A 57,671-nucleotide genomic window follows, 5' to 3' on the forward strand; every position below is an offset into this window, starting at 1 on the left:
AATCATTTTTAAATGTTTTGTTTTCATTGATTAATTCTGACAATGCTTCCCATAGTATTAAAGGGTTCCTCTCTGTCAATAATGAGCCTATATGGGAAAGTGTGAATTTTTTATCTTTTTTAACCAATGTAACATCATGTATCGCATCATAACCATTGGTAATTACAATTATAGGTTTATCAGTGGTTGTTTCAAACAATTGCTTTGTTGAGGGACTGGTAACTATGATATCATCAGCAGCATTTAAAATTCCTTTTTCTAGCTTTTTATGTTTTCTTCTAGCTCTTTGGGTCAATTTCAGTTTTTTATGATAGCCTATTGTCGTCCAGGGATCCCTAAAGTCTGCTATCCATTGTATCCCCATTTTTTCTTTTAGTTTTTTACCTATCAAATGTACACTATGCGGAGGGCCAGTTGTAATAACTGTCTCAATTCTTTCTTTTTCAATATAAGCTAATAAAAACTTTTCAGAAGGTTTTACCCATAATATCCGTGCATCCGGAATAAAACAATTTCCCCGTATCCATAGTAGTATTTTTTCTATCGTCGACTGCTTTTTTGAAGCAATAATTCCGGAGCTTATTTTTTTCGTTTTCTTCTTTGATAGAATATTCGCGAATTTATATGGTTCTTTAATAGGGTGTTTTATTATAGTTACTTCTTTCGGAATTTCTTCTAGTAATGCTTTATCTACAATAGGGTAAGAAGGGTTTTCAGGAATAAAAACTATTGGTTTTATATTGCTCTCAGGGAGATACTTAACAAATTTCAGCCACCGTTGTACTCCCGGACCACCTGCAGGTGGCCAATAATATGTTATGATCAGTACTTTTTTCAAACTGTTATGTTTGTTTATCTTCGGGTACTTTTTCCCTTTTTATCCATTGCATGTACAATCCTCCTATAAGTAGTATTCCAAAAATAATGCTTCCTGTCAGCGTAATAACACTACCTGTTTTTACCACTTCAGGATCAAATTTAAAATGAATGGTATGTTTTCCCTCTGGAATTTCCATTGCCCGAAGTACATAATTAGCACGAAAGTGCTCTATAGGGTTACCATCAATAAAAACTTGCCATCCTTTTGGATAATGTACCTCTGAAAAAACAGCCAATTGTGGAAGTGTTGTTTCTGATTCATAAATAAGCGCATCAGGATGGTATGAGACCAATTCAATAGTAGCTGTAGTATCCCTTTCATATTCTTTTAAAATCACTTCTTCCGGAACATCATTTTTATTCAGTACTATTTCAGTTTTTGTATCCAGTTCCTTTAGAGCTTTTATTTCTTCATCAGCAGTATTTACAGTTTTTTTATCAGTTACAAACCATGCATTCCCATTTGCATAAGGGTTCAATGCAGGATAGGTTTGTCCTTGTTCATTCTGCCTGATGATATATTTTACATTCAACATATTTAATACCCCAACATTATTCTGAGCTATCTGATAATCATACAATTCTTGAAAACGTCCGGGTTTAGCAGCATGATAGCCCCCAATAGCTTTATGAAAATAGGAAGCCCTACCTCCTGCCATTCTAAGAGAAGGTTCATAAACACGGTAATGTGTAGTATCTTTTAGGATTTCTGTATCGACAGGTGTTGCCTGAAAAGGTTTTTCCATTCGTCTTGCCTGTACAAAATCATTTTTGTTCACGTAGCGCTGTGCAACACCTATCATATCAAAAAGAATTAATAAGGTAAAAGCACCCAATGTATATTGTTTTCTGAGCATTCCTTTTATGAACCCCCATAAAACTGCCGCTGATAGAGCAACAAAAATCAGCGTTCTGAATAGGTCGTGATTATAAACTGCCTTTCGGTCTAGTTTTATCATTTCAACGATTTCATTTCCTAGCACCTGACGGTAGTAACCATCATTACTGCCAACGAAATCGAAACTTCCTTTGGCAAAAAACAATAATATTCCAACACCTGCAGTTATAATTGTTGTCCATTTTAAAGCATTCTTTTTTTCATCTATAGATCTTTCCTTGTTAAAAAATGCTGTTAATCCTAAAATAGCCATTACCGGAATGCATAGTTCTAATACTACCTGAATAGATGAAACTGCACGGAATTTATTGTATAAAGGAAAATAATCGATCATAAAATCAGTAAGTACGGCCAAGTTTTTTCCCCAAGACAATAATAATGATAGGATGATCCCTCCCAATAACCATTTTTTTAAAGTACCTTTCACTAAAAATAAGCTCAGAATAAATAAAAAAAGTACTACTGCTCCTACATAAGCCGGGGCAGCCACAATAGGTTGATCCCCCCAATAGGCAGGTAAACTTTCTGCAAAGCCGATTGCTTGAGACCTAGGAACTCCTTGTTGTATCAAAAATTCATATGTTTTAGAAGTTTTTCCTAAATTTTCATTATTAGAACCTCCAAAAAGACGAGGAACAAATAGGTTGAGGGTTTCCACAATCCCATAACTGTATTCGGTAATGTACTCTTTTGATAATCCGGAATTACCTTCTTTGATAGAACCATCTGGATTTATAATAAGTTCGCTCTTTCCTCTTGTGCTCCATTTAGTATATTCTTGTGTTGCCAGTAAATTTGTAGCATTCATCCACAAAGAAAGTATTACCGCCAAAGCCAATACCCCTACAGTCTTAAAGAAAGAGACAAGTTCTTTTCGTTGAATTGCTTGAATCAGATAAACAACCCCTAAAATCAATACCAACAATAACAAATAATATGTCATCTGAAAATGGTTGGCACTAATTTCCAATGCCATTGCAAGAGCCGTTAATAAAAACCCATAAACATATTTTCGTTGAAAAGCCAATAAGATCCCTGATAATACAATTGGAAAATATGCTATGGCATGTGCTTTTGCGTTATGCCCCACCCCCAAAATAATAATTAGATAGGTAGAAAACCCAAAACCCAGCGCTCCCAAAAAAGCCAATTTATAATCGACCTTTAAAACTAAAAGAAGTACATAAAACCCTATGAAATAAAGAAAAAGATAATCAGCAGGTCTGGGTAAAAAACGAATGGTCCTATCTATTTTTTTAATATAATCATGCGGATATTGTGCCCCTAACTGATAAGTTGGCATTCCTCCAAAAGCACTGTTTGTCCAATAAGATTCCTTATTTTCTTCTGCTCTTAGATCATTTCGTTCTTTAGCCATTCCTATGTATTGAGCAATATCATTCTGGAATATTTTTTTGCCTTGTAAAACAGGATGAAAGTACGCTAATGAAATAATTATGAAAAGTGTGGTTACAATAAAATGAGGAAGTATTTTTTTAATTTTTAAATACATTTAATTGTTGTTTGGTTAATCAATTTCTTCAAAATCAATATACTCACCTGCCTTTTCTTTCTCTTTAGACCTTTTTTGCATGGGTTCAGGTTGTTTATCTATAACTGTTTCCCCTTCCTTTGCTTTTGCATTAGTCTCAGGTTGGTAATCATTATAACGCTGATTATAACGTTTTTCCATTTTCTTTGCAGCATGTTTAAAAAGGATAGGCCCAAAAACTTTCCCTAAAATTTTTAAGAAATAATATACTAAAACTATAATGAAAAGGGTTCTTAATATTCCCATAAAGCATTTTTTTATGCACAGTCAAAAATACAACTCTAATATCCGAAAAAACGGCTAAATCTCTTAAAAAAATAATAAATTCTTCTATATTTGATTTAAAACCTATACCATGAAACAAACACCATATTTATTGATATTTCTGTTTTTATTAGCAGGCCTTCATAGCCATGCGCAATACACAGATGTTATTAACTCAAACCGACCGGGATCATCCGATGGAGCTTTTGCTGTCGGTAAAAATGTTCTTCAAGGAGAGTTTGGGATTTTGTATGAAAAACAAGAACATTCAGGGTTACTCACAGAAACCAACGATTTAGGACTTAGTTTTGCTATCCGCTATGGATTTTTATTTGAAGAATTAGAGGTCCTCTGGGAAGGCACCTATATTTTTCAAGAATTTACTTTTAATGGTTTCAACCCTCCCTTGCAGTTTAATAATAATGACTTTTTAATGCACACTATTGGGGCCAAGTACCTTGTGTATGACCCATATAAGAAAGAGCGAAAACCCAATCTTTATAGTTGGCGGGCCAATAACAAGTTCCAATGGCGCGACCTTATCCCTTCCATATCAGTCTATGCAGGCGCTAACTTGTTTTTTGCAGACAATCCTTTTGTGCCCGAAGACACTTCCATTAGCCCGAAAGTTGCAGTGTTGTTACAAAATCATTTTCCTGGGAATTGGGTATTGGTGAGTAACATCATTTATGACCGGTTTACAGAAGATGACCCTATATTGAGCTATATCATTACGTTAACCCATGCCTTAAATAATCCAAAATGGTCTATCTTTATCGAAAATCAAGGAGTTAACAGTGATGATTATGCCGATGTCATATTTCGAGGAGGGGCAGCTCATCTTATTAACAAAAACCTTCAGGTAGATGCACTCGTAGGTTTTAATGTAAAAGATACTCCTTCCAGGCTATTTGGGGCTATTGGTGTTTCGTTTCGGTTAGATTATCATAAAGATGAATTGATCATTATAGATGATTCCAACCTTAGAAAAGATAAGAAAAAGCGTAAAAAGAAAAATAAAGACCCTTTCATTATAGATAATTAATAATTTCCAGATCAGACTATGGTTGATGTATTTGAAGCTGTAAGTAAAAAAGAGATAAAAACATTCATCAAATTTCCTTTTAAATTATATAAAAATAATCCGTATTGGGTTCCTCCAATCATCAAGCAAGAACTCGATACCTTTGACAAAACCAAAAACCCGGCATTTAATAATGCTACTGCCCGCTTTTTTTTAGCTAAAAAGCAAAATAAAATAGTAGGGCGGATTGCTGTAATTATTAATTGGAAAGAGGTAAACGAACAGCAAAAGAAGAAAGTCCGTTTTGGTTGGTTGGATATGATTGATGATATTGAAGTCACAAAGGCGCTTATGAGTAAAGTCTATGAAATAGGCAAGGTACACCAACTGGAATATGCCGAAGGACCTGTAGGTTTCTCTAATATGGATAAAGCAGGAATGCTTATACATGGATTTGATAAAATTAGCAACATGACTACTTTTTATAATCATGCATACTATCCTGAACATTTAAAGAAATTAGATTTTAATGACGGCGCACATTGGGTAGAATATCATTTCGATACACCGGACAAATTGTCTGATAAAGTCATTAAAATGGCATCTCTTATTAAACAGCGTTACCAATTGAATGTATTGCGTTTTAAGAGTATTAAACGGCTTTTACCTTATACAGAAGCAATGTTTGATTTAATGAACCGCTCCTATAAAGTACTCCAATCTTTTGTTCCTATTCCACAAGAAGATATTCCTTATTACAAAGAAAAATATATCAAATTTTTACATCCTGATTATGTAATTTTGATTACGGATGCAAATAATGAATTAATCGCTTTTGCTATTATGATGCCCTCTTTTGCAAAAGCCTTGCAAAAAGCCAACGGAAAACTCTTCCCCTTTGGCTTTTTGCAATTGATGAAAGCCATGAAGAAGAACGATACTGTGAATTTTTATCTGATAGGTATTGCGCCTGAATATCAAAACAAAGGGATCCCTTCTATAATTTTTGAAGAGGCATTGAAAAAACTCAAAGAAAAAGGTGTCAAATATGCCGAGACTAATCCCGAACTAGAAGAAAACAAGGCTGTTCAATCGCTATGGAAGCATTTTGACCCGGTGCTTGTAAAACGCTGGAAAACCTTCACAAAAGAACTATAAGCTACTGCTCAGCTATCGCTGCAGATAATCTTCTGTAGGTTCCATTTTCTAACCGCTCTCTAATTGCAGAGAAAGCATCCAGAGTTTCATTTATATCCTCTATGGTATGTGTTGCCGTAGGAATCATACGTAATAAGATCAATCCCTTAGGAATAACTGGATAAACAACGATAGAACAAAATATCCCATGGTTTTCACGTAAATCTTTTACTAATGCCATTGCTTCAGGAATGCTTCCATTTAAATAAACCGGTGTAACACAACTAGAAGTGCTACCAATATCAAAGCCTCGTTCTTTAAGCCCATTCTGAAGGGCATTTACATTTTCCCAAAGTTTGTTTTTAAGTTCTGGCATGCTTCGTAACATATCCAACCGTTTTAATGCCCCTTTCACGAATACCATCGGAAGCGATTTAGCAAACATTTGAGAACGGAGATTGTATTTTAAATAGTCTATCACTTCTTTATCTCCGGCTAAAAATGCACCTATACTGGCCATCGATTTGGCAAATGTGGCAAAATATACATCTATATCAGCTTGTACACCCTGTTCCTCACCCGCTCCTGCACCGGTTTTTCCTAAAGTTCCAAAACCATGTGCATCATCCACCATTAAACGAAAGTTATATTTCTTTTTAAGCGCTACAATCTCTTTAAGCTTACCTTGTTCTCCACGCATTCCAAAAACACCTTCGGAGATAACTAAAATACCCCCTCCGGTCTGTTCTGCCATTTTGGTAGCTCGCTCAAGGTTTTTTTCTAAACTTTCAATATCATTGTGTTTAAAAGTAAACCGCTTTCCCATATGTAAACGTACTCCATCAATAATACACGCATGGGAATCCACATCATACACAATAATATCATCTTTGGTTACCAAAGCATCAATGGCAGACATAATTCCTTGGTATCCAAAATTTAAGAGGTATGCTGCTTCCTTACCAACAAATTCTGCCAATTCATTTTGAAGTTGTTCATGAACACCTGTATGTCCGCTCATCATACGTGCTCCCATTGGATATGCACAGCCATGTTCAGCCGCAGCCTCTGCGTCTATTTTTAGAACTTCCGGGTGGTTTGCTAATCCTAAGTAGTCATTAATGCTCCAAGTGATGACCTCTTTACCATTAAACTTCATCTTATTGGATATAGGGCCTTCTAGTTTTGGAAATACAAAATATCCTTCTGCTTGTGAAGCCCATTTTCCTAAAGGTCCTTTGTTAGCTATAATTCTATCGAATAAGTCTTTCATGAAGTGTGGATACGTTTATTAAAAAATCGTTGAATTTAAACGAATCGCAAAAATAATTATTTTTAACATGCTATCATAATAAAACAATTTGATTGTTACTTTTTCTATGATAAATTAATCCTCTTTAAGTTTATTCAACTGCTTTGCAAACATCTTATCAAGGTAACGGTCGGGAAGAATATGTATTGCCAGCCAAAAAGCTGTTTTTTTAGGAGTAATCAAATAACGTGTCCTATTTTTAGGACGATTTGCTATCTTGTACAACAAGTCAGCTAAACGTTCTGCGGGAATAGCCATTCCTTCCATTTCATCTACTGCTTTATCTATGTTTGCATAGATTTTATGATACGGCGTATTTTCATAGGTTATATCTATGCTTCTTGCTTTCTTCCATATTTTTGATTGAATGGGCCCGGGCTCTACTACAATGACATCAATCCCGTATTCCATAAGCTCTCTCCGAAGCCCGTCAGAAATTGCTTCCACAGCATGTTTTGAAGCTGAATAAGGGGTCATAAAAGGGCGCGTTATCTTACCTGATGCAGAGCTTATATTTATGATTTTTCCTTTCTTTCTTGAGTTATTAAAGCCTAACATAGGTAAAAAAGCTTGTGTAACACGGACAAGTCCATTTACATTTACGTCAAATTGTTTTGTCAACTTATCGATAGGAATATAAGCTATGGGGCCACTAACAGAATATCCTGCATTGTTGATTAAACAATAAATGCTTTCGCCATCTTCCAAGTAGCTTTCTACCTTTTTTACCGCCTCTTGAATAGCAACCTCATCAGTAACATCAAATATGAGAGGGATAAATTTTTCATCATAATCAGCAACTAACTTTTTAACATCTTTTTCATTTCTGACACTCCCAAATACACGGTTTCCTTCATCTAAAAATTTAATAGCCGCAGCATGTCCTATTCCGGAAGAAACTCCTGTTATGACAATATTTTTCATGTTTTTATTGTTTTTATCACTTGGTTTGCCCTTTGTTGGGCTATTGAATATTTCCATTGTTTCCATGTATCTTTCAGTAGAAAGTTTATGGTGTTATCAATAGTGAATAAACGAACAAGGTTATATGCCCCTCTTATTTTCGTGTTTAGGCTATCATTTGCTCTCAGAGCAAGCGAATACCCTCCTTTTGAATAATATACATAATGCCACCACAATTTGGGGATAAATAGAGTCTCACCATGATTTATTGTAGCTTCATACCCTCTAGCATATTTAAATGCCGGATATTTTTTCCAATCCGGGTTTAAAACATCCAAATGTGCATGGTTTGTATATGGAAGGTGGTACAAATATGTACTTTCGGACGGAGGGAACAAATACACTTTTTTTTCCGTTTGGAAATGAGTCAAAAAAACATGTGAACAGTCTATATCATAATGTAAATTAAGCTTAGACCCTTCTCCCCCAAAAAACATAAGCGCAAATTTCATAAAGCCTTTCATTAAATCGGGTTTTTTATAATCATTTGCCAGCTCCGGAGCCCGTTGCATCACTTGAAAGTTATGAAAACGTAGATTAGTCGGCTCTTTTTGAATAATTTCCAGGTATTCTGAAAATTTCCTGTGCATAATCGGTTTCATGTAACCTTTTCCTGCTCTGTGGTATGTATCATCATACAAAGGAACGTCCCAATCTCCGTATTTATCTTTAAAATAGTCAAAAGTCCATTTGTTTACAGCCTCCCAATCAGCTGCAAAATCTTTTATTATAACTGGTTTAGGGTTCTTAATAAATCTTTCTTTAAATTCTTCTGGAGTTGGTTTTTCAATTTTATTAACTTGTATATACCCCATATTCAAATAAAAAAATTAGTATTATTTAAATTACAGAATGAAAACACTAATTTATTAAATCTATTGAACAAAATTTGTATGGAAACAAAAAAAGGAAGTAAATACTTCCTTTTTTTATCTGAATTTTATTTATCTATCGAATATATTCTATTCGTTGAGCAGTTTCATTCCGCATACTGTCATAAAACCCTTGTTCATTCATCCACTTATCACAGTATATTTTACTCATGTACCTAGATCCATGGTCTGGGAATATAACAACAACATTACTTTCTTCGTTAAATTCGCCCTCTTCTGCCAATTGTTTTACTGCTTGCATGGCAGCACCGCTTGTATATCCTACAAATAACCCTTCTGTTTTTGATATTTCACGGGCCATGTGTGCACTATCTTCATCACTTACCTTAGTAAATTTATCAATGATGTCAAAATCAGTAGCTGAGGGGATTAAATTTTTGCCCAAGCCTTCTATCCTATATGGATATATCTCTTCTGAATCAAACTCATTGGTCTCGTGATATTTTTTTAATACAGATCCAAATGCATCTACGCCAAGGATACGAATATTAGAGTTTTGTTCTTTTAAAAAACGGGCTGTTCCTGAAATAGTGCCCCCTGTACCGCTACATGCTACCAAATGGGTTATTTCTCCATTGGTTTGGCTCCATAGCTCAGGGCCTGTAGTATTATAATGTGCATCAATATTTAATTCGTTAAAATATTGATTGATATATATTGATCCTTTTGTTTCTTCATGAAGCCTCTTGGCAACCTGATAATAAGAGCGTGAATCATCTGCACTTACATGTGCCGGGCATACATATACTTTAGCCCCCATAGAGCGTAGCATATCGATCTTATCCTTTGATGATTTAGAACTTACCGCTAGCACACATTCATAACCTTTTATAATGCTGACCATTGCTATGCTAAAACCAGTATTTCCAGAGGTTGTTTCTATAATAGTGTCCCCCGGCTTAAGAATACCCCTACGTTCGGCTTCTTCTATAATGTATAGCGCTATTCTGTCTTTGGTAGAGTGTCCTGGGTTGAATGCTTCTACCTTTGCATAAAAATTGCCAGGAATTTCATTTGTGGTTTTATTTAACTTTATAAGAGGAGTGTTACCTATAAGTTCTAAAATATTATTATAAGCTTTTATTTTTTGTTCCATAGAGTTAGCTTCAATATACTACACTTATAGTCTTGATAACATCAAAACCCTGCAAATTTAACTATTTTTTTATTATTCAGTAATACCTTCCAAATCTAAAATGAAGGCATAGTTTTCTGCTACTTCCTTTATAGCTTCAAATCTTCCGGAAGCCCCACCATGACCAGCATCCATATTGGTATGAAGAAGCAACATATTATCATCTGTTTTCATTTCTCTTAATTTTGCTACCCATTTCGCCGGCTCCCAATATTGCACCTGAGAGTCATGGTATCCCGCAGTAACCAACATATTTGGGTACTCTTGTTTCTTCACGTTGTCATAAGGGGAATATGTTTTTATATACTCATAATATTCTTTTTCATTTGGGTTCCCCCATTCATCATATTCGCTCGTTGTTAGAGGTATAGACTCGTCCAACATTGTGGTAATAACATCTACAAAAGGGACTGCTGCAATTACTCCATGATATAATTCCGGAGCCATATTCACAACAGCTCCCATAAGTAATCCTCCTGCAGAACCTCCCATTGCATATAAGTGTTCAGGGGAGGTGTATTTTTCTTCTATTAAAAATTTTGAGCAATCTATAAAATCTGTAAAGGTGTTTTTCTTAGTGCGTAATTTACCATCTTCATACCATGGTCTTCCTAGGTATTCCCCTCCTCTTATATGGGCAATAGCATATATGAAACCTCGATCTAACAAGCTCAAACGAGTAGTAGAAAAATAAGGGTCTATCGTTGCTCCATAAGAGCCGTAACCATATTGAAGCAAAGGGCTTGAACCATCTTTCTTAACACCCTTTTTATACACAAGTGATATCGGTATTTTAGTACCATCTGCTGCAGTAGCCCATACACGTTCTGACGCATAATTCTCTTTATTAAACTTTCCTCCTAATACTTCTTGTTCTTTTTTTACTTCTTGTTCTTTAGTTACCATATTAAAATCAATGGTAGATAGAGGTGTTGTAAGTGAATTGTAGTTATAGCGAAGTGTTTCTGTATCAAATTCAAGGTTTGTGGTTGTATATGCTGTATAAGTCTCATTATCAAAAGGCAAATAATAATCTGCTTTATTGTCCCATCGCTTGATCCGTATCTTATTCAAACCATTAGTACGTTCGCTAATAACTAAAAAATCTTTAAAAACATCTATATCTTCCAATAGGACATCCTCTCTATGTGGTATTAATTCTTTCCAATTTTCTTTTGTTGTTTTACTCTCTGGGGTTTTCATTAGTTTGAAATTGGTTGCTCCATCTGCATTGGTTAGCACATAAAAATGATTTTCATAATGTGCTATTCCATATTCAAGCCCACGAATCCTTGGTTGAAAAACACGAAACCCTTTATCAGGGGTATTTGCATCTGCTATTTGATATTCTGAAGTAAGCGTACTGAAAGAACCAATTACTAAATGTTTTTGTGATTTAGTTTTGTATACATACGTAGAAAAGGTTTCATCTGCTTCATGAAATACAAGCATATCTTCCGAGTTAGTCGTGCCTAAAACATGCTTAAATATTTTTTCAGACCGTAATGTTTGTGGATCTTTTCCGATATAGAAAAGTGTTTTGTTGTCATTAGCCCATGTACTGGTTCCAGTGGTATTAACAATCTTCTCCGGAAAAATTTCTCCTGTTTCCAGATTTTTGATCTGTATAGTGTATATCCTTCTACCTATGGTATCAACCCCAAAAGCCGCCAATTTATTATCAGGACTTATATTAATGCCTCTTAAATTAAAAAAAGAATGTCCTTCTGCCATTTCATTGCCGTCAAAAAGGATTTCTTCCGGGGCATCCATTGATTCTTTCTTACGGGTATATACCGGGTAATCTTTACCTTCTTCATAGCGAGTGATATACCAATAGCCATTATATTTATAAGGAACGGATTCGTCATCTTCTTTGATCCTTGATTTCATTTCTTCAAACAACTGTTTTTGGAAGTCTTTGGTGTGTGCGGTCATTTTATCATTGTAATCATTTTCGCGCTCCAAATAATCTATCACTTCCGGATTATCACGTTGGTTCATCCAAAAATAGTTGTCAATTCTGATGTCGCCATGTTTTTCTAATTTAGTTGGATTTTTTTCTGCAGTTGGTGGGGTATAATGTCCCATTTTATTTTGATTTTCTTTTTTACAGGAAGTTGCAAAAGTAATCGATAAAATAATGATAACAGGTAGTTTTTTCATAGTATCCATTTTTGAGCTATATAAGCTCCGAATTTAGTAATTTTACACCATTAATGTAAATGTTTTCATTGTTATGTTCGGAGATTTCAAAAATATGATGGGAAAGCTCAAAGAAACCCAGGAAAAAATAGCAGCCACCAAAGCGCGTCTGGATTCAGTAACTGTAGTGGAAGAATCTCCTCAACAATTAATAAAAGTAACTATAACCGCCAATAGAGAAATTAAAAATATAACTATTGCTCCTTCTCTGTTGGACGATCCGGAACAATTAGAAGATTATTTAATCTTAACCCTAAATAATGCCATAAAAAAAGCTTCCGGTATCCAAGAGGCAGAACTGAGTGCTGTTGCTAAAGAGGGTATGCCCAATATTCCCGGAATGGATCTATTTAAATAAAAAGAGTTTTATTTTTATAACTGTTTTTTTTAACTTTAAGCAATATAAATTTTCAAACCTTATAGATATGTTCGAATTATTCCAAAGTGAAAAAAACAAGAAGTATTACTTCAACTTGAAAGCAAAAAATGGGCAAATTATCCTTGCAAGCCAAGGATATTCAGACAAAAGCAGTGCTCAAAACGGTATAGAGTCTATTCAAAAAAACTGTAAAGATGACAGTAAGTTTGAACGTAAGACGGGGGCCAATGGAAAGTTTCATTTTAACCTGAAAGCGAGTAATGGACAAGTTATCGGGAGTAGCCAAATGTATGCTTCGGAATCCGGAATGGAAAATGGTATTGAATCTGTAAAAACCAATGCCCCAGAAGCTTCTATTAGTGATTTGACTTAATTGCGGAATATTAAAAATAAAAAATCGTAAAAGCACTCAATCATATGGGTGCTTTTATACCTCAATACCTTTTATAATTGATAAAAACCGATGGTGCTGATCGTCGGAATAGTCTAAATGGGTCACTATACGCAATTTTCCTTGCCCCATTCCAATAATCCGAACGGATTCTTTATTTAAAATATCTATGAAGTTTGCTTCGTCAATGTGATCATTCAAAGTAAAAATGACAATATTTGTTTCTACAGGTGCTACATTTTTTATATACGGTAATTTTTTCAAGACTTCTTCTATCTCTTTTGCTTTTTTATGATCTTCCGCTAGCCGAGACATATGATGGTCTAATGCATAGCTGCCCGCTGCAGCTAAATAACCTGCCTGGCGCATTCCACCTCCAAAAACCTTCCTGATGCGCAAAGCTTTATTCATTTGTTCTTTGGAACCTACCAATACCGATCCTACCGGACACCCCAACCCTTTTGATAAACAAACCGATATGGTATCAAAGAGTTTTCCATACTGTTTAGGGGTTTCTTTTTTTGCTACCAGGGCATTCCATAAACGTGCCCCATCCAAATGGTATGATAAGTTATTTGAATCACACACCTCACGGATCTTTACCAACTCGGAAAAATCCCAACAAGCTCCTCCTCCTTTATTGGTAGTGTTTTCTATGCATACCAACGATGTTAGCGGGCTATGGTAAAAATCAGGCGGATTGATCGCACTTGCTACCTGTGCTGCTGTCATCATACCTCTATTCCCGGTTATTAACTTACAAGAAACTCCACTATTAAAACTAACACCCCCTCCTTCATAATTATATACATGTGCATATTGATCACAAATAAGTTGTTCTCCGGGTTGTGTGTGTAATTTTATGGCTGTTTGATTTGCCATAGTGCCACTAGGAAAGAACAAAGCAGCTTCCATACCAAACATGTCTGCTACCTTTTCCTCAAGGATGTTCACGGTTTCATCTTCTTTAAAAACATCATCACCTACCTTGGCGGCCATCATGGCTTCAAGCATTTCGGGAGTGGGTTTTGTTACGGTATCGCTTATAAGGTTTATTTTCATCCTGTTCTAGTTATAACAATCCATACCTATGGGTGAACCATCAGGGATTTTTGGAGAAGGTGAAGTTTTATAACCACTTGGATTCCCTAAAAAATGCTCTACTTCTTTACCCATCCATAACATGTCAGGAGTTATCGACTGTGACGCTAACCAGGTTTTTAACTTCATCATTTCAAAATGGACAACTGCCTTTACTTGGGGGGTACTTTTTTCATTCGCCCCTAATTGCATAATGTTTTTTATTACTTGATAATTTATGGCTAGTTGAACTGCTTTTAAATACCCTTTTTTCGATTTTGTTTTTATTGTGTTTTTTAAAAGCTCATTTAACATCTCTGATAACCCAAGTTGCTTTTCATCAAGTGCTTTTTGTTGTACCATTCGTTCTGCCCTTTCGGGGTGTAACAGCAACGATAATGTCATATTGCTTGCCGTTTCGGCAGCTGCGAGCGGATCAAAAGCAACACCTGCATTCCCTTTAAAAGACTCCCTAGAACGGTAATAGCCATTAGCTCTCGGAGGGAATAACTTTAATTTTTCCTCCGGAATGGCCAATACTTCAGGATCTAAAGTGTTTATTAATGTTCCTAAGGCGGCTTCTTGTGTTTTTCTATCCACCTGTTTCACTGTTAACTGGCCATCATCTTTAACAGCATAATTATAATCCAATCCGCCAATAACCTTTACAACCGCTTCTGTTTGATAGCGATGGAAAAAATATAGCGGTACAAATACATCTTCTAACACAGAATAAGGTTCATTACTCCTTATGTTATCTATCGAGAAATTATTAATGGCTGTTTTTCTAATTTTTAATATATTTTTTAATTCATCAATAGAATTATTGCCATTGTCCCATAGATGTGCAAAAGCATGTGCGCCTCCCTGAGGGCGGGCATCACTATCGGAGATATAACGAAGTCCTTCATCTCGTGCAGCAGTTAATATCTTATTTAGTGCTTCCTGTTCATTTCGTTCTGGAGAAAATGATTGGTAAGCATATGCTACAGCTACTTTATCCCACTCTCCAATGTTCACATCATATGCATTGCTAAAGTCTATTGCACCTTCATTTACAGAAAGTTTTGGGTGAGGGTAGTCCATTACAGAAGCTCTCCCATTGGTACTGGCTGCAAAATTATGGGCAAAGCCTAACGTATGACCAATCTCATGCGCCGATAGTTGACGTATTCTAGCCAAAGCAAATTCTAACATCGCCTTGGTATTATTGTCATCATCTTTGAAAGGTCTGTTCATTAACGCCTGGGCTATTAAAAAATCTTGTCGTATCCGTAAACTTCCTAAGCTTACATGTCCTTTTATAATCTCTCCGGTTCTAGGATCTGTAATGCTCGCTCCGTAGCTCCAACCCCGGGTCGAACGGTGGACCCATTGAATTACATTGTAACGAACGTCTAACGGATCAGCATCATCAGGTAATATTTTTACTTGAAAGGCATTTTTATAACCTATAGCCTCAAATGCTTGGTTCCACCAACGTGCTCCCTCAAGCAATGCAGAACGGATGGGCTCCGGGGTTCCATTGTCCAAATAATACACAATAGGTTCTACCGGTTCACTTATAGAGGCTGTCGGGTCTTTTTTTTGTAATCGGTGCCGTGTAATAAATTGCTTCTTTATAGGTTGGTCTACAGGAGTAGCGTAATCATAATATGAAAACATAAAAGAGCCACTTCTTGGGTCATATCTTCTCGGCTTGTATTGGTTGTCTGGTAACTCAATGAACGAATGGTGTTCAACAACAGATACATATTTCGCGTTGGGTGTTACCGACTGGATATATCCGCCTTTAGGGTTCCCTTTAAATGTCAACAATGCTTCAAACTCTACATTTTTGGGGAATGCTCTTGTACGGTCTAAAGAAAGGGCACTCCTGTTTTTATCCATACTGTATGAACCTTGTCCGGCTTGTTGTAACCTATTAGCCACACCATGTGCATCTTGCATTAAAAACTCCGTAATATCGATAAGATATCTTCCATTTTTTTCTTCCTCAATGTTGAACCCATAAAGTACCGATTTTGCAAATGCTTGTGCCACTGATTGTTTTTCCAATTCATTTTCCGTAATAGCTCGGTATTTTAAATTCGGTTGAACCAACAAAAGTTTATTCCCTGCTTTTTGAAATTTCACTATCTGTTCATTTCCCAGTTGGCCACGGTCAAGACCTATGTCATTGCTGCCAATCCCTTCGCTTAATGAATACACATATAAAAATTCTTGGTCAACTTCTGTAACTTCCAAGTATATTTTATCTTGACTCTCTTCATAGTAGAAATTGAAAAATCCTTCATATTGCTCAGTATCCTTATCTGCCAAAAACTGACCGTTTACCATTAAGGATAAAACCATGATTGTGAATGTTGCTAATCGTTTCATAAATGGCATTGTTTTTAAAAAAGCATAAATTTATAGAAAATAGTTTTGCCACGCTTTGGTAAATAGTATTTTTGTTTTCAAAATTATTGATTGAATGGTTACAACAGATCAAATAAAGGATCTTGTCGAACGCCTCGGAGCGTTAAGGAGGTATCTTTGACATTGATGTTAAACGCATTGAAATAACAAATGAAGAGGAAAAAACACTCAACCCTGATTTTTGGAACAACCCGAAAGAAGCGGAAGTCATCATGCAGGCTATCCGAAGTAAAAAAAAGTGGGTAGAAGATTACGAAGCTGCAAAAACACTGGTTGGTGACCTAGAAGTGCTTTATGAATTCCACAAAGAAGGAGATGCCACTGATGATGAGGTTGAAGACCACTACCAAAAAACACTTTCTCACATAGAAGCTATTGAGTTTAGAAACATGCTTTCTGATGAAGGTGACAGCATGAGTGCCGTACTCCAAATTACTGCAGGTGCCGGGGGAACTGAAAGTTGTGATTGGGCTGCGATGCTGATGCGCATGTATATGATGTGGTGCGAGAAACAAAAATACAAAGTCAAAGAACTCAATTTTCAAGATGGGGATATTGCAGGGATAAAAACCGTTACTTTAGAAATAGATGGTGAATATGCTTTTGGGTATTTAAAAGGCGAAAACGGTGTGCATCGCTTGGTACGGATCTCTCCTTTCGACAGCAACGCAAAACGCCATACTTCTTTTGCTTCTGTATATGTATATCCTCTTGCGGATGATAGTATTGAGGTTGATATCAACCCCGCAGATATTACATTTGAAACTATGCGTGCCAGTGGTGCCGGTGGACAAAATGTTAATAAAGTAGAAACTGCAGTGCGTTTACGTCACCATCCAACAGGTATTGTCATTGAAAACTCAGAAACACGTTCCCAGCTAGACAACAAAACAAAGGCTATGCAATTGTTAAAATCCCAATTGTATGAAATCGAGCTAAAAAAACGGCAGGCCAAGCGTGCCGAGATTGAAGCGGGGAAAATGAAGATTGAATGGGGTTCGCAAATCCGGAATTATGTGATGCACCCCTATAAGTTAGTGAAAGATGTACGCACAGGCTATGAAACTGCTGATGTAGATGCCGTGATGAATGGTAGTATCGATGAATTTTTAAAAGCATACCTTATGATGATGGGGCAACAAGAAGAAAATGAATAAAAAAGATGAAAATGATCAAAATATACCATAACCCTCGCTGTAGAAAATCAAGAGAAGGATTAGCAATACTAAAAGCCTCCGGTAAGCCTTTCGAAACAGTTCTTTATTTAGATAGCCCTCCATCAGAAAACGAGTTAAAACAAATACTTGGTTTGCTTGGAATAAAACCTGAAGGGTTATTGCGTAAAAGTGAAGCTATCTGGAAAGAAAAATACAAAGGGAAAACATTAGATGACAATGCAATTATTCAGGCAATGACTCAGTACCCCAAGCTTATTGAAAGGCCTGTCGTAATCAATGGAAACAAGGCAATCATTGGAAGGCCTCCTGAAAAAATAAATGAAATTCTATAGGGTTTTTATTTAACAGATCTTTAACTATACTGCATTAAACCATAGTTTAGCTTAGCGGTCTTATATAAATAACCATAGCTAACATTTATGATTAAGCATCTTTTACGTGTTGTTATAGTATCAGTTATAGCAATACATGTGACGACTGCACAAAGACCTAACATGCAACGCCTCAACATGCAGAAAATAAAAATAACTGGAAGTGTTATTGACCAGGAAACCTCACAACCACTAGAATATGCAACCATCATATTTCAACATACACGCCGACCTAATATACAAACAGGTGGCATTACCGATGAAAGTGGTAATTTTGAAATCGAAATTTTTCCTGGGGTTTATAACATTCGTGTAGAATTTATCTCTTTTCAACCACTGGAAATTAAAGAAAAGGAATTGCGAGAAGATACCTCTTTGGGCACTCTTTCTTTAAAATTAGATGTTCAAAGCCTTAGTGAAGTAGATGTAATCGCCGAACGCACACAGGTAGAGATCAAACTAGATAAAAAAGTATATAATGTTGGTAAAGACCTCATTGTAAAAGGAGGTACCATTAGCGATGTATTGGACAATGTACCTTCTGTAACTGTTGATGTAGAGGGCAATATCAGCCTAAGAGGAAATGAATCTGTCCGGATTTTAATTGATGGGAAACCTTCGGGATTTGTGAATTCAAATTCTGCAGATGCATTACGCCTGCTTCCGGCAGAATCTATTGAGAAAGTAGAGGTTATCACCTCCCCTTCTGCCCGTTATGATGCCGAAGGTACTGCAGGGATTATCAACATCATCTTAAAAAAAGGGAAAGCACAGGGAATAAATGGTTCTGTTCAGCTTACTACCGGAATTCCAGATAATCATGGTGTTTCTCTCAATCTTAATATCCGAAAAGAAAAGTTTAATATTTTTACCACTACAGGGTACAACTATAGAAATATTCCGGGAGAGGCAAACAATGAAACAGAGTTTCTTTCTCCAAATGCCCAAAATAGGTTTTTAACAGAGAACAGGGACTTTGAACGGCTCCGAAGAAGTTTTAATTCTAATACAGGAATAGAGTTTTTCATATCTGATAAAGCTTCTGTAAGTACCTCTTTATTTTACAGACGTTTTGATGGTGACAATGAAACCGACAACATTTCTCAAAGGTTTGATGCTAGCAGACAAGCAACCAGCCGAACTCTAAGGTTTCAGGAAGAAGAGGAAATACGAGAAATTATGCAATGGTCTTTTAACTATACACAGGATTTTAAAAAAGAAGACCATAAACTCATTATTAATTTTCAACATGAAAACAACAATGATAATGAAGATGCTTTTATCTCAGAAGAAGAATTCATAGTGCCAAATATCCCTGATGACTTAGACCGTGTACGCACTTTTGAAGATGAAAAAGTAACTCTTATCCAATCTGATTATGTATTGCCCATAGGGAAAAACTCCCAGTTTGAGTTAGGAACAAGAAGTAATCTAACATTACTCAATACCGAATATATAGTTGATACACTTCAAAACGGTATTTTGATTAACAATGCTAACCTTTCCAATACACTATTATACAAGGAAAATATCCATGCAATTTACTCACAATTTGGCAGTAAAAAAGGAAAGTTTTCTTATCTGTTAGGGTTACGAGTAGAAATATCTGATATTGATATCGACCAACGTACCATACAAGAGAAAATCAAAAAAGATTACACTGATTTCTTCCCTACCATAAATCTCGGGTACGAAATTAGTGATAGTGAAAATCTTACTTTAGGGTTTAATCGCCGGATAAGGCGACCCCGTTCCCGGTTTATCAACCCCTTTCCTTCTCTTTCCAGTGAAACCAACTTGTTTCAAGGGAATCCAGACTTAGACCCTACTTATACAAATAGCCTGGATTTTGGTTATTTGAAGCGATGGAGTAAGCTCACACTCAACGGTTCCGTTTATTATCAAAAAACCACTCAGGTATTTGAATTTATTGTAGAGCCTACTGGTGATTTTACAGATAATGGTGATGAAATCGTCAGGAGGTTTCCTGTCAATTTATCAGATAATGATCGGTATGGTTTTGAACTAACAACATTATATAGCCCTTTTAAATGGCTACGGCTCAACGGAAATATCAATCTTTTCAGGTCTATCACCCGAGGTGACTTTAATAATATTTCTTTTGATGCTGAAAACACGAGTTGGTTTGCTCGATTGAATTCTCAGATCACAGCAAATAAAAAGACAAGTGCACAAATTAATATGTTCTATTCAGGGCCAAGAATCACAGCTCAAAATGATAGCAAAGGTATTTTCTCATTAAGCCTTGGATTAAGCAGGGATGTCTTAAAAGACAAAGGTACCATTGCTTTAAATCTTAATGATGTCTTTAATTCAAGAAAGCGAATTACTGAAACTACCACTCCTTCATTACTGACCGAAAGTGAATTTCAATTCAGAAAACGATTATTCACAGCAAGCTTTACATACCGGTTCAACCAAAGTAAACGTGACAGTCAGCGCAGAAACAGGCAACAGGATTTTGATGACAATGATGACTTTGGAGGGTAAAAGATTATAGAAATATTAACATATAGCCTGCAAGTATTATAATACTTATCCGTCTAAATATTTATAAAAACATAAAAATCAAAACCACAATGAAAAAATTAATAGTTGCCTTATCTTTTGGGCTAATAGCTTTTTATGGCTTTGCCCAAGAAAGTTTTTCTACTGAAACCGGACATATTAAATTTTATTCACATACTAGTGTTGAGGACATTGAAGCTAACAACTACAAAGTAATTTCTAAAGTTACACCATCTACAGGAGCCATTGTTTTTTCAGTGCCTATGCAAAGTTTTGAGTTTGAAAAAGCATTGATGCAAAAGCATTTTAATTCCGGTAAATTTTTAGACACTAAAGAATTTCCAAAAGCAAAATTTAAAGGGTTGATAAGAAATTTACCCGATATTGACTTTTCCAGTAACGGTACTTATATAGCCAATGTGGAAGGAGAACTTACTATTCATGGAGTTACCAAGAACGTTTCAGAGCAGATGACTATTGAAGTTTCCGGAAATACCGCCAAAGGAAATGCAAAGTTTGATGTGGTATTGGCTGATTACGACGTAGTATTCACAAAAGGAAAACCTTCTACCAATATTGCAAAGACCGTAGAAGTTACCGTAGCATTAGACCTTGCTAAAAAATAGCCTATATTACAAGAAGCACAGATGAAGAAAAAAATAATTATAGGTATTCTCATTATTGCAGTTATTGGCTTGTCTTACATAGCATATTTATTTTTCATGCCACATAGGGACGTACAAGCCACTAAAGCTTTTGCCGAAAAAGAATCTTATGAGCTCGTACAAGAGTTTTTGAATGATCGTAAAAAGGCAAATGAACTGTATTTGGATAATGAAGGGGAATCTAAAGTATTGATTATAAAAGGTACTGTTTATTCTATAAATGAAGATCAGCTTGGACAAAAGGTTGTTCTCTTGAAAAGAGAAGAAGATAAAATGGGCGTATCTGTAACTTTTATGTTAGAAACCAATAATCAACTTAAAAATGTGAAGATTGGCAATGTTATAAAAGTAAAGGGAGTTATCCGTTCAGGTGCAGAATACGACGAAGATTTAGACTTGGCAGAACACGTTATCGTTGAAAAAGCAGCAATAGCCTACTAATAAATATGTGTTTGGTTAAACAAAAAAGAAGCTTTTGAAAAGCTTCTTTTTTTTATTCTTTTCGGGCTGCCCGTTTCGCTTCTCTTCTCTCTTTAAGCATCTCCATGAGAGAACCTCCCAACCAATATGGTACGGCAAATGTTAATAAAAATATCATCAACCAAAAGCCTATAGTAAGGATGGTCAAAAAAGCCAAGAAGCCTAAATATTGATCAAATTCAAACATAATTTTCGGAAATTTTCGAATTCGTTGTCAAAAATACCACATAAATTCTATTTTTCATAAGCATTCTATTCTTTTTACAACTATTTATTCACATGTGCCATATTTGGTATACTATCTATCTTATAAATACCTGACAAAATAGTAAATTTGCAATCGGTAAAATTCAATACTTATGGAATATAGGGTCGAAAAAGATACTATGGGAGAAGTAAAAGTTCCCGTAGATAAATTATGGGGTGCACAAACCGAACGTTCCCGGAATAATTTTAAAATAGGTGCTCCCGCTTCCATGCCTATAGAAATTATTTATGGTTTTGCTTATTTGAAAAAAGCGGCCGCTTATACAAACTGTGAATTAGGGATGTTAGCCATTGAAAAAAGGGATTATATTGCCAAAGTATGTGATGAAATTCTGGAAGGCAAACACGATGATCAGTTCCCTTTAGTCATATGGCAGACCGGAAGTGGTACACAAAGTAATATGAATGTCAATGAAGTTATTGCCAATAGGGCACACCAACTCGCCGGAAAAAATATCGGAGAGGGAGAAAAAACATTGCAACCCAATGACGATGTAAATAAATCACAATCATCCAATGACACCTTCCCTACCGGCATGCACATTGCCGCTTATAAAATGATTATTGAAGTTACCATTCCTGGTATTACAAAGCTGCGGGAATCCTTAAAGAAAAAATCGGAAGAATTTAAAAATGTTGTCAAAATAGGCCGGACGCACTTAATGGATGCCACGCCACTTACATTAGGACAAGAATTTTCCGGATATGTATCACAATTGGATCATGGATTAATTGCGTTGAACAACACCTTAGAACACCTTTCAGAGCTAGCTTTGGGAGGAACTGCCGTAGGCACAGGGCTTAATACCCCGAAAGGGTATGCCAAGCGAGTAGCCGAATATATTGCCAGTTTCACAAAACTGCCATTTAAAACGGCTGAAAATAAATTTGAAGCGCTTGCCGCACACGATGCTTTTGTAGAAACACACGGCGCATTAAAGCAACTTGCTATTGCTCTAAACAAGATTGCCAATGACATACGTATGATGGCTTCAGGCCCACGTTCGGGTATCGGGGAGTTATTACTGCCCGAAAATGAGCCAGGAAGTTCCATTATGCCTGGGAAAGTAAACCCTACACAATGTGAAGCACTTACTATGGTATGTGCACAGGTTATAGGAAATGACACAGCCATCGCCATCGGTGCTACACAAGGACACTATGAACTGAATGTGTTTAAGCCTGTTATTGCCGCTAATCTATTGGCTTCTGCCCGATTGTTAGGAGACGCATGTGCCAGTTTTGAAAAAAATTGTGTAATAGGAATTCAACCCAATCATTCTAGGATAAAAGACTTGTTAGATAACAGTTTGATGTTAGTTACCGCGCTCAACACCAAAATAGGTTATTACAAAGCCGCTGAAATTGCAAATACTGCGCATAAAAATGGTACAACGCTCCGGGAAGAGGCTATCAATCTGGGGTATGTCACTCCAGAAGAGTTTGACGAATGGGTAAAACCGGAAGACATGATAGGGAATATTAAATAAAAATATTGTTCATAATAAAAACCTGTAATGAAGTAACATTACAGGTTTTTCTTTTTATGTATCTTTAATTTTAAATATACAACGATGGGTATTCTTCTTAAAAATATTAAGCAACTCCTTCAAATAAGAGATGTGGATGTCTTAAAAGTATCTGGGGTTAACATGAAGGTGCTCCCTACCATAGAAAATGCATTCATGCTTATTGAGAAGGATATCATAACAAATTATGGCACTATGGACAGTTTGCCAGACATAACTAATCATAAAGTGATTGATTGTACCGGAAAAATAGTTTTACCATCTTGGTGTGATAGTCATACCCATATTGTGTATGTAGGAAGCCGTGAACAGGAATTTGTGGATAGAATTCATGGTCTAAGTTATGAAGAAATTGCCCAAAAGGGAGGTGGGATATTAAACTCTGCGAAAAAACTACAAGAAACAAGTGAAGAGGAGCTATATGAGCAATCAAAGAAACGAATAGAAGAAGTTATGCAATTGGGTACAGGTGCTGTTGAAATCAAATCAGGCTATGGGTTAACTGTAGAAGCAGAATTAAAAATGCTCCGTGTTATTAAAAAACTCAAAGAAACATATCCTATCACTATCAAAGCAACATTTCTAGGGGCTCACGCCATTCCTGAAAACTTTAAAAATGATAAAGAAGGGTATCTTGACCTTGTTATCAATGAAATGCTCCCAAAAATTGCTAAAGAAAAGCTAGCGGATTTTATAGATGTTTTTTGTGAGACAGGGTACTTTTCGGTAAGTGATATGGAAAGAATGATTTTGGCAGGTAAAAAATATGGTATACCAGCAAAGGTACACGTAAATCAATTTACAGCTATCGGTGGAATTGCAGCTGCAGTTAAAAATAATGCATTGTCTGTAGATCATTTAGAGATCATGAACGATGAAGATGTTGATGCCTTAAAGCAACATAATACCATGCCAGTAGCACTTCCGGGGTGCTCTTATTTTCTTGGAATTCCATACACGCCAGCCAGAAAACTTATAAACGAAGGGTTGCCTTTGGCGCTTGCTACTGATTATAATCCGGGCTCTTCACCAAGTGGCAACATGAATTTTGTAGTAAGCACAGCATGCATCAAAATGAAAATGACCCCCGAGGAAGCCATCAATGCGGCTACACTAAACAGTGCCTACGCTATGGGCATTGCTGAAACACATGGTTCAATCACTAAAGGAAAGAAAGCAAACCTTATTATTACTAAAGAAATCAGTAACTATGCACTGTTGCCTTACGCTTTTGGTTCTAATTTAATAGACCAGGTCATCATTAATGGGACACAAATACAATAAAAAACACCTCTTACGAGGTGTTTATGTAAATCATTGATGCTCTATTTTAGTTAAAAATAAAACGGGAAGTGGCCAATTCCCTTAAATCAGTATCATATACTTTTACTTCATATCCCCCTTTACTAAACCCACTGGCCGGTTTGCTAACATAATCGCATACATCCAAAGAGCTATTCTCATAGAAGAAATTAGATATTTTACTATAAGTGACATTTGCACCTTCTTCATTTGACGCAATACCATTCTCTCCAAGAATATTTCCCGAAGGGTCAAGTACTTGTATATAGAATTGTTTGTCTCCTGAATCTGCAATTCTATTGGCAGCAACTGTATAACATATTTTTATTTTATCTGCCCTTTTTGCTCTATTGGTAGACACTAATTTTCCACTAGACCGCTCACGGACTGCATCTACTGAAAATTTAGACAGGTTTAATGCAGATCCTATCTCCAACACTTTTGCCAATTGCGTATTCTGAATGACTAATGAATCTGATAATACCGTTTGTTGTTCTAGTGCCGCAAACGTACTGTCGCGTTCCATGGTTAATAACGCGTTGGACTTTCTTAATGAATCATTCTGTGCCATTAGGAAGGCACGTTCTTTCTCTAATACCCTCACTTGCCTTCTATATTTGTATAAAGCGGATATATCGGCTTTCATAGCTTTTACGGAGTCTATATATTGATTAATCCGATCCCTTGCTTCTAATAGTTCTTGATTGGTAGTTTCATTCTCTTCAATTGCGCGATCGTAATCTGCTTTTAAGTTATTCAAGTCTTCTATTACCAAGTCTTTTTCTTCTGTCAACTTAGCGACAGTTTCTTTTTTGTCATTGTATAAAGTTACTGTATATACAAGAGTTGCTACAAATAATATCCCTAATAATATAGCAATGACTTTTAGACTGTTATTTTTTTTAGGCTCATCCATATAATGTTATTATTTTGGTTAATAATTTTTGTGGGCTTTTTAGCACACTATTGATATATACGTATGAAATAGTTTTTTAGATTTACATATTCAATAGTTTTCAAATTTACAATTTTAAATATAAAATGCATCAGAGGTTAGTAATATATACACAAAAAAGTGTCGAGAACCTTCTCCAACACCGCAAAGGCGAAACCAAATTTGGAGAACGCATCGTATTGTTGAACGATAAAGAACCTGTTGAACCACAACTGTTAAAGTCGGAGGCACAATACGTTTTGTTTGGTATTCCAGAAGATATTGGTGTTGTTGCCAATCATGGAAATACAGGTGCACGACATGCCTGGGAAGCGACTTTAAAAACACTTTTAAACATACAACAAAATACTTATAACAAAGCATCCAAGCTACTCTTGTTAGGCCATTTAGATTTCGAAAAAGAAATGAAAATGCTAGCCGAAATAAAAGAACCAAAAGCTTTTATAAAAACGGCTCGTAACGTTACTGAAAAAATTGATGAAGAAATCGTTTATTTAGTTCAAAAAATAATACGTTCTGGTAAAAAGCCAATAATAGTAGGTGGCGGACATAATAATGCATACGGAATTATTAAAGGATGTTCATTGGCACTTAATAAACCAATAAATGCAGTGAATGTTGATGCGCATACCGATTTTAGAAAAAAAGAGGGCAGGCATAGCGGAAATGGTTTTTCATATGCATTCCATGAAGGTTTTTTGAACAACTATTTTGTTTTTGGGCTTCATGAAAATTATACTCCAAAATCTATTTTCAAAACTTTTAAAGAACAGAAGGCAAAACTTCAGTATAATACCTTTGAGGAATTAATGATAAAACAAACCAAAAAAATAGCTGCCGAAATTAATCAGGTAAACATATTTATCGGTAACAGAGCTTTTGGTATAGAAGTAGATTGTGATGCGATACAGAATGTTCCCAGTAGTGCCATGACGCCATCAGGTTTCAGTTCAAATGATGTACGGAAAATAGTATATGCCTTCTCAAAAAATGAAAATGCACAATATCTCCATGTATGTGAAGCAGCTCCTGATCCTGAGAATATTATTGAAATGACCCAAGTAGGAAAACTTATTTCATATATAATTACTGATTTTATCAAGAAAAAATGACTGTTCAAATAATTTCTTTTCGTCCGGAATATGCTCCTGAATTCCGCGATTTAAATATTGAATGGCTAGAATCGTATTTTCATGTAGAGCCTCATGATGCAGCATTGTTAGATGCTTGTGAGGAAGTCATCATTAAACAAGGGGGATACATTTTCTTTGCACTAGTTGAAGGTGTTATTGTAGGAACGTATGCTTTCATGAAAATTAGTAAGGGTATATATGAATTAGGCAAAATGGCTGTCAAACCTAATTATAGAGGTATGAAGGTTGGACAAAAATTAATGGAACATGCTATTTTGTTTGCTAAAAAAGAACAATGGCAAAAAATCATTCTTTATTCAAACACCATATTGGAAAATGCTATTTATATTTACCGAAAATATGGGTTTGAAGAAGTAAAGCTAGAAAAAAATGAACCTTATAAACGAAGTAATATAAAAATGGAACTCAATATAACACAGTAATTTAACCTCATAATCAAAAGTACTCATTTATGAAAAAGTCATTTTTTATTCTTTCATTATTGTTTATAATTTGCTTAACCGCTTGTAAAAAAGAAGAACCTAAGCCTTCTGAAGAAGAAATGATTGCTCTTTTCAAAAAACAATTTCGTGAATTTTACACTGCCTATTCGAAATCTGACGATCGTTATTTAGATTACTATGAAGAAGATATTGTACGCATTGATACCGAAGGAAATGCTGATGTTGGCAAAGATGTCTTCATAAAAAAATGGGGAGAAAACCAAGTTAAATATACTATTAAAGTGCTGTTTTTTAGTGAGCCAAATGTTATCTATAGCCATGATCAAATTGTTTCTTACAGTACCTTTGATGAACTTTTTATCCTTAATGAAACACAAGACACAACAAATGTTAAAGGGACTTGGATAGGTGTATGGAAAAAGCAACCGGACAATTCTTGGAAAGTTAAAATGTCTACCTGGCATGTAAAATAGCTGTATTAGATACTTTTTTGAATGTTGCGTAATACGACTTTGTAAAACTCTTCTTTGTCGAAAGGCTTGTTGATAATATCATTAATTCCTGCTTTTGCAATATCATCTTTTACATCTTCAATTTCTACAGCAGTTAGGGCTACTATGGGAATGTAGGGGTTAAATGTCCGTATTTTTGAAGAAGCTTCTATACCGCTCATTATTGGCATGTTTAAATCCATTAATATAAGGTCAAAATGTTCTCTTCGTACTCGCTCAATAGCATCCATTCCATTATCTACCACATCGCATTCATAATCTTCCCGAAGTAAAATATTCTTAGTCACAATCTGGTTTATCTTATTGTCTTCTACTATTAAAATGCGGTATTTTTCTTTTTTAGGAGGAGTCATTGGTGTTCCACTACTGCCCTTTATAGTTGTAATATCATAGTCTTCTTTATTAGGTATTTTATCTTCCTCCATTAACTCAAATCTCAAATTCAAGCTAAATGTAGCCCCTTCGCCTTCACCACTCATAAGCTTGATCTCACCTTCCAACATATCTACTAGTTTTTTCACAATAGAAAGTCCTAACCCTGTGCCCTGGTATTCATTTCGTTCCCTGTCTAGTTGTGAAAAGTTTTCAAATATTACATCTTGCTTGTCTCGGGGTATTCCGGGACCATCATCTTTTACTACAAAATTGATCGTGGCCATACCATCCTCTATAGCTGCCAGCTTGAGAAATACCCAAATATTTCCATGCGAAGTGAACTTAATGGCATTTCCTATCAAATTGATCAAAATTTGAGACACGGGCATTTCATCCCCTTTGAGTTTCTTGGGTATCTTTTTGTCAATAAAAAGATGGATCTCATTGTCTTGTTGGTCAAGCTGAAATTTGAAAGAACTAACCATGTCTTCAACAAGTGCCCTGATATCAAATGGTGTCTTTTCAAAAGTGATTTTATTAGATTCTATCTTGCTTAAGTTTAAGATATCATTGATAAGGTTTAATAAATAATCTCCTGAAAATTTTAATGATTTTAAATACTGATTTTCCTCCGCAGATAGGTTGTTCTTTTCTAGCAATAAAGAAGTGAGCCCCACAACACCATAAAGTGGCGTTCGCAGCTCATGACTAACTGTGGAAACAAACTGTGATTTTAACCGAGACAGCTTTTCTGCTTCTTCCTTAGCAGCTTCTAATCTTTCATTGCGGGTTTTAAGCATCTGGGCTAATTTCCGTTTCGATTTTTGACTTGTATAAATAACGGTTAGCAATATCAATAAAAAGCAAAAGGAAATTAAGGCGTAAATAAGTAACTGTCGTTTCTTATTAAAGGGGCTTTCTTGAATACTTGGTAAATTATTGGCTGTTTCAACAGTATCTGTTTCGTTCTCATAAAAAGTGCTTGCCGGCATTTTGGTTGCAGCATGTTTAAACTCTACAATACCAAATTGCTTTAAGTTTTCAACTTCCGGGATTTTTCGTCGATATTGATAATATTTTTCTAAAGATGTGTTTGCTTTTTCATTTTCATTATACAACGAAAAAAAACGAGATTGTGCTAGGTATATATTGGACAGTTCTAAATAAGAACTAAAACGCTCACCTATAAAAATAGCTTTATCAAAACATTCGAGCGCTTTAGTATATCCTCCTTTTTGAGAATAAAACAATCCTAATAAATAGTGGATATACAGATTGGAATCTAACTGATTAGCTTCTTCTGCATATGCTCTTGCCTCCTCTAAATAAGAAAAAGCATTTTCCAATTCTTTGTTTTCCATATAATTCCAACCCAGGTTTAATGTTGGAATGATGATGTCAGCTGTATCTTTTAACCGTTTTGCAATTGCTAATGACTTCCCATAGTATTCTTTGCTCTTATCAGGGTTTCCATAAGCCATGTAGTATATATTCCCTAAATTATTATATGCCCTAGCTATAAGCGATTCGTTATTTATCTTACGTGCATAATACAAGGACCGTTCATAATTTATTTCTGCTTCACGATATCTGGAGATCGTTTCATAGTTTACACCAATGAGATTGTACGCTAAACTTTGATAATAATATTCATGTACCGGTTTACAAAGCTCTATAACCTCAAAAGCTTTGTCGGTAGATGCTGTAAGCTGGTACTTACTTTGAAGTACTTCTGCACGCAAAAAAACGTGTTCAATGCTATCTAAAATGGGGACTGCTTTTTGTTGAGCTATAAGTATGGTGCAGATGAAAAAAGTAAGTAGAAAGAAAACTAACTTTTTCAATCTTTATACAATTAAAAAACAGGTAATTTTAAGCATTAAAACAGAGTTGAAAAAAAAATAACTAATTTAGACGATGAAGTGATTGTTTTTTAGGAGTAAGGTTACTAACATGTCAATATTATCGATAAGTCGAAAAACCAAAAAAACACTCCCTGTAGTTAAAATACTAATGACTTGTTATAATCTATTACAGCTACAGCAAGTGCTTTACTTAAATAAATTCATCTTTATAAAAAACATATGTACAAATCGTTCTTATTTATAGTCTTCTTTCTTACCTTTTCAACTATTAGAGCACAACGTGATCAACCAGACAACATTGATGGTATTATTGTACACCCAGTTGTACACGGCACCGTTGTTTTTGAATGGAACAATCAGGTGATTTATGTAGACCCGTACGGAGGTGCTGAAAAATTTAAAGGACTGGCAGCTCCTGATATTATTTTAATCACTGATATTCATGGTGACCATTTAAACACAAAAACCCTTGAAGCATTAAACACCGACAAAGCCACCTTTGTAGTACCACAAGCAGTTGCTGACCAACTTCCTGAAATATCCAGAGCAAACCTAGTTATAATTGCGAATGGCGAAGAGAAAAAAGTTTTGGGGATCCCAATAAAAGCCATTCCTATGTACAACTTACCGGAAAGTCCCGATGCACGCCATACGAAAGGGCGCGGAAATGGTTATATTATTAATTTGGGTGGAAAACATATTTATTTAAGTGGTGACACAGAAGACATCCCTGAAATGAGAAGCCTCAAAGGTATTGACATTGCTTTTGTATGCATGAATTTGCCATATACAATGGATATCTATCAAGCGGCCAGTGCTGTACTCGATTTTAAACCAAAAATTATGTACCCATACCATTATCGAGGACGTCCGGAAATAAGTGATACAAAAACCTTCAAAAAACTAGTCAACGATAAAAACCCTGACATTGAGGTACGTCTTCGGAATTGGTATGTCGAATAAAACGATATTAATCCCTTACCAGTTTTTTATACTTAATGCGCTTTGGGGTAATATCACCTAAACGTTTGCGTTTATTTTCCTCATATGCGGAGAAACTGCCCTCAAAGAAATATACTTGAGAATTTCCTTCAAAAGCAAGGATATGTGTGCAAATACGATCTAAAAACCAACGATCGTGTGAAATAATAACGGCACAACCTGCAAAATTTTCCAATCCTTCTTCTAAAGCACGTAGTGTATTTACATCCAAATCATTTGTTGGTTCGTCCAATAACAATACATTCCCCTCTTCTTTTAAAGTCATCGCTAAGTGTAACCGGTTCCTTTCTCCTCCTGAAAGCGTATTTACTTTTTTATTTTGTTCACTCCCAGAGAAGTTAAAACGGCTTAAGTATGCTCTGGAATTCACCTGACGACCTCCCATTAGTATTAGTTCCTGCCCGTCCGAAAAATTCTCCCAAATCGACTTTTCAGCATCAATATTCTTATGCCGTTGGTCAACATATGCTATCTTTACGGTATCCCCTATCTCAAAAGTCCCTTTATCAGGGGTTTCTTCTCCCATAATCATCTTAAAGATTGTTGTCTTTCCTGCACCATTGGGACCTATCACCCCTACAATACCAGCCTGTGGAAGCTTAAAATTTAAATCTTCATATAACAATTTGTCACCATACGCTTTAGCTACCCCTTTGGCTTCAATCACATTCGTACCCAACCGAGGGCCATTAGGAATATAAATCTCTAGCTTTTCATCCAGTTGCTTTTGATCTTCATTTAATAGCTTGTCATAATTGCTCAAACGGGCTTTTTGTTTTGCCTGTCTTCCTTTTGGTGCCATTCGTACCCATTCCAGTTCACGCTCTAATGTTTTTCTTCGCTTACTGGCTTGCTTTTCTTCCTGGGCCAAACGTTTTGCCTTTTGATCAAGCCATGAAGAATAATTCCCTTTCCATGGAATGCCTTCTCCCCTGTCCAGTTCCAATATCCAGCCGGCTACATTATCTAAAAAATAACGGTCGTGTGTTACTGCTATCACCGTTCCTGAATACTGTTGCAAGTGTTCCTCTAGCCACAATACAGATTCTGCATCCAAATGATTGGTAGGCTCATCTAAGAGTAATACATCCGGTTGCTTTAGCAATAACCTACATAAAGCCACACGCCTACGCTCCCCTCCTGAAAGTACTTTTATGGGTGTGTCCGGTTCCGGAGTACGTAAAGCATCCATGGCAATCTCTAATTTTGTATCCAATTCCCAGGCGTTTGTCGCATCAATTTTATCTTGCAGCCCAGCCTGTTTGTCCATAAGTTTTTGCATCTTTTCGGCATCTTCATACACTTCAGGAAGTCCAAACATATCATTGATCTTATTGTATTCATCAAGCACATCAACTATTTCTGACACGCCTTCTTTTACTACTTCAATGACTGTCTTTTCTTCATCCAACTTTGGTTCCTGCTCCAAGTATCCGACGGAATAGCCCGGAGCGAAAACAACATCCCCTTGGTAATTTTTTTCAAACCCTGCTATAATACGTAATAATGTAGATTTACCGGATCCATTAAGTCCCAAAATGCCAATCTTCGCTCCATAAAAAAAGCTTAGGTAAATATCTTTCAAGACCGTTTTGTTGGTACTTTGGTACGTTTTAGAAACTCCGGACATGGAGAAGATCACTTTTTTGTCGTCTGACATAACATTTTTTTTATTTATTTTAAACCCTTCCTTTCAATGCACTAAAAACCCAGGCAATAGCAAAAAAACCTACCCCTACTGCTCCAAACCCATACCCTGCAACATCATCATATCGAAATGCCCCCAGGGCTATCAAACCTATCCCTACTATAACCATTATAAATGTTGCCCAACCCAGTACTGTATTTTTATTCATTGCCATAAGCTTGTTTTTTTAAATGTTGAAATGGTGCACAATTTAAAAAAATAATACATAGGTAACTAATACTACTGTTTTTGTATTTTAGCGCAAATAATTTCATCGTATGGATATCCGGTTCAATAAAAATGAAGATCATAATAAAATGCTGCTTTCTGAATTACGAAATAGACTGAATGCCATAAAACAAGGCGGTGGTAAAAAACGTATTGAAAAGCTGCACGCTGAAGGAAAAATGACTGCAAGAGAACGTATTGATTACTTATTGGACAAAAATACCAATAGTGTTGAAATAGGTGCTTTGGTCGGAGAAGGTATGTATGAAGAACATGGTGGATGCCCTTCTGGCGGGGTGGTTGTTAAAATGGGTTATGTGAAAGGGAAACAATGTATTGTAGTCGCCAATGACGCCACTGTAAAAGCCGGTGCATGGTTCCCTATTACTGCAAAAAAGAACTTGAGAGCGCAAGAGGTTGCTATGGAAAACAGGCTTCCTATTATTTATTTGGTGGATAGCGCCGGTGTGTACCTGCCAATGCAAGACGAGATTTTTCCTGATAAGGAGCACTTTGGGCGGATTTTTAGGAATAATGCCATTATGAGTAGCATGGGAATCACTCAAATTGCGGCTGTAATGGGCAGTTGTGTTGCCGGAGGGGCATACCTTCCCATCATGAGTGATGAAGCCCTTATTGTTGATAAGACAGGAAGTATCTTCCTAGCGGGAAGTTACCTCGTTAAAGCAGCTATAGGGGAGGTAATTGATAATGAAACCTTGGGTGGAGCTACGACGCATTGTGAAATTAGTGGTGTCACTGATTACAAAGCAAAAGATGATAAAGATGCCTTAGATACTATCAAAAGTATAATAGGTAAGATTGGAGATTACGAAAAAGCAGGTTATAATAGGATTACAAGCAAAAAACCAAAAGAGAATACAGAGGAATTATACGGTATTCTTCCAAAAAGCAGGGCCGATCAATATGACATGATGGAAATCATAAAAAGATTGGTAGATGATTCTGATTTTGAAGAATATAAAGCAGGTTATGGACAAACCATCATAACTGGATATGCCCGGATTGATGGCTGGGCTGTTGGTATTGTGGCAAATCAACGAAAAGTCGTAAAAACCAAAAAAGGGGAAATGCAATTTGGTGGGGTTATCTACTCCGATTCTGCTGATAAAGCTACCCGCTTTATAGCTAATTGCAATCAAAAGAAAATCCCTCTGGTTTTTCTTCAAGATGTTACAGGGTTTATGGTAGGGAGTAAGTCTGAACATGGTGGCATTATAAAAGATGGTGCTAAAATGGTAAATGCTGTGAGCAATTCTGTAGTCCCTAAGTTTACTATAGTTATCGGAAATAGTTATGGTGCCGGCAATTATGCTATGTGTGGAAAAGCTTATGACCCGCGGCTTATTATCGCCTGGCCAAGTGCCGAACTGGCAGTGATGGGAGGTGCACAAGCAGCCAAAGTTTTATTACAGATAGAAACGGCTTCGTTGAAGAAAAAAGGAGAAGAAATTACTAAAGAAAAAGAACAGGAATTATTTGATAAGATCAAATCAAGATACGACACACAGATTTCCCCTTACTATGCTGCAGCGCGTTTATGGACTGATGCTATTATTGATCCTGTAGATACCCGGAAATGGATTTCTATGGGTATTGAGGCGGCTGATCATGCGCCTATTGAAAAACCATTTAATTTAGGGGTTATACAAACATAGTGTTTGTTTTTACGTCAGTATATTTTTGACTGTTGTGTCCCGAATAATTTTTCCATTTTCAGTCTCTTTAAAATTGTCGATAAAAACTATTTTTTTAGGAATTTCAAATTTATTGAGCTCCTTAAAAGTTTTTATTTTCTCCCATATGCTCTGCTCCACAGCTTCATCATCTTCAATTAACAACACTAATTTTTGACCTAATTTTTCATCAGGGTAACCTGTAACGAAAAATCGTTGTGAGATTATCTTTTTTAGCTTTGCTTCTATCTGTTCAGGGATTAATTTGACTCCTCCGGAATTAATTATGTTGTCATAACGTCCTAACCATTCAAATGTGTCGTCTGAGTGAATGCTTACTATGTCATTTGTAATGATTGTCTCTTCTGAAACTTCAGGAGCATTAATAACTAGGCAATTTCTATCATCTGAACTAATAGATACATTTGGAAGAGCCTTAAAGTAAGCTGTTTTAATTGTTTCTTCTAATGAAAAATTATTTAGTTTTTTTGCGGCTATGTGTGTGACAGTTTCTGTCATTCCATATGTTTCATAAACTGTAGTCCGTTTACCTTGTAGTTTTTTACCCAATTCATTTGAGACAGGTGCCCCCCCTACTATGAGGGTTTTGATTTGATTTAACCGATCAATCGAGTTTTCCAATTGAAAAGGGATCATTGCACAGAAATCATATTCTTTTCCATTGTCAGCAAGCGGATAGCCTGATGGTGGGACTAAGTCAATAGACAAACCCAAAATGAGTGCACGTACTAACATCATTTTTCCGGCAATAAATGTTGCGGGAAGACAATGCAGTGCAGAATCACCTACTGATACACCAAAAAAATCTCCGGTCGCAATGGCAGAGTTTACCATATGTTGTTTTTGAAGTTTTATTATTTTCGGTGTACCGGTAGAACCTGATGTGCATACAGTAACATAATCTTTATCATTAAGCCAGTCGATCAAAAAATCACCTACTGATCGTTCGTGCGGTTCTCCTTCTTTTACAAAACTATAGGCTACCTCCTTTAGTTCTTCTTGATTAAAATACAGTCCGTTTAATTGAAATTTCAGATGTATATTTTTATACGTAGGGTTCATTTCTTAAATACAACTAATGGATATCATTCATTGACCAATGCCTCTTCTCTGGAAAACCTTTCAACACTCCCTGTTAATCTTTCTCTCCAGTTTGACCAATTATATTTTTTATAAAAAACAAACAATAATAGTGGGTATATTACCAATATGGGTATAAACATATCAAAGCCTAATTCCGGATCGGAAACATCCTTATACAAGGAATGGGTCTGAAAAGCAGTCCAATCTGCGGTAACCAACAATGCTGTAATTAAATTATTGGCTGCATGATATCCTATAGCCAATTCCAGTCCATCATCCATTAATGTCATAATCCCCAGAAAAAACCCAGTGGCAATGTAATATACAATAGCAATTTTGCCTAGTTTATCAATTTCTGGGTTTTGAAGATGCAATAACCCAAATACTAATGAGGTGATCACCAGCGGTATCCATCTATTTCTAGCCAATATACCTATTCCTTGCATTAAATAACCTCTAAACAAGTATTCTTCAAAACTTGTTTGCAATGGAATCAAGAGTGCTCCTATAATTACTAAGACTAAAAAGGGGACTAATTTAAAATTCCATTGATAATCATTGGGGTTTACTATAAAATCGATACTTATTAATGTTATACTGATAATCGCAATAAGCGTAAAGGCAAAAACAACCCGTTTCCAGTCTATTTTTTTCCGTGATGTTGTAAGTGCTGTAATTTGTTGTTTATGAATGTATTTTACCACAAAGAACAAGGTTAGAAAACCTCCTGCAAATGGCAGTAACAATAATACCAGATTGAGGTTAGGCTCGAATGCCTGTAGAAGATACTCAGTATCTTGCATTCGGGAAGGGTCTAAATCTCCCCTCATAGATTTCATTGCTATGGCTATTGCATGAGGGACAGAAAAAAGTGTAACCCCAATAAAAACAATTACTATCCCAGTAATATATCGCCACCACTCATTTTTTGATTTAAACGCTTGTTCTATATACATGGTTATAATTTAAAATCGGTTATCCATTTTTTTTCTGGCTTATAATGCAAAAAACCATTTTCCACTATTAATGGGCTATCATAATTATTAATATACAGTCCTCCTGTCCCTAACCCTTGATACATAGGGTTTCTTTTATGAAATGTCCATTGTGCTATGGCATTCAATCCTATATTGCTTTCCAATGCACTGGTTGCCCACCAGCCTACATTATGATTTTCTGCTATTTGGATCCATTCATCACTTCCCCTATAGCCACCTATCAAACTAGGTTTTAAAATTATATACTGTGGTTTTATTGTTTGTAGCAATTCCTCTTTTTTTGTTACATCAAAAACACCTATTAATTCTTCATCTAATGCTATAGGAAGGGGTGATTGCATGCATAATTCAGCCATTTCATGTGGTTGTCCGGCCTTAATAGGCTGTTCAATGGAGTGGATATCCAGTTTAGCTAGTTTTTCTAATTTTTTGAGTGCATCTGTAGGTTTAAAGGCTCCATTGGCATCTACACGTATTTCAATGTCATTTTTTGAAAACTGTTCTCGGATTGATTTTAACAACAGTAATTCTGTATCAAAGTCTATTGCTCCGATTTTCATTTTAATACACCGGAAACCTTTCTCAATTTTTTGTTTTATCTGCTCACGCATAAAGGGTGCATCCCCCATCCAAATAAGGCCATTGATAGGAATGGCTGCTTTTCCGGATGTGAATTCTGATGGAAATAGTGTAAACGGCGTTTCCGATTGTAGCGACTTGAAAGCTTGTTCTATTCCAAATTGGATACTTGGAAACTCTATAAGTTCTTCCCATAATAGTTCTGCTCCCAAATGCATATGATCACAAGCCCATTTTAGTTTCTCTTCATAATCCGGTTTGTCGTCAATGCTCAACCCTCTTAATAAGCCACATTCTCCTATTCCTGCTCTATTTTCGGATTGAATTTTAATAAACCAAGCTTCTTTTTTAGTAAAAACACCTCTTGAAGTTCCTGAGGGGTTCTTAAAATGAAGGATATATTTATGATAGGTTGCATGCATTTTTTGAACGGTAGCAAATTTAGCTATAATATTATACTGTCTCCAATTGGCAATAACATTAAATCTTTTCCACTATCAAAAAATTTTCGTTTTGCTTCTTCATGGTCTATCTCTATATAACCAAATGTGTCATAGTGGTACCCTAATATTTTATCACATGCTATAAAATCACTGGCGATAATGGCATCGTCAACTCCCATGGTAAAATTGTCACCAATAGGGAGAATTGCCAAATCTAATGGTGTTTGTAACGGAATAAGTTTCATGTCTGCTGTCAATGCTGTATCTCCGGCTATATAAATGTTTTTATGCTCACCTTCAATGACAAAACCACCGGGTTGCCCACCATAACTCCCATCTTCAAAAGAAGAGGTGTGTACAGCGTTGACATATTTTGCTTTTCCAAATTCAAAATCCCAACTTCCCCCATGATTCATGGGATGGTATTCATAGCCTTTTTTGCCATAATAGCTTGCTATTTCATAGTTGGAAACAATTACTGAATTGTTATTTTTTGCAATGGGTTCCACATCCGCAATATGATCGCTATGTGCATGTGTAACCAATATGTAGTCTGCTTTTATATCATCAGCTTTGATTTTTCCTTTAATTAATGGATTTTCTGATATAAAGGGATCAACAATAATATTAATATCATCCACCTGGATGCCTATACATGCATGTCCGTAATATGTTATTTTCATTTTATTTTTACTTTGTAAAAGAAAGTTACAAAATTTGTCCGATTGCAAACAGTACTGAAAATAGAAATATACTCAATGCTACTTTTTTTAACTCCGGATCAAAATTTGTAGGCTCTGTAATGTGAAACACTTTCCGAATATGTAACGCAATAGGTATAAAGGCAAATATGAAAAGAAAATTTACAGGTTTCTCATACTTAAAAATAAAATACATTATTGCAAAGAAAAACGCTCCTACCAATAGATAATAATGGTAATATTTTGCTAAGGATGCCCCCATTTTAACTACTAATGTATTCTTGTTAACTATTTTATCATTTTCAATATCACGCATATTGTTCAAATTCAATACTGCTGTGCTCATCATGCCAACGGTACATGCCGGGAGAAAAACAAACCAGTTAATCTGTTTGGTATATAGAAAATAAGAGCCTACTACACTTAAAAGCCCAAAAAACAGAAATACAAAAATATCGCCATATCCATAATACCCATAGGCCGTTGTTCCCATAGTATATTTAATTGCTGCTGCAATAGATATAAGACCTAATATAAAAAAAAGCGCTATATAGAATACATTCTCGCTACCGAAAGCTTTATAGATTAATGCAATTGTAAGTAGCAGTGTAATTACTATGGTAATTGTTATCCCTTTTTTCATTTGGGGTGATGTAATGGTGCCACTTTGTATTGCCCGTTTTGGCCCTACCCTGTTATCATTGTCAGTCCCTTTTACACCATCACCATAATCATTGGCAAAATTAGAAAGTATCTGAAATGAGATAGTAGTGCATATAGCCAATATAAAAACCGTCCAGTCAAAAGCTTGTTGGTTAAATGCAGCGCTACTGCCTACTATGATACCGGAAACTGAAAGCGGAAGGGTTCGTAAACGGGCTGCTGATATCCACTTTCTTAGTTTTACCATTTAGTATGGTTCTTCTATTTCTATTCGTTTGCCATCTATATATGAGGCTATAAAAGCGTCTCTAAATCCTAAGGAAACGACTTCTTTACGAAAAGTTTGTGCTTCTTTTAAGGTTTCAAAACTTCCTAAAGAAAAGGAGTAAAAATTATTGTTTTTTACGACTTGTGTATTGGTCAATGATTTTGGCATTAGAGAAAAATTCCGTTCTTCAAAAGCTCCTATCTGTACCACATATATTTTTTGATTTTCAAGAAGGTTTTTAGCCAAATAAAATTCTTTAACTTCGCTTAAACGTGTATTTTCTTCTTCTAAGATTGTTATTTTGTTTTGTAATATTTGAATGCTATCATTCGAAACTGTTTTTGTATCATCAACTCCAGAAGTCTCAAATCCATTCATTATATTTCCATCTCCTATAAAAAAGGACACAAACAAACCAATAACAATCAACAATAGTACACTTGCTACAATAGCAAATATATTTCGTTGTTGTAGCCATTTGGAAATTTCTCTGTTTTTTATCTTTATTTGATCTTGAAGCTTATGATTGGTTGCTTCTGATTTATCTATTTTTTTGTGCAGTTCGACTAAATCGTTTTCTTCAATGTATGGCATAATTTTAGTTTTTAGGGAAATTTAGGGTATTGTTTGAAATTCGGATCTCGTTTTTCCAGAAAAGCATTCTTTCCTTCTTGTGCTTCATCCATCAGATAGTACATGAGTGTTGCATCTCCTGCAAGCTGCATAAGCCCATGTTGACCATCTAACTCTGCATTTAGGCAACGTTTTATCATCCGTAAGGCTAATGGAGAGCGTTTTTGTATCATTTTGCACCACTCTACTACAGTTTCTTCTAATCTATCTAATGGTACTACTTTATTTACTAAGCCCATATTTAATGCTTCCTGTGCTGTATATTGCTGGCATAAAAACCATATCTCGCGGGCTTTTTTCTGTCCTACATGACGTGCTAGGTATGAAGAGCCAAAGCCTCCGTCAAAACTACCTACTTTAGGGCCTGTTTGTCCAAAAATGGCATTTTCACTTGCAATAGTAAGGTCACATACTACATGAAGCACATGGCCTCCTCCTATTGCATATCCATTTACCATCGCAATAACCGGCTTAGGGATTTCTCTTATTTTTTTATGAAGGTCTAATACATTCAACCGCGGAACACCATCTTCTCCTATATAACCACCAGTACCTTTTACATTTTGATCACCTCCGCTACAGAATGCTTTGTCTCCTTCACCCGTAAAAACCACTACATCAATATCCGTACGCTCTCTACATATATCCATAGCTTCCAACATCTGTATATTGGTCTCAGGACGAAACGCATTATACACTCTGGGGCGATTGATTGTTATCTTTGCAATTCCTTCGAAAAATTCAAATTTAATATCTGAATATTCTTTGATGGTTTCCCAGGTTCGTTGATTCATGTTTTTGTGAATTTTACACAAAAATAAGATATCAGGGAATATGTAGCTAATTTTTGTTTATTTAATGTAAAAAGACTTAAATAATAGCTGCTTTAATAACTAATATGAAGTATTACTAATGAACCTGTCTACTACCCATACCTTATGTAAAACTTCACAGTAGCTGCATACTTCTATTAAACCAGTTTCTGTATCTATTGCCCCTACATTACTGATCAATAGTTTACTGTCTTTTCTATAATCAATACCAAAGGAAGTAGTGACTGCATCGTATATTTTCCCTGTTTTTCTGTCCACTATCATTGCTTGTTGACATGAAGTCCCACAGCCCCACATTGCTAATGTATAATGTCCTGCAAAATTTATCCCTCCTTTACATGCTTCTTCTATCCGACTGGAAAACATACTTGCCCAAGGATTGGTTCCGAAATCAGGATCCGCTAATTCTCCTTCGTAAACAGGCACTTTATAATCATCAAATGATTTTTTAGGGTTGTATTTTCTATATATTTCAAGATCTTCCCTTACTACTGACTTTCCTATGATGGTATCTTCATCATAATAGGTAATCACTTCATAACCCGGATAGTTAGCTATATTATCATATTCGTCAATTATCTTAACCTCGCCTTTTTTTGTGCTGAGAATTAAATAATCTTCATTATCAATTAAGGTATATGGATTTTGAAAATCTTTCTGTTCCCATATTTCTTTTTCGTGACTTTTTACAATTTCACCATTCCCAATAAATGATGGGATTATTAATAAGAGAGCGATTGTAAGTTTCATAGTTTTTTCCGTTTTTATGTTACTCATTGCTATTTAGACAAAAGCTGTGCCATCTTTTCGACTCCTTATATTTATTAAGTTTAAAGAAGGTTAATTTTTATCTATGAAAATAATCAATTACCGGTTTTTAATTACTAATGCTATTATAGTTTTAAAATCTTCTGTGTTTTTTACCCATTTTTTGTAGCGACCATAGTCTAAATCGGTAAGGGTTTTATCAGGAAATAATATATGAAAAATGGTTAGTGCAGCCATAAAACTGCCTGTGGATGACGGATGGAAAAGATCTCTGCTATACAAACTGCCATTATATTCGCCTTCCTGATATTCCTTCCATATAGTCCCAACAGGTATCAACAATGCCTCGTTTGCTTTTGCTGCTTCCATATAGTTTTTAATTACACCGTTAAATGTGCTATAATGTTTTCTGGATGGCCATACCATGAAATAGGCTGACTCAGCATTATTTTGTTTAGATAGTGTAGTTATTTTTGCGCCATATTCAAATAACATCTGACGTCCTTCCTGTTGAGAGGAAGGTCCCTGTTGAAAAATTACATAATTGTATTTTTTGCCGGTTATTATTTTTTGAAATTCCCCATCATTCCAATGGTCTTCCAGTGCATAATTCGGATAGCATAAACATTTAGAATGAAGTGAAATATTGTTTTCCTTAGCAATGTATTCAAGAATAGAGGGGAGATCATTTGTATACGTTAAGCTATTCCCCAAAAACAAAACATTCTGTGAAAATCCAATTTGGACAATTGTGCTTACAAAGAATAACAATGGGAGAAAAAATCTGCTTTTCAATATCATTACAACTTATTTTCTTATATATGATAACTCATAATCTAGTTAAGATAAACCCCATTATCTTTTATGGTAATCAATTTTTGTTTGTAGAGTGTCCCTATCCCTTTTTTAAAGTCTTTTTTGCTCATCAATAATACATCCCGAATAACATCAGGATCGCTCTTATCATGCAAGGGCAAAAATCCTTTATGATGTTTTAATTCCCTTAATATCTTCTCAGCAGCGTTTGTTATAATGGCTTTTCCCAATGCCTTTAACGTGACATCAATTTTATGATCGTCCCTTATTTTTTTGACATAGCCTGTTAACGTTTGGCCTAAACTTACTTTTTCGTATAGTTCATCTTTATATACCAGCCCTTTGTGCTTTTGGTTGATAATAACTTCTATGCCCATATCGGTATGCCTGGAAACAATCAGGTTTACTTTTTCTTTTTCAGAAACAGTCAGTTCCTCATTGTTAATAAATTGATTTGTCTTGCTTGAACCAACTAATCTTCCTGTTTTTTCATCCAAATAACAATATATTAAATACCATTTTCCTTGGGTCATTTTGACTGCTTGTTCTTTATAAGGCACCAACAAGTGTTTCTCTAAGCCCCAATCCATAAAAGCTCCAATATTATTTACCTCAACTGCTTTTAATAGTGCAAACCTGTCTAGTTCAATGTACGGCTCTAAAGTTGTTGCTACAGGGCGTTCTGCATGGTCTAGATAGCAAAACACAGTAATATGTTCTCCTATTTCATAACTTTGAGGAATATATTTATTAGGGAGAAGAATTTCATTATACTCATCATCCCCTAGAAATAAGCCGGGTGCAGTTTCTCTTAATATTTCTAATGTATTATAGTGGCCTATGTGTATCATTTAAGGTATTGAAAATAGTTTAGTAATACTTTATCATTTACTGTTCTTGGGGTAAAGATTTCTAATAGCTTTGGTTGATCAGCCTTTTTATAGAAAGCTTTTAGCTGTTTCTGCAAACTTTCTTCATTTTTGGCAGTCATATACTGAATTTTGTACATATCACATAATTGCTTGGCAGAAAGTGCATGCTTTGTTTCAAAATAGGTATCAAAATTATTAGTGTTTTTAGTCCCTGGGAGAATTCTGAAAATCCCCCCTCCCGAGTTATTAAACACAATAATCCTAAAGCTTTTGGGGATGTATTGATTCCACAAGCCATTACTGTCGTAGAAAAAACTAAGGTCTCCAGTTATTAATATTGTTGGGGTATTGTTTTCCACAGCTGCTCCAACAGCCGTAGAAGTACTACCTTCTATACCGCTAGTTCCTCTATTACAAAACACTTTGATTGTAGTATCTAAATTAAAAAGTTGGGAATAGCGTATCGTTGAACTATTACTTAGTTGTAGACAATAATTTTCAGGAATTGTTTTAAATACAATATCATAGGCTTTTAGGTCAGTAAAGGGAATTTTATCAAGGTATTCACAATGTTTCTTTTCTCTCTTTTTTTTTATAGCTGTCCATTTATTATGGTAGTCGCTTTTTACTTTTTTTAGATCCGGAATTATTTCCTGAAAGAACTTATCAGGGGTTGTTTTGAAATGGGTTGTCAAACAAAAATAGGTGTCATACGCTTTTTTTTTATCAATATGAAAATGATATTGAGGTTGATAGCTTCTTAAGAACGCTTTTATCTTTTTTGAGACTATCATTCCTCCAAATGTAATGAGTATATCCGGTTGTAATTCGGCAATTTCCTCAGTATTCTTTTCTATGGGGGCAATTATCTTATCAATCCCGGGAAAAAAGTTTTCACCGTGTGTATTTGAAGTCGTCTCTGTAAAAACATTTACTGAAGTGTCATTCACTAAAAAATCTATAGTCGATTTTGCTATGGATCCGGGATAACTACTACCCACCAGCACCATCTTTTTATTAGAAGCATTCCATGCTTTTACAAAATGGGTTGTATCTTCTTTCAATACCTCATTATCTAAACTGTCCGGTTCAATTATTTTAGGGGCTATTTTTGAGTTTTCCACTATTTCGTATAACGGCTCCTCAAAAGGAACATTAATATGTACCGGCCCTTTTTCAACTTTAGCTTTATTTAGTGCCTCATTTATAATCTTTTCATTATGAATTTGAGCATCAATACTTTCTTTTAAGTTTCCCGAATATAAAATATGATTGGAAAACACATCAGGTTGTCGTATTGTTTGTCCATCTCCTATATCTATTTTATTAATTGGGCGATCTGCAGTGATTATAACCATCGGGATATCACTATAAAATGCTTCTGCAATAGCCGGGTAATAATTCAGCAATGCTGACCCTGAAGTACAAACCAATGCTATCGGTTTTCGGGTTTGTTGTGCAATTCCCAATCCAAAAAAACCGGCACAGCGCTCATCTACGATACTATATGTCTTAAAAAAAGGGGCTTCTGTAAAACCTATAATTAAAGGGGCATTCCGGCTGCCTGGTGAAATAACAATATGTTCAATGCCTTTTAGCTTACATAACTCAACAACCGTTTGAGCAAGTAGTATTTTAGGATATTTCATGTATTGTGATACCGTCGTTTTTCTTTGTACAAAAATACGGATTAAAGATGGGTTGGCATAACATTAGATTTTTTTGGTCAAAGAACACTTAGCATCGTTTGTGCTTTATTTATTGTCTCCTCCCACTCACTTTGAGGATCAGATTCTATTGTAATTCCACCTCCAATATAAAGAGTTATTTTACTGCCCTCTATTTGCATACACCGAAGGTTTACATAAAAAGCTGCTATTCCTTTATCCATATTTAGTGGTCCCAAAAATCCCGTATAGTAGGTTCGGTCATAACCTTCGTTTTTATCTATGAATCGTTTAGCTTCTTCCTTTGGAAACCCACAAATTGCTGGTGTAGGGTGCAAAGTTTCAATTAATACCTTAAGTTTTTTATTTTGCAATGTTCCCTTAATAAGGGTCCGCAAGTGAAGTAAACTCCCTGCTTTATACGTGTGGATATCTGATAAATTTATCGTAATTACTTTTTTTTCAAGATTTTTAACAATGGTGTCCGTAACTATCTGTTGTTCTTCTTGTTCCTTTTTGCCCCATACTGCTTCTTTTCCTTTACTATATAATTTAGTACCTGCCAAAGCCATCGTCTCAAACGTACTGTCGTTGGTCTTTAATAACACTTCAGGAGTAGCCCCCGTCCACATACCTACTTTCGGGTGGTGCCACAAATAAACAAAAGCATTTGGATATGTGGTCAAAAGGCGTTTTACAATATCTATTGGGTTATGTGCTATGTTATGCAATTGTTCTTTCCTAGATAATACTACTTTTTTTAGGCTTCCATTTTGAATTGCTGTTATTCCTTTTTTTACCAATTGAAGGTGTTTTTTACAATCACTTTCGTCGAAAGAATGTTTTCTGGTTTTTAAAATTTTTTCAGGTTTTATAGCTAAAACTGTTTCAATCGTATTATCCGGTATGATTAAAACCGTCTTGTGTTGATTATCAAATGGAGCAAATACAAAACCTGTTTCTAAAAAACTTTTAACAAGGTTTAGTTTATTGTCTTTCTGAAGTATGGCTTTTATAGTAAGTTGACCCGGTTCTCTGTAAATTACAAAAGGGAGCGAAGTCTCTAACTGTTTTTCAATTGCTCTATAAAAATCAAGATCAGACATCATTTACCACTTTTTTTGGGTAAAGCAATCGTAGTTAGTTTGCAAAGTGATATAAGGTTGGCATCTTTATCAGTTATTTTTATTTCCCATAACTGTGTAGTTCGGCCTTTATGTATAATAGTCGCTTTAGCATATACCCAACCTTCTTTGATGCTTTTTACATGGTTGGCTGCTATTTCTATACCCCGAACGTAATACTCTTCTGAGTTAAGCAATACATACGATGCCGCACTCCCAACACTTTCCGCCAATGCTACAGTTGCTCCTCCATGCAAAACACCATCTGGTTGATAAACCTTAGATGTAACAGGCATTCTGGCAATTAAAAAGTTTTCTCCTATGTCTATATACTCTATATCGAGGGTTTCCATTAGTGTATTTTCACAAATGGAATTACAATATGCAAGTGCTTTTTGTTTATCAAATATCATGCGATTTATTTGTAATGTAAAAATACAAATACCCAGTTAATAGTATATAAAAGCCTCACAGGTATTAAAACCTGTGAGGCTTTTCTTTTATAGCTTAGTTAAGACACTATTTTACTTCTTCAAAATCAACGTCTTGTACATCATCTCCTTCTTTAGCACCGTCTCCGGCACTTCCTTCAGGTTCTGAGGCAGCACCGTTTTGCTGTGCTTCTGCCTGCGCTTTGTACAGTTCTTCGGAAGCTGCTTTCCACGTTTCATTAATCTTGTCTAAAGCTGGCTGAATGGTATCTAGCTCTTTTGTTTCATACGCTTTCTTAAGCTCTTCCAAAGCATCTTGAATTGGTTTTTTCTTGTCTTCAGACAATTTATCACCAAACTCACTTAATTGTTTTTCTGTTTGGAAAATCATGGTATCTGCTTCATTCAGTTTATCTACTTTTTCTTTTGCTTTTTTATCAGCCTCTGCATTGGCCTCAGCTTCACGTTTCATCTTTTCGATTTCTTCTTCAGTAAGCCCTGATGAGGCTTCTATACGAATGTCTTGCGATTTTCCGGTAGCTTTATCTGCAGCTGTTACATGAATGATTCCATTGGCATCAATATCAAATGTAACCTCAATCTGAGGTGTTCCTCTCGGTGCAGGAGGTATACCATCTAGATGGAAGCGGCCAATTGTTTTATTGTCTGTTGCCATAGGACGTTCTCCCTGTAGTACATGGATCTCAACAGAAGGCTGGTTATCTGCAGCTGTTGAAAACACTTGTGATTTTTTCGTCGGGATGGTCGTATTGGCTTCAATAAGCTTCGTCATAACACCTCCCATGGTTTCAATACCCAGGGAAAGTGGTGTGACATCTAATAATAATACATCTTTAACATCTCCTGTTAAAACACCTCCCTGAATAGCAGCTCCAACAGCTACTACTTCATCAGGGTTTACCCCTTTTGAAGGCTTCTTGCCAAAAAACTTCTCCACAGCTTCTTGAACAGCAGGGATTCTGGTAGAACCTCCTACCAAGATAATTTCATCAATATCACTTTTCGATAATCCTGCGCTCTTAAGCGCTGTTTCACATGGTTTTATAGTTCTTTTTACCAGGTCTTCAATAAGCTGTTCAAACTTAGCTCTTGAAAGTGTCCTTACTAAATGCTTTGGACCACTAGCAGTAGCTGTTACGTAAGGTAAATTAATTTCTGTTTGTGTAGAGGAAGACAGCTCAATTTTTGCTTTTTCAGCAGCTTCTTTTAATCGCTGAAGTGCCATAGGATCTTTTCTAAGATCCATATCCTCTTCTGATTTAAATTCTTCTGCTAGCCAATTGATAATTTTCTCGTCTACATCATCTCCTCCAAGATGGGTATCGCCATCAGTAGCTAACACTTCGAATACACCATCCCCTAATTCTAATATAGATACATCATGTGTACCTCCACCAAAGTCAAATACAACTATCTTTTGGTCAGTGCTTTTCTTATCAAGCCCATAAGCCAATGCAGCAGCAGTAGGCTCGTTAATGATACGTTGTACCTTTAATCCTGCTATTTCTCCTGCTTCTTTTGTTGCTTGTCGTTGTGAGTCATTAAAATATGCAGGGACCGTAATAACAGCTTCGCTTACCGATTGTCCAAGATAATCTTCAGCAGTTTTTTTCATTTTCTGAAGAATCATAGCTGATAGTTCTTGGGGAGTGTATAAACGTCCATCTATATCAACACGGGGGGTGTCATTGTCTCCTTTTACTACTTTATAAGGAACACGTTCTGCTTCCTTCTTAGATTCAGAAAATTTATTCCCCATAAAACGTTTAATGGAAGAAATGGTTTTCTGTGGGTTGGTCACTGCCTGGCGTTTTGCAGGGTCGCCAACTTTTATCTCACCACCTTCCACAAATGCAATTACTGAGGGGGTTGTTCTCTTTCCTTCTGCGTTTGGGATTACTACCGGCTCATTTCCTTCCATTACAGAAACGCATGAATTAGTGGTTCCCAAATCGATTCCGATAATTTTACTCATTGTCTTTATATTATTGTGTTGAAAATTCGTTTTAAATACTGGAATGGATAGGTCAATCATTATGCCATGAGGAAAAAACATGACAAGCTGTCATTTTTAATTGCATATAAAAAAACAAACCTCACAGGTTTTAAAATCTGTGAGGTTGTCAATTTATATAGAAAATTAGATTGTCACTATTTTCCACACCCTTCTCGGTGGCGTGTGTCCATTATGGAGACTATCTTCCAACCATCTTTAGCTTTAAATAATTGAAAAGAATTAACCCCACAATGGCTAAAAGCACCATCAAACCAAAACTCATAAGGTGTCCATGCATGTGCCATATTCCCATCTACTTGAATTTTGTAATCCAATAATTTCTCTTGGAAATTCTTATCTTTTGGAATGGACACAATAGATTTTAAAAATTCTGAAAAATCTTGTGATCGCATAAAAGGTTCTTTTTCTTTAGTAACTCCCACAGATTGCATGGTGGGGGTCTCTCCCATTACTTCCTTTATCATTAAAGAATCCTGCTTGTGAAAGCCTTCAAAAAAGTGATTAATAGTTACTTTTACTTCAGCTTCTTCTGAGTTTTGACCAAAAACAAAAGAACAAATTAAGAGAAATAGAAATGTGATAACCCTTACCATGTCATAAAATTTTTGATAAAGATATCGAGTAAATAGCATTTATAAGCACTTTTAAAGAGAAGTTTAACAATTCTCTTTATTTTTATAACCCAATAAAAATCACTAAGTATGTCAACTGCAAAAAAAGAGTATAAAAGAGTTACCGTAAAATCCCTTGTTGAGATGAAGCGGCACAAGGAAAAAATCTCCATGCTTACTGCATATGACTATACAATGGCTAAAATAGTAGATGGTGCAGGAATAGATGTTATTTTAGTAGGTGATTCAGCAAGTAATGTGATGGCAGGGCATGAAACAACCCTTCCTATTACATTGGATCAAATGATATATCATGCTTCGTCTGTAGTAAGAGCTGTCTCTAGAGCATTGATCGTGGTTGACTTACCTTTTGGAAGTTATCAATCAGATCCTAAAGAAGCATTGCGGTCTGCTATACGGATTATGAAAGAGAGTGGTGCACACGCTGTAAAAGTGGAAGGAGGAAAAGAAGTGAAAGAGTCCATTAAACGTATTTTAAATGCCGGAATCCCGGTAATGGGACATTTAGGATTAACGCCTCAATCCATCTATAAATTTGGAACTTATACAGTACGGGCAAAAGAAGAAGAAGAAGCTGAAAAGCTTATGCAAGATGCTGAAATGCTTGAAAAAATAGGCTGTTTTGGTGTTGTTTTGGAAAAAATCCCCGCTCAATTGACCAAAAATGTTTCCGAAAGCATTTCTATCCCTACTATTGGTATTGGTGCAGGAAAACATGCTGACGGGCAAGTTTTGGTGCTACATGATCTTTTAGGAATGACACACGAGTTTAATCCTAGATTTTTAAGGCGCTATATGAACCTCTATGAAGACATGACAACTGCTATATCCCAATACGTTTCTGATGTCAAAAAAGTTGATTTTCCTAATGAGGATGAGCAGTATTGAATCTCATTATACAATTCTTTTCTTTCTATAAAAACCAATATATAAATGCGTTCCACAAGTGAAAATTTGCATATACTTTATGAGGATAATCACCTGATAATTATCAATAAGCGAACTGGAGATATTGTACAAGGTGATAAAACCGGGGATATGCCTCTGAGTGAAATCGTTAAAGAATATATTAAGAAGAAATGTGCGAAACCGGGGAATGTGTATTTAGGAATTGCACATCGATTGGATCGACCTACTTCAGGGGTTGTAGTTTTCGCGAAAACTTCAAAAGCTTTGTCTCGATTAAACAAATTATTTAAAGAACGTGAAACTAAAAAAACATATTGGGCAGTGGTAAAAAATAAACCAGAGAAAGAAACAGCAACACTTACCCATTGGCTTAAAAAAAATCCAAAAAATAATACTTCGAGAGCTTTCCCTAAAGAAGTTCCTGATAGTAAAAAAGCCATAATGAATTATCGTATTGTCAAAAAACTGGATACTTATTTTTTATTGGAAGTTGACTTACATACAGGACGACACCATCAAATCCGCACACAACTGGCCTCCATAGGTTCACCAATAAAAGGTGATTTAAAATACGGTTTTGACCGAAGTAATAAAAATGGTGGTATTCATTTACATGCTCGAAAATTAGAGTTTATTCATCCTGTAAAAAAAGAAAATATGATAGTCGTTGCACCACCACCATCAGACCCTGTTTGGGATGCTTGTGTATAATTCAGCAGAACATTTTTTGTTTTTCAGTAGTTTAATAGTGTAATGTTTATGATTATTATTAAATTGAAAAAATAAATCTATTCCTAATGGGTTCAGCAATTAACGATATAATTAATAAACAACATAAGTTTTTCAACACACGGACATCCTATGATGTAAGTTACAGAGTAGCGACACTCAAAAAATTAAAAGCTGAGATAATTGCAAAAGAACAGGCTATCTGTAATGCTTTATATGCTGATTTTAAAAAACCGGTATTTGAATCGTTGCTAAGTGAAACGCAATTTGTGTTGGCCGAACTTTCTACAGCAATAAAAAAAACTCGAAGTTGGGCAAAACCGAAATCAATATGGCCTTCTTTAGCCAATTTTCCCTCTTCTGATGTTATATATAGTGAGCCTCGTGGGACGGTTCTTATTATAGCTCCATGGAATTACCCTTTTCAATTAGCTATTGCTCCATTAATTGGTGCTGTAGCTGCCGGAAACACCGTTGTCTTAAAACCATCGGAATTGACGCCACACACTTCTAAAATAATTACCGAAATTGTTGCTACTGTTTTTGATCAAAACCATGTAACAGTTGTAGAAGGTGGGGTAGAAACCTCCCAGGCTTTACTAAAAGAGAAATGGGGTTATATCTTTTTTACGGGTAGTGTCGGCGTAGGAAAAATTATCTATAAAGCTGCTGCAGAACATCTAACACCTGTAACACTTGAGCTTGGAGGTAAAAACCCGTGTATCATTGATGAGACCGTAAATATAAAACTTACTGCAAAACGTATCGTATGGGGAAAATTTTTAAATGGCGGACAAACATGCATTGCTCCCGATTACATTTTGATTCGTTCTAAAATAAAAGAACCTTTCATAGAAGCCATGCAGAATGAGATACAGGCTGCTTATGGAGAAAACCCTCAAGTTTCTCCAGATTATCCTCGCATTGTTAATGAAAAGAATTTTGATCGATTAGCTATTATGCTAAAAGGAGAAGAAACTCCTGTTGGCGGAATCGTTGATAAAGAAGATCTATATATTGCTCCTACTATCGTAGATAATCCGAGTTTGGATTCAGAAGTTATGAAAGATGAGATTTTCGGACCCATACTTCCTGTTATTCCATATGAAGAGATTACAGCGATAGATCTCATTATTTCACATTATGACAAACCTTTGTCATTATATGTATTCTCTAAAAAGAATTCCTTTGCTAAAAAATTAATTAAAAAATATGCCTTTGGAGGTGGTGCTATCAATGACACAATTGTTCATATTGTCAACAAACGTATGCCTTTTGGAGGAGTTGGGCATAGTGGTATTGGGGCCTATCACGGAAAATTGAGTTTTGATATTTTCTCACACAAAAAATCAGTCGTAAAACGGGGTACCTGGATAGATATCCCTATCCGATATGCCCCTTATGCCAAAAAAATAAATCTCGCAAAAAAAATAAAACACTTATTTTAATGGAAAAAACAGTTTCTGAAGCTATACAATACAGACGTTCTGTAAGGATTTTTAAACCAGATGAAATAGCTACTCAAAAAGTAAAAGCATGTATCCAGAATGCAGTGCTGGCACCTACAAGCAGCAACTTACAACTTTGGGAATTTTATCATATAACCAATACAGAAACCTTAGAAAAAATGACAACAGCTTGCCTAGGGCAAAATGCAGCTAAAACAGCAAAGCAGTTGGTAGTAGTTGTCAGTCGAAAAGACCTATGGAAGAAAAGGGCTCGTTTCAATGCAGGTTACTTAAGAAAATTAATGGGCAATAAACCTGAAAGTGCTTATACCAAAAGGGAGAAGTTCGCTATTAACTACTATACCAAGCTTATACCCACTGTTTATTTTGATTTTTTAGGGGTTTTAGGGTGGTTAAAATACATTGTGTTTAACCTAATAGGTGTTTTTAAACCTGTATACCGACAAGTACGCACTAGCGATATGCGTATTGTAGCACATAAAAGTGCCGGGTTGGCCGCTCAAAATTTTATGATCAGTATGGCAGCAATCGGGTATGATACCTGCCCTATGGAAGGAAGTGATACACTGCGGGTAAAAAAAATACTTGGTTTGCCAATGGGGGCCGAGATCAATATGGTTATTGGATGTGGCATTCGCGATGAAAAAGGGATTTATACGGAACGATATCGAGTACCTTTTGAGGAAGTTTATAAATTAGTTTAATATTTTTCTAGTTTAAAGGATATCATATCATTTACTTTTTTCTGTGCCAAAACAGAAATGGCTTCTTCTGATAATTGCAAGATACGTGGATAGCCTCCTGTTGTCTGTCCATCCCTCATCAAAATAATTAATTTTCCGGAAGGTGTAAGTTGTACTGTTCCTGGTAGTACGACTGATGTTATCATAGTTTTTGTGTGAGGCATGATAGGTTCTTTCAACTGATAGCCCATACGGTTGTTTTCGTTAGCTATATGGAATGGTTTTGAGAAGAGTTCTTCTAATTGCTTATCTGATAGTTGATAATATTCAGGTCCTTTATATACATGTATTAACTCTTCAGATAAAAGTGGCCTCCTCTTTTTGAGGGTTCCGCTAGGTTTTTGAAATGAATCAATAGTCGCAATATGTATTTCTTGTCCTTTTTTAATACTATCAGAATGGGTTATGCATTTAATATAGGAACGACTTTCTAAAACATTCTCTGTCATAAATCCATTTTTTAGTCCTAAATAAGTTCTATATCCCTTTATAAGTTTTCCAAAAGTCAATACATCTCCCGGGTTTACTTTATAAACTTCATTATTAATTATATTGGTTCCATTAAGAACTGGAGACATCAATGCCCCGGTGATAGTAATATATGTATGGGTTAAAAAGTGAAGTTCAGGGCCGCTCATGGTTATTTCCATAACCGCAGCATTCACATCATTACTCAGCAGCTGATTTGCTAAATCAAATGAAATCTTATCCATAGCCCCAGATACCGGCACACCAAAATGACGATATCCATATCGCCCACGATCTTGAATGGTTGTATAAAAGCCTGGATTTATAACTCTTACCACTTTATTTCTTCTTTTTGCAATGAGAATACACCTGTTGCCAGTTGTACCGTTAATAAATCATACTCCGGTTTTGATACACTATAAAATTTTATACTATCCCCCACTTGCACAAAACACGGAGGGTTTTTAGAGGTATTAAACAATGGTATAGGTGTGCGTCCTATAATGTTCCAACCTCCGGGAGATTCTTGAGGATAGATACCTGTTTGACTCCCTCCAATAGCGACTGCTCCTTTTGGAACTTTTAATCTGGGGGTTTCGAGGCGCGGAGTATGTAACGCTTCCACTAAGCCACCTAAGTACATAAATCCGGGTAAAAAGCCTATTCCATATACTGTATAATTATTTTTTGTATGAAGTCTTATTATGTCTGACCTTGAAAGTTGTTTGCGCTCACATAGCCGTTCCATATCCATACCATGTCCTGTTTCATAACAAACCGGGATCTTCCATAATGTTATTTTTTGTTTTGTCCCTTTTGGCTGCTCTTCATAGGCAGCCTGAAATTCTTTTATCTGCTTCTCTTGGTCAAATTGTTTCTTTCTGGTTATTATTGTTAGTGAATTGTATGCTGATACAAATTCTAAATCGACTGTTCTATAAATATTCTGAAGGTGTTTTTTGTATTGGATAATGTCATACAAAATCTCTCTATCAATACGATTTGGCCATTCAATTAAGATTGCTTGTCTTCCAAACTTTTTATAGGTCAATTCAAATTTCATCTCAGATAGTATATCCGTGTTTTGGAAGTTCTTTAGATAGGGTTTTGAGTATTTCAACTACTTTTGGATTATCACCATGAATACAATATGTAGTTGCTTTTATGGATACTTTCTCTCCTGAAACAGTTTTTACTTTTGCCTCGTTGAGCATTATGAGTATCTGTTCTAATATTTCTTTTGGGTTGTATATGATCGCATTTTGTTGGGTTCTCGAAACTAAGCTTAGGTCATTATTATAGTTTCGGTCGGCAAAAGCTTCATATATCACTTCTATACTATTTTTAATAGCCAAATTAGCGATCACTGAATTGAAAGGGGCAATAAGTTTTACTTGCTTTTTTAATGCTTTAACCGCAGCTACAATACATTTTGCTACTTTTTCATCTATTGCTGCTTGATTGTATAATGCTCCGTGAGGTTTCACATGATAAAAAGAAGCTTTTTCTTCTTCAGTTACCCTGCCGAACAATTCTAATTGAGAGCTGATAGTTGCGGTAAGTTCGTCATTGCTGATCAATAACACTTTTCTGCCAAAATATTCTTTATCAGGATATGACGGGTGCGCTCCAATATTCAAATGATATTGCTTGGCAAGTCTAGCAATTTTTCGGATTGTTCCTTCGTCTCCTGCATGTCCCCCACAAGCAATATTACATGTATGGATATAGGGAAATAACAATGCTTCATTGTCAATTCCCTCCCCGACATCACAGTTAATATCAACTTTTTTTAAATTCATTAAAGGTATCCGATAACTTTTAAGATACTACGTATGCTCAAAATCAACGCTACTCCAACAACAAAAACAGAAATGCCATTTTGTAATAGGGTATTTCTATAATTTTTCATAACTGCTCTTTTATTAACTATCCATATTAAAAAAACAGCTATTACAGGTAACAAAATTCCATTGGCCACTTGTGCAAACTGAATAATCACAATTGGTTTTATGTCAAAAGATAAAAAGAAAATTCCAAGGAAAAGAATGAATGCCCAAACTAAACGAAATCGCAAACCTTTCATCCCAACCTTCCAATTAAAGCAACTGGCAGCTACATAAGCTGCGGCTAGAGGCGCAGTTATTGCTGATGTGACTCCCGCAGCAAACATACCCACACCTAAAAAATAGATTGCCATATCCCCATAGAGGGGTTTTAACCCTTGTACAAGGTCTGTAATTCCGGTTACATTACCTGAATTTACTGAAGCTGCTGAAATAATAATGGCAATCGATACAATTCCTCCTAACGATACTGAAAGGTATGTATCCTTACGAGCAGCTTTCAAGTCTTTTTCTAAGTGCCATTTTTCTTTGACAAGCGATGTGTGTAAAAACAAATTATAAGGCACCACTGTAGTCCCTATTAAAGCAATAATTGTAAATAAGCTATCCTCAGGAAAAGAAGGGATCGCCATTCCTTTTAATATTGCTGTTATATCAGGTTTTGTAATAATTGCTGTAATTAAAAAAGAAATGCTCATAATTATGACAAGCAAAACTAAACTCCTTTCAATGAGCTTATAATTTCCCAGATAAAGCAATAAAAAAGCCACTAATCCTATTAATAATGGGTAGTAGCTCCATGCGGGTTGTCCAAAAATGGCCTCTAAGCCCAACGAAGCTCCTCCTATATTTCCGGCTTCATATGCTGCATTGCCCAAAACAATTGCTATGAGAATAAGAAACATGGCCAGTTTTTGCCATATAGGTACTTTTAATTCCTCTTTTATAACCGTAGCCAGTCCTTTTTGAGTGATAATACCAATACGAGCGGACATCTCTTGTAAAACAATGGTAGCTATTACAGATAATACCATGGCCCATAACAATGAATAGCCAAATTGAACGCCAGCTATCGTACATACCGTTACTGTACCAGGACCAATAAAAGCTGCTGCTACTAGTGTGCCTGGGCCTATATTTTTAAGTATCCGCATTTATCAAAATCATTTAATAATCTAGAAATTGCAAGATAAGTTATATAATTATGATTTATATATACAATTATGGCATATGAATAGCCTTAAACAATATTTTTATCTTTAATGATGCATGTTTTGTTGTTCCTCAAAACTTTTCCCTATTTTTAGTTCTTTAAAATAACTTTGATGATATGAAATGCCAACAACTACCTATTTTATTGCTATTCTTTATTACAACAATACATGCACAAAATCCCAATGAAAAATTTATACCTAAAGTACAGACAATAGATAGCACCATAGAAACACTCTATGCAGTTATTTCAGGTGAAAAAGGAGAGGAGCGTAATTGGGAGTTGTTTCGATATCTCTTTAAACCGGATGCAAAGCTTATTCCTTCAGGAAAAAATAAAGAGGGTAATTACCAAGTCAGGTATATGACAGTAGATGACTATATCAGTACTTCCGGAAAGTACCTTATAGAAAATGGTTTCTATGAAAAAGAGCTTTTCAAAGCAATAGATATATTTGGGAATATTGCACAAGTTTTTAGTACCTATGAAACCTTTCACAGTAAAACTGATGAAGCGCCTTTTATGAGAGGTATCAATAGCATTCAACTATTAAATGATGGTACCCGGTGGTGGATTGTGAACATATACTGGGCGCAAGAAACCACAGAAAACCCAATTCCTGAAAAATATCTATCGAATTAATAATTATTCCTACTATGAAAAAATTACCCTTTTTGCTCCAATTTAGCATTGTACTTTTTATTTCAAGTATAACATTTAATGTATTTGCCCAAGATAGTGGTTATACTACTTCAAAAGATGTGTCTATTCATTATCGAGTATATGGAAATGGGTATCCCATTGCTTTGTTAAGCGGTGGACCTGGAGTCTCTAGTAGTGCATTAATGCCTATTGTAGAAGAATTAAAAGATTCCTTTCAGGTAATTTTAATTGACCAACGGGGAACAGGGAAATCGTTATTAAAAGAAGTAAACGAACAGACCATTACAC

Annotated in this window: 56 protein-coding genes (2 of these 56 cut by a window edge); 22 read left to right on the forward strand and 34 right to left on the reverse strand. The window is 35.6% G+C overall.

The annotated features are described in order from the left end of the window. The 3 genes in view from WBG21_RS01350 to WBG21_RS01360 are tightly spaced (at most 15 nt apart) and all read right to left on the reverse strand, a layout consistent with a single transcriptional unit that may run on beyond the window. Window positions 1–838 carry the 5' portion of a glycosyltransferase family 4 protein gene (locus tag WBG21_RS01350; RefSeq protein WP_340074015.1) on the reverse strand. It extends 440 nt beyond the left edge of the window, so 838 of the gene's 1,278 nt are visible here — the first part of the coding sequence; it begins with the start codon at window positions 836–838; its stop codon lies beyond the left edge, outside the window. Window positions 839–842: 4 nt separating this feature from the next. Continuing rightward, window positions 843–3,290, reverse strand: a complete 2,448-nt coding sequence (locus WBG21_RS01355; protein WP_340074017.1) for a YfhO family protein — start codon at window positions 3,288–3,290, stop codon at window positions 843–845. A 15-nt stretch (window positions 3,291–3,305) separates the two neighbouring features. Further along, window positions 3,306–3,575 (reverse strand): DUF4834 family protein, encoded by a 270-nt coding sequence (locus WBG21_RS01360; RefSeq protein ID WP_340074019.1) that lies wholly within the window; start codon window positions 3,573–3,575, stop codon window positions 3,306–3,308. Between the two features lie 109 nt (window positions 3,576–3,684). Between WBG21_RS01360 and WBG21_RS01365 the strand changes: the two genes are divergently transcribed. Then, the gene (locus WBG21_RS01365; RefSeq protein ID WP_340074021.1) at window positions 3,685–4,638 is read left to right on the forward strand and encodes a transporter; all 954 of its coding nucleotides are present in this window, start codon (window positions 3,685–3,687) and stop codon (window positions 4,636–4,638) included. Between the two features lie 18 nt (window positions 4,639–4,656). After that, entirely contained in the window at window positions 4,657–5,775 is a 1,119-nt protein-coding gene (locus WBG21_RS01370) for a GNAT family N-acetyltransferase (protein ID WP_340074023.1), read from the forward strand. Between the two features lies 1 nt (window position 5,776). Here the strand turns inward: WBG21_RS01370 and WBG21_RS01375 are convergent, their stop codons facing one another. From WBG21_RS01375 to WBG21_RS01395, 5 genes are all read right to left on the reverse strand, one after another. Then, window positions 5,777–7,027, reverse strand: a complete 1,251-nt coding sequence (locus WBG21_RS01375) for an aminotransferase class I/II-fold pyridoxal phosphate-dependent enzyme (RefSeq protein WP_340074025.1) — start codon at window positions 7,025–7,027, stop codon at window positions 5,777–5,779. A 114-nt stretch (window positions 7,028–7,141) separates the two neighbouring features. Beyond that, window positions 7,142–7,990: an SDR family oxidoreductase gene (locus WBG21_RS01380; RefSeq protein ID WP_340074027.1), complete on the reverse strand. Its 849-nt coding sequence runs from the start codon at window positions 7,988–7,990 to the stop codon at window positions 7,142–7,144. Beyond that, complete coding sequence (locus WBG21_RS01385) at window positions 7,987–8,844, reverse strand: cupin-like domain-containing protein (protein ID WP_340074029.1); 858 nt, start codon at window positions 8,842–8,844, stop codon at window positions 7,987–7,989. Before WBG21_RS01385 ends, WBG21_RS01380 begins: the two co-directional genes overlap by 4 nt. Window positions 8,845–8,977: 133 nt before the next feature. Further along, a complete protein-coding gene (locus tag WBG21_RS01390) occupies window positions 8,978–10,018 on the reverse strand; it encodes a PLP-dependent cysteine synthase family protein (RefSeq protein ID WP_340074031.1) in 1,041 nt (346 codons plus the stop codon). A 72-nt stretch (window positions 10,019–10,090) separates the two neighbouring features. Then, entirely contained in the window at window positions 10,091–12,223 is a 2,133-nt protein-coding gene (locus WBG21_RS01395) for a S9 family peptidase (RefSeq protein WP_340074033.1), read from the reverse strand. A 73-nt stretch (window positions 12,224–12,296) separates the two neighbouring features. On the opposite strand from WBG21_RS01395, the gene WBG21_RS01400 reads away from it, so the two are divergent. Together WBG21_RS01400 and WBG21_RS01405 are read left to right on the forward strand one after the other, a co-directional pair. Further along, the gene (locus tag WBG21_RS01400) at window positions 12,297–12,620 is read left to right on the forward strand and encodes a YbaB/EbfC family nucleoid-associated protein (RefSeq protein WP_340074035.1); all 324 of its coding nucleotides are present in this window, start codon (window positions 12,297–12,299) and stop codon (window positions 12,618–12,620) included. 67 nt (window positions 12,621–12,687) lie between these two features. Beyond that, window positions 12,688–13,014, forward strand: coding sequence for a YegP family protein (locus tag WBG21_RS01405; protein ID WP_340074037.1), 327 nt, complete (start codon window positions 12,688–12,690; stop codon window positions 13,012–13,014). A 54-nt stretch (window positions 13,015–13,068) separates the two neighbouring features. On the opposite strand, the gene WBG21_RS01410 is transcribed toward WBG21_RS01405, so the two are convergent. Together WBG21_RS01410 and WBG21_RS01415 are read right to left on the reverse strand one after the other, a co-directional pair. Then, entirely contained in the window at window positions 13,069–14,094 is a 1,026-nt protein-coding gene (locus WBG21_RS01410; RefSeq protein ID WP_340074039.1) for a threonine aldolase family protein, read from the reverse strand. 6 nt (window positions 14,095–14,100) lie between these two features. Then, window positions 14,101–16,494 carry a zinc-dependent metalloprotease gene (locus WBG21_RS01415; protein ID WP_340074041.1) on the reverse strand — a complete coding sequence of 798 codons (2,394 nt, stop codon included), beginning with the start codon at window positions 16,492–16,494 and terminating at the stop codon, window positions 14,101–14,103. Window positions 16,495–16,588: 94 nt separating this feature from the next. On the opposite strand from WBG21_RS01415, the gene prfB reads away from it, so the two are divergent. The 5 genes from prfB (at window position 16,589) to WBG21_RS01440 (ending at window position 21,717) form a co-directional block, all read left to right on the forward strand. After that, window positions 16,589–17,690, forward strand: a protein-coding gene (gene prfB, locus WBG21_RS01420) for a peptide chain release factor 2 (RefSeq protein ID WP_340074043.1) whose coding sequence is annotated in 2 segments (ribosomal slippage) — window positions 16,589–16,651 and window positions 16,653–17,690 — 1,101 coding nt in all. Because the reading frame shifts where the segments join, the coding sequence is not laid out codon by codon here. A gap of 11 nt (window positions 17,691–17,701) precedes the next feature. Next, window positions 17,702–18,043, forward strand: a complete 342-nt coding sequence (gene arsC / locus WBG21_RS01425) for an arsenate reductase (glutaredoxin) (RefSeq protein WP_340074045.1) — start codon at window positions 17,702–17,704, stop codon at window positions 18,041–18,043. A gap of 87 nt (window positions 18,044–18,130) precedes the next feature. Next, a complete protein-coding gene (locus WBG21_RS01430) occupies window positions 18,131–20,593 on the forward strand; it encodes a TonB-dependent receptor (protein WP_340074047.1) in 2,463 nt (820 codons plus the stop codon). A gap of 89 nt (window positions 20,594–20,682) precedes the next feature. Continuing rightward, window positions 20,683–21,237, forward strand: a complete 555-nt coding sequence (locus WBG21_RS01435) for a YceI family protein (protein WP_340074048.1) — start codon at window positions 20,683–20,685, stop codon at window positions 21,235–21,237. A gap of 21 nt (window positions 21,238–21,258) precedes the next feature. After that, complete coding sequence (locus WBG21_RS01440; RefSeq protein WP_340074050.1) at window positions 21,259–21,717, forward strand: OB-fold protein; 459 nt, start codon at window positions 21,259–21,261, stop codon at window positions 21,715–21,717. A 52-nt stretch (window positions 21,718–21,769) separates the two neighbouring features. On the opposite strand, the gene WBG21_RS01445 is transcribed toward WBG21_RS01440, so the two are convergent. Further along, complete coding sequence (locus WBG21_RS01445) at window positions 21,770–21,943, reverse strand: hypothetical protein (RefSeq protein ID WP_340074052.1); 174 nt, start codon at window positions 21,941–21,943, stop codon at window positions 21,770–21,772. 172 nt (window positions 21,944–22,115) lie between these two features. On the opposite strand from WBG21_RS01445, the gene fumC reads away from it, so the two are divergent. Together fumC and hutI are read left to right on the forward strand one after the other, a co-directional pair. Continuing rightward, a complete protein-coding gene (gene fumC, locus WBG21_RS01450; RefSeq protein ID WP_340074054.1) occupies window positions 22,116–23,513 on the forward strand; it encodes a class II fumarate hydratase in 1,398 nt (465 codons plus the stop codon). An 84-nt stretch (window positions 23,514–23,597) separates the two neighbouring features. Next, window positions 23,598–24,836 (forward strand): imidazolonepropionase, encoded by a 1,239-nt coding sequence (hutI, locus tag WBG21_RS01455; RefSeq protein ID WP_340074056.1) that lies wholly within the window; start codon window positions 23,598–23,600, stop codon window positions 24,834–24,836. A 46-nt stretch (window positions 24,837–24,882) separates the two neighbouring features. Here the strand turns inward: hutI and WBG21_RS01460 are convergent, their stop codons facing one another. Further along, window positions 24,883–25,770: a hypothetical protein gene (locus WBG21_RS01460; RefSeq protein ID WP_340074058.1), complete on the reverse strand. Its 888-nt coding sequence runs from the start codon at window positions 25,768–25,770 to the stop codon at window positions 24,883–24,885. A gap of 125 nt (window positions 25,771–25,895) precedes the next feature. Between WBG21_RS01460 and WBG21_RS01465 the strand changes: the two genes are divergently transcribed. The 3 genes from WBG21_RS01465 to WBG21_RS01475 are packed head-to-tail and all read left to right on the forward strand — an operon-like array spanning window position 25,896 to window position 27,879. Beyond that, window positions 25,896–26,921, forward strand: a complete 1,026-nt coding sequence (locus tag WBG21_RS01465; RefSeq protein ID WP_340074060.1) for a formimidoylglutamase — start codon at window positions 25,896–25,898, stop codon at window positions 26,919–26,921. Continuing rightward, entirely contained in the window at window positions 26,918–27,385 is a 468-nt protein-coding gene (locus WBG21_RS01470; RefSeq protein ID WP_340074062.1) for a GNAT family N-acetyltransferase, read from the forward strand. The genes WBG21_RS01465 and WBG21_RS01470 overlap by 4 nt, the downstream gene beginning before the upstream one ends. A gap of 29 nt (window positions 27,386–27,414) precedes the next feature. Next, complete coding sequence (locus WBG21_RS01475) at window positions 27,415–27,879, forward strand: YybH family protein (RefSeq protein ID WP_340074063.1); 465 nt, start codon at window positions 27,415–27,417, stop codon at window positions 27,877–27,879. A 5-nt stretch (window positions 27,880–27,884) separates the two neighbouring features. On the opposite strand, the gene WBG21_RS01480 is transcribed toward WBG21_RS01475, so the two are convergent. After that, window positions 27,885–30,137, reverse strand: coding sequence for a tetratricopeptide repeat-containing hybrid sensor histidine kinase/response regulator (locus WBG21_RS01480; protein WP_340074065.1), 2,253 nt, complete (start codon window positions 30,135–30,137; stop codon window positions 27,885–27,887). Between the two features lie 240 nt (window positions 30,138–30,377). Here WBG21_RS01480 and WBG21_RS01485 point away from each other — a divergent pair, with 240 nt between their 5' ends. Beyond that, window positions 30,378–31,121: an MBL fold metallo-hydrolase gene (locus WBG21_RS01485; protein ID WP_340074067.1), complete on the forward strand. Its 744-nt coding sequence runs from the start codon at window positions 30,378–30,380 to the stop codon at window positions 31,119–31,121. Between the two features lie 7 nt (window positions 31,122–31,128). On the opposite strand, the gene ettA is transcribed toward WBG21_RS01485, so the two are convergent. After that, window positions 31,129–32,820 (reverse strand): energy-dependent translational throttle protein EttA, encoded by a 1,692-nt coding sequence (gene ettA, locus WBG21_RS01490; protein ID WP_340074069.1) that lies wholly within the window; start codon window positions 32,818–32,820, stop codon window positions 31,129–31,131. Between the two features lie 19 nt (window positions 32,821–32,839). After that, window positions 32,840–33,016, reverse strand: coding sequence for a CAL67264 family membrane protein (locus WBG21_RS01495; RefSeq protein ID WP_340074251.1), 177 nt, complete (start codon window positions 33,014–33,016; stop codon window positions 32,840–32,842). Window positions 33,017–33,125: 109 nt separating this feature from the next. Between WBG21_RS01495 and WBG21_RS01500 the strand changes: the two genes are divergently transcribed. After that, window positions 33,126–34,754, forward strand: a complete 1,629-nt coding sequence (locus WBG21_RS01500) for an acyl-CoA carboxylase subunit beta (RefSeq protein ID WP_340074071.1) — start codon at window positions 33,126–33,128, stop codon at window positions 34,752–34,754. A gap of 9 nt (window positions 34,755–34,763) precedes the next feature. Here the strand turns inward: WBG21_RS01500 and WBG21_RS01505 are convergent, their stop codons facing one another. The 15 genes from WBG21_RS01505 to WBG21_RS01575 all read right to left on the reverse strand — a co-directional run bounded on the left by WBG21_RS01505 (window position 34,764) and on the right by WBG21_RS01575 (window position 49,303). After that, on the reverse strand, window positions 34,764–35,855 hold the full coding sequence (locus WBG21_RS01505) for an AMP-binding protein (RefSeq protein ID WP_340074072.1): 1,092 nt from the start codon (window positions 35,853–35,855) through the stop codon (window positions 34,764–34,766). Between the two features lie 23 nt (window positions 35,856–35,878). Continuing rightward, window positions 35,879–36,832, reverse strand: a complete 954-nt coding sequence (locus WBG21_RS01510) for a CPBP family intramembrane glutamic endopeptidase (protein WP_340074074.1) — start codon at window positions 36,830–36,832, stop codon at window positions 35,879–35,881. Between the two features lie 2 nt (window positions 36,833–36,834). After that, window positions 36,835–37,875: an o-succinylbenzoate synthase gene (locus WBG21_RS01515; protein ID WP_340074076.1), complete on the reverse strand. Its 1,041-nt coding sequence runs from the start codon at window positions 37,873–37,875 to the stop codon at window positions 36,835–36,837. A gap of 23 nt (window positions 37,876–37,898) precedes the next feature. Further along, window positions 37,899–38,579, reverse strand: coding sequence for a metal-dependent hydrolase (locus tag WBG21_RS01520; RefSeq protein ID WP_340074078.1), 681 nt, complete (start codon window positions 38,577–38,579; stop codon window positions 37,899–37,901). Between the two features lie 25 nt (window positions 38,580–38,604). Continuing rightward, window positions 38,605–39,507, reverse strand: coding sequence for a 1,4-dihydroxy-2-naphthoate polyprenyltransferase (locus WBG21_RS01525; RefSeq protein WP_340074080.1), 903 nt, complete (start codon window positions 39,505–39,507; stop codon window positions 38,605–38,607). Beyond that, on the reverse strand, window positions 39,508–40,122 hold the full coding sequence (locus tag WBG21_RS01530; RefSeq protein WP_340074082.1) for an SPOR domain-containing protein: 615 nt from the start codon (window positions 40,120–40,122) through the stop codon (window positions 39,508–39,510). It abuts the gene before it with no gap. An 11-nt stretch (window positions 40,123–40,133) separates the two neighbouring features. Beyond that, the gene (menB, locus tag WBG21_RS01535; protein WP_340074084.1) at window positions 40,134–40,955 is read right to left on the reverse strand and encodes a 1,4-dihydroxy-2-naphthoyl-CoA synthase; all 822 of its coding nucleotides are present in this window, start codon (window positions 40,953–40,955) and stop codon (window positions 40,134–40,136) included. Between the two features lie 99 nt (window positions 40,956–41,054). Beyond that, window positions 41,055–41,744, reverse strand: coding sequence for a hypothetical protein (locus WBG21_RS01540; RefSeq protein WP_340074086.1), 690 nt, complete (start codon window positions 41,742–41,744; stop codon window positions 41,055–41,057). A gap of 117 nt (window positions 41,745–41,861) precedes the next feature. Then, entirely contained in the window at window positions 41,862–42,476 is a 615-nt protein-coding gene (locus WBG21_RS01545) for an SGNH/GDSL hydrolase family protein (RefSeq protein WP_340074088.1), read from the reverse strand. A 122-nt stretch (window positions 42,477–42,598) separates the two neighbouring features. Continuing rightward, window positions 42,599–43,429, reverse strand: a complete 831-nt coding sequence (locus WBG21_RS01550) for a CvfB family protein (RefSeq protein ID WP_340074090.1) — start codon at window positions 43,427–43,429, stop codon at window positions 42,599–42,601. Further along, on the reverse strand, window positions 43,426–45,099 hold the full coding sequence (gene menD, locus WBG21_RS01555; RefSeq protein WP_340074092.1) for a 2-succinyl-5-enolpyruvyl-6-hydroxy-3-cyclohexene-1-carboxylic-acid synthase: 1,674 nt from the start codon (window positions 45,097–45,099) through the stop codon (window positions 43,426–43,428). Before menD ends, WBG21_RS01550 begins: the two co-directional genes overlap by 4 nt. 77 nt (window positions 45,100–45,176) lie before the next feature. Further along, window positions 45,177–46,226 (reverse strand): isochorismate synthase, encoded by a 1,050-nt coding sequence (locus WBG21_RS01560; RefSeq protein ID WP_340074094.1) that lies wholly within the window; start codon window positions 46,224–46,226, stop codon window positions 45,177–45,179. Beyond that, the gene (locus tag WBG21_RS01565; protein WP_340074096.1) at window positions 46,223–46,654 is read right to left on the reverse strand and encodes a PaaI family thioesterase; all 432 of its coding nucleotides are present in this window, start codon (window positions 46,652–46,654) and stop codon (window positions 46,223–46,225) included. The genes WBG21_RS01560 and WBG21_RS01565 overlap by 4 nt, the downstream gene beginning before the upstream one ends. A gap of 106 nt (window positions 46,655–46,760) precedes the next feature. Next, entirely contained in the window at window positions 46,761–48,668 is a 1,908-nt protein-coding gene (dnaK, locus tag WBG21_RS01570) for a molecular chaperone DnaK (protein ID WP_340074098.1), read from the reverse strand. Window positions 48,669–48,844: 176 nt separating this feature from the next. Then, entirely contained in the window at window positions 48,845–49,303 is a 459-nt protein-coding gene (locus WBG21_RS01575; protein ID WP_340074100.1) for a nuclear transport factor 2 family protein, read from the reverse strand. 108 nt (window positions 49,304–49,411) lie between these two features. Here WBG21_RS01575 and panB point away from each other — a divergent pair, with 108 nt between their 5' ends. From panB to WBG21_RS01595, 4 genes are all read left to right on the forward strand, one after another. Beyond that, entirely contained in the window at window positions 49,412–50,230 is an 819-nt protein-coding gene (gene panB, locus WBG21_RS01580) for a 3-methyl-2-oxobutanoate hydroxymethyltransferase (RefSeq protein ID WP_340074102.1), read from the forward strand. Between the two features lie 45 nt (window positions 50,231–50,275). Next, window positions 50,276–50,962 carry an RluA family pseudouridine synthase gene (locus tag WBG21_RS01585; protein WP_340074104.1) on the forward strand — a complete coding sequence of 229 codons (687 nt, stop codon included), beginning with the start codon at window positions 50,276–50,278 and terminating at the stop codon, window positions 50,960–50,962. An 86-nt stretch (window positions 50,963–51,048) separates the two neighbouring features. Continuing rightward, the gene (locus WBG21_RS01590; protein WP_340074106.1) at window positions 51,049–52,428 is read left to right on the forward strand and encodes an aldehyde dehydrogenase; all 1,380 of its coding nucleotides are present in this window, start codon (window positions 51,049–51,051) and stop codon (window positions 52,426–52,428) included. Then, window positions 52,428–53,153 (forward strand): nitroreductase family protein, encoded by a 726-nt coding sequence (locus WBG21_RS01595; protein WP_340074108.1) that lies wholly within the window; start codon window positions 52,428–52,430, stop codon window positions 53,151–53,153. Before WBG21_RS01590 ends, WBG21_RS01595 begins: the two co-directional genes overlap by 1 nt. On the opposite strand, the gene WBG21_RS01600 is transcribed toward WBG21_RS01595, so the two are convergent. The 4 genes from WBG21_RS01600 to WBG21_RS01615 are packed head-to-tail and all read right to left on the reverse strand — an operon-like array spanning window position 53,150 to window position 56,661. Then, complete coding sequence (locus WBG21_RS01600; protein ID WP_340074110.1) at window positions 53,150–53,998, reverse strand: 5-oxoprolinase subunit C family protein; 849 nt, start codon at window positions 53,996–53,998, stop codon at window positions 53,150–53,152. The two genes, WBG21_RS01595 and WBG21_RS01600, sit on opposite strands and share 4 nt — an antisense overlap. Next, a complete protein-coding gene (gene pxpB / locus WBG21_RS01605; RefSeq protein ID WP_340074112.1) occupies window positions 53,992–54,723 on the reverse strand; it encodes a 5-oxoprolinase subunit PxpB in 732 nt (243 codons plus the stop codon). The genes WBG21_RS01600 and pxpB overlap by 7 nt, the downstream gene beginning before the upstream one ends. A 1-nt stretch (window position 54,724) precedes the next feature. After that, window positions 54,725–55,462: a 5-oxoprolinase subunit PxpA gene (gene pxpA / locus WBG21_RS01610; protein ID WP_340074114.1), complete on the reverse strand. Its 738-nt coding sequence runs from the start codon at window positions 55,460–55,462 to the stop codon at window positions 54,725–54,727. After that, a complete protein-coding gene (locus WBG21_RS01615) occupies window positions 55,462–56,661 on the reverse strand; it encodes an Nramp family divalent metal transporter (RefSeq protein WP_340074115.1) in 1,200 nt (399 codons plus the stop codon). The genes pxpA and WBG21_RS01615 overlap by 1 nt, the downstream gene beginning before the upstream one ends. A gap of 176 nt (window positions 56,662–56,837) precedes the next feature. On the opposite strand from WBG21_RS01615, the gene WBG21_RS01620 reads away from it, so the two are divergent. Beyond that, a complete protein-coding gene (locus WBG21_RS01620; RefSeq protein WP_340074117.1) occupies window positions 56,838–57,362 on the forward strand; it encodes a hypothetical protein in 525 nt (174 codons plus the stop codon). 14 nt (window positions 57,363–57,376) lie between these two features. Then, window positions 57,377–57,671 carry the 5' portion of an alpha/beta fold hydrolase gene (locus WBG21_RS01625; protein ID WP_340074119.1) on the forward strand. Its footprint extends 638 nt past the window's final position, so only the first 295 of its 933 coding nucleotides appear in the window; its start codon is at window positions 57,377–57,379; its stop codon lies beyond the right edge, outside the window.

This window comes from Leptobacterium meishanense, from assembly GCF_037645805.1.
Lineage (GTDB): Bacteria > Bacteroidota > Bacteroidia > Flavobacteriales > Flavobacteriaceae > Leptobacterium_A > Leptobacterium_A meishanense.

What these genes read in the sequence shown, in the direction of transcription:
- WBG21_RS01615 (WP_340074115.1), bottom strand. Translation starts at nt 56,661, where the DNA reads ATGCGGATACTTAAAAATATAGGCCCAGGCACACTAGTAGCAGCAGCT.
- WBG21_RS01505 (WP_340074072.1), bottom strand. Translation starts at nt 35,855, where the DNA reads ATGAACCCTACGTATAAAAATATACATCTGAAATTTCAATTAAACGGA.
- WBG21_RS01550 (WP_340074090.1), bottom strand. Translation starts at nt 43,429, where the DNA reads ATGATACACATAGGCCACTATAATACATTAGAAATATTAAGAGAAACT.
- WBG21_RS01560 (WP_340074094.1), bottom strand. Translation starts at nt 46,226, where the DNA reads ATGATGTCTGATCTTGATTTTTATAGAGCAATTGAAAAACAGTTAGAG.
- WBG21_RS01510 (WP_340074074.1), bottom strand. Translation starts at nt 36,832, where the DNA reads ATGTATATAGAACAAGCGTTTAAATCAAAAAATGAGTGGTGGCGATAT.
- WBG21_RS01375 (WP_340074025.1), bottom strand. Translation starts at nt 7,027, where the DNA reads ATGAAAGACTTATTCGATAGAATTATAGCTAACAAAGGACCTTTAGGA.
- dnaK (WP_340074098.1), bottom strand. Translation starts at nt 48,668, where the DNA reads ATGAGTAAAATTATCGGAATCGATTTGGGAACCACTAATTCATGCGTT.
- WBG21_RS01415 (WP_340074041.1), bottom strand. Translation starts at nt 16,494, where the DNA reads ATGAAACGATTAGCAACATTCACAATCATGGTTTTATCCTTAATGGTA.
- WBG21_RS01365 (WP_340074021.1), top strand. Translation starts at nt 3,685, where the DNA reads ATGAAACAAACACCATATTTATTGATATTTCTGTTTTTATTAGCAGGC.
- WBG21_RS01525 (WP_340074080.1), bottom strand. Translation starts at nt 39,507, where the DNA reads ATGGTAAAACTAAGAAAGTGGATATCAGCAGCCCGTTTACGAACCCTT.
- WBG21_RS01390 (WP_340074031.1), bottom strand. Translation starts at nt 10,018, where the DNA reads ATGGAACAAAAAATAAAAGCTTATAATAATATTTTAGAACTTATAGGT.
- WBG21_RS01355 (WP_340074017.1), bottom strand. Translation starts at nt 3,290, where the DNA reads ATGTATTTAAAAATTAAAAAAATACTTCCTCATTTTATTGTAACCACA.
- pxpB (WP_340074112.1), bottom strand. Translation starts at nt 54,723, where the DNA reads ATGAAATTTGAATTGACCTATAAAAAGTTTGGAAGACAAGCAATCTTA.
- menB (WP_340074084.1), bottom strand. Translation starts at nt 40,955, where the DNA reads ATGAATCAACGAACCTGGGAAACCATCAAAGAATATTCAGATATTAAA.
- WBG21_RS01595 (WP_340074108.1), top strand. Translation starts at nt 52,428, where the DNA reads ATGGAAAAAACAGTTTCTGAAGCTATACAATACAGACGTTCTGTAAGG.
- WBG21_RS01485 (WP_340074067.1), top strand. Translation starts at nt 30,378, where the DNA reads ATGTACAAATCGTTCTTATTTATAGTCTTCTTTCTTACCTTTTCAACT.
- WBG21_RS01370 (WP_340074023.1), top strand. Translation starts at nt 4,657, where the DNA reads ATGGTTGATGTATTTGAAGCTGTAAGTAAAAAAGAGATAAAAACATTC.
- panB (WP_340074102.1), top strand. Translation starts at nt 49,412, where the DNA reads ATGTCAACTGCAAAAAAAGAGTATAAAAGAGTTACCGTAAAATCCCTT.
- WBG21_RS01590 (WP_340074106.1), top strand. Translation starts at nt 51,049, where the DNA reads ATGGGTTCAGCAATTAACGATATAATTAATAAACAACATAAGTTTTTC.
- WBG21_RS01500 (WP_340074071.1), top strand. Translation starts at nt 33,126, where the DNA reads ATGGATATCCGGTTCAATAAAAATGAAGATCATAATAAAATGCTGCTT.
- WBG21_RS01540 (WP_340074086.1), bottom strand. Translation starts at nt 41,744, where the DNA reads ATGAAACTTACAATCGCTCTCTTATTAATAATCCCATCATTTATTGGG.
- WBG21_RS01360 (WP_340074019.1), bottom strand. Translation starts at nt 3,575, where the DNA reads ATGGGAATATTAAGAACCCTTTTCATTATAGTTTTAGTATATTATTTC.
- WBG21_RS01435 (WP_340074048.1), top strand. Translation starts at nt 20,683, where the DNA reads ATGAAAAAATTAATAGTTGCCTTATCTTTTGGGCTAATAGCTTTTTAT.
- ettA (WP_340074069.1), bottom strand. Translation starts at nt 32,820, where the DNA reads ATGTCAGACGACAAAAAAGTGATCTTCTCCATGTCCGGAGTTTCTAAA.
- WBG21_RS01410 (WP_340074039.1), bottom strand. Translation starts at nt 14,094, where the DNA reads ATGAAAATAAACCTTATAAGCGATACCGTAACAAAACCCACTCCCGAA.
- pxpA (WP_340074114.1), bottom strand. Translation starts at nt 55,462, where the DNA reads ATGAATTTAAAAAAAGTTGATATTAACTGTGATGTCGGGGAGGGAATT.
- WBG21_RS01515 (WP_340074076.1), bottom strand. Translation starts at nt 37,875, where the DNA reads ATGCATGCAACCTATCATAAATATATCCTTCATTTTAAGAACCCCTCA.
- WBG21_RS01575 (WP_340074100.1), bottom strand. Translation starts at nt 49,303, where the DNA reads ATGGTAAGGGTTATCACATTTCTATTTCTCTTAATTTGTTCTTTTGTT.
- WBG21_RS01395 (WP_340074033.1), bottom strand. Translation starts at nt 12,223, where the DNA reads ATGAAAAAACTACCTGTTATCATTATTTTATCGATTACTTTTGCAACT.
- menD (WP_340074092.1), bottom strand. Translation starts at nt 45,099, where the DNA reads ATGAAATATCCTAAAATACTACTTGCTCAAACGGTTGTTGAGTTATGT.
- WBG21_RS01620 (WP_340074117.1), top strand. Translation starts at nt 56,838, where the DNA reads ATGAAATGCCAACAACTACCTATTTTATTGCTATTCTTTATTACAACA.
- WBG21_RS01400 (WP_340074035.1), top strand. Translation starts at nt 12,297, where the DNA reads ATGTTCGGAGATTTCAAAAATATGATGGGAAAGCTCAAAGAAACCCAG.
- WBG21_RS01440 (WP_340074050.1), top strand. Translation starts at nt 21,259, where the DNA reads ATGAAGAAAAAAATAATTATAGGTATTCTCATTATTGCAGTTATTGGC.
- WBG21_RS01460 (WP_340074058.1), bottom strand. Translation starts at nt 25,770, where the DNA reads ATGGATGAGCCTAAAAAAAATAACAGTCTAAAAGTCATTGCTATATTA.
- WBG21_RS01405 (WP_340074037.1), top strand. Translation starts at nt 12,688, where the DNA reads ATGTTCGAATTATTCCAAAGTGAAAAAAACAAGAAGTATTACTTCAAC.
- WBG21_RS01465 (WP_340074060.1), top strand. Translation starts at nt 25,896, where the DNA reads ATGCATCAGAGGTTAGTAATATATACACAAAAAAGTGTCGAGAACCTT.
- fumC (WP_340074054.1), top strand. Translation starts at nt 22,116, where the DNA reads ATGGAATATAGGGTCGAAAAAGATACTATGGGAGAAGTAAAAGTTCCC.
- hutI (WP_340074056.1), top strand. Translation starts at nt 23,598, where the DNA reads ATGGGTATTCTTCTTAAAAATATTAAGCAACTCCTTCAAATAAGAGAT.
- WBG21_RS01470 (WP_340074062.1), top strand. Translation starts at nt 26,918, where the DNA reads ATGACTGTTCAAATAATTTCTTTTCGTCCGGAATATGCTCCTGAATTC.
- WBG21_RS01530 (WP_340074082.1), bottom strand. Translation starts at nt 40,122, where the DNA reads ATGCCATACATTGAAGAAAACGATTTAGTCGAACTGCACAAAAAAATA.
- WBG21_RS01385 (WP_340074029.1), bottom strand. Translation starts at nt 8,844, where the DNA reads ATGGGGTATATACAAGTTAATAAAATTGAAAAACCAACTCCAGAAGAA.
- WBG21_RS01495 (WP_340074251.1), bottom strand. Translation starts at nt 33,016, where the DNA reads ATGAATAAAAATACAGTACTGGGTTGGGCAACATTTATAATGGTTATA.
- WBG21_RS01445 (WP_340074052.1), bottom strand. Translation starts at nt 21,943, where the DNA reads ATGTTTGAATTTGATCAATATTTAGGCTTCTTGGCTTTTTTGACCATC.
- WBG21_RS01520 (WP_340074078.1), bottom strand. Translation starts at nt 38,579, where the DNA reads ATGAAAATAACATATTACGGACATGCATGTATAGGCATCCAGGTGGAT.
- WBG21_RS01430 (WP_340074047.1), top strand. Translation starts at nt 18,131, where the DNA reads ATGATTAAGCATCTTTTACGTGTTGTTATAGTATCAGTTATAGCAATA.
- arsC (WP_340074045.1), top strand. Translation starts at nt 17,702, where the DNA reads ATGATCAAAATATACCATAACCCTCGCTGTAGAAAATCAAGAGAAGGA.
- WBG21_RS01585 (WP_340074104.1), top strand. Translation starts at nt 50,276, where the DNA reads ATGCGTTCCACAAGTGAAAATTTGCATATACTTTATGAGGATAATCAC.
- WBG21_RS01475 (WP_340074063.1), top strand. Translation starts at nt 27,415, where the DNA reads ATGAAAAAGTCATTTTTTATTCTTTCATTATTGTTTATAATTTGCTTA.
- WBG21_RS01565 (WP_340074096.1), bottom strand. Translation starts at nt 46,654, where the DNA reads ATGATATTTGATAAACAAAAAGCACTTGCATATTGTAATTCCATTTGT.
- WBG21_RS01380 (WP_340074027.1), bottom strand. Translation starts at nt 7,990, where the DNA reads ATGAAAAATATTGTCATAACAGGAGTTTCTTCCGGAATAGGACATGCT.